Genomic DNA, 57,671 nt, shown 5'->3' on the forward strand with positions numbered 1-57,671 from the left:
TTCTGTAGAAACTTTATTTTGATACTTTCTAGTTTCAATTGTTTCTTTTCCGTCTTCATCAACGTTTGATATTTCTTCTGTAAACTCAACCTCTTCATTACCGTATAAAACTAAAAGTTTTATAATCTCTTTCTCTAAAATAGACAATTGATCTATTTTTTTTGAACTAGTTTGACCACCCTTTACCAATCCCATTTGAGCTTGTTCTTGCTCAGCAAAATATTCTGGAGGTGGTTGGTTTGGGTCTATAATAGGATTTTGAGTTATTTTAGTTCTTTTAGTTGTTTCCTTTTTTAATAATTGAGCCAACTCACTAAATAAAACTCGCTCTGAAATATCCATAATTCGCGCACACTCTTGCACATAAACCTCTCGCTGAATTCCATCTGGTATTTTAGAGATACTGGTAACAATATCACGTATTACACCTGCTTTTTTTATAGGATCATTATCTGAATCTTTTAACAACAATGACACTTTAAAGTTGATAAAATCTTGTGCTGAGTTTTCTAAATACGCTGCTAATTCAGCATCAGAGTTTGCTTTTGCAAAACTATCTGGGTCTTCTCCATCAGGAAACTGAACTACTTTTACGTTCATTCCTTGCTCAAGAATTAAATCAATTCCACGAATAGATGCTCTAATTCCTGCTGCATCACCATCAAATAAAACTGTAATATTTTTTGTTAGGCGATTGATTAATCGAATCTGATCTGATGTTAGTGCTGTACCTGAAGAAGCCACCACATTCTCGATTCGGGATTGATGAAAAGAAATAACATCTGTATAACCCTCAACTAAAAAACAATTGTCCTGTTTCGCAATTTCTTTTTTAGCTTGATAAATTCCATAGAGAATTTTACTCTTGTGGTAAATATCACTTTCTGGAGAATTTAAATATTTGGCTGCTTTTTTATCTGCGGTTAAAATTCGTCCTCCAAAACCTAAAACACGACCAGACATCGAATGTATTGGAAACATTACACGTCCTTTAAAGCGGTCGAATTGTTTATTTTCTTTAACGATTGTTAATCCTGTAGAAGCTAAATATTTTAAATCATAGCCTTTTGCTAATGCTGCTTTTGTGAAATTATCCCACTCATCAATACAATATCCTAAATCAAACTTTTTAATGGTTTCTTCTCTAAAACCACGTTCTTTAAAATAACTTAAACCAATTGCTTTACCTTTATTGGTATTAAGCATTACATCATGAAAATATTCTTTGGCAAAATTAGACACCAAAAACATACTTTCTCTTTCATTCATCTGAGCTTTTTCTTCGTTAGTTTGCTCAGTTTCCTCAATTTCAATATTGTATTTCTTAGCCAACCATCTTAAAGCCTCAGGATAAGTATAGTGTTCATGTTCCATTAAGAATGAAACAGCATTTCCTCCTTTTCCTGTAGAGAAATCTTTCCATATTTGCTTTACTGGAGATACCATAAAAGATGGCGATTTTTCATCCGTAAACGGACTTAAACCTTTAAAGTTGCTCCCTGCTTTTTTAAGTTGTACAAATTCACCAACAACCTCCTCTACTCTTGCAGATTCGAAAACACGGTCTATGGTACTTCTTGATATCATTAGTTTAATTATAAATTTTAAACCCTTCAGGTTTTAAAAACCTGAAGGGTTTTTAAATATTAAAAAGCCTTATTTCTTTTAGTTATTTTTATGCATTACATTTTTAAGTTAGCAATATGCGTTAAGGATTGAAACGACATCCTTTTTTCTTTTTTTGAAAAAAGATATAGTGTAAAGCCTGACCTGAAAGGTAACGCCATAATAAAATTAAGACGCAGCTCTTAACTTTTTTAGTGTTGTATTCGTTAATTTTGCTTCTGCATATTCTTTAGTTACATTAAATTCTTTTTGATCAGAACTTGGTAAATCAAACATTGCATCTGTAAAAATAGCTTCACATAAAGAACGTAAACCTCTTGCACCTAGTTTATATTCTACCGCTTTTCCAACAATATAATTCAGTGCTTCTTCATCAATGGTAAAATCAACTTCATCCATACCAAACAATTTTTTATATTGTTTGATAATTGAATTTTTTGGCTCTGTTAAAATTGCACGTAACGTTTTTGCATCTAATGGATTCATATAACTCAATACTGGTAAACGACCAATAATTTCTGGAATTAATCCAAAAGACTTTAAATCTATAGGTGTAATGTATTGCAATAAGTTATCGTCATCAATTTTATCTTCATCTAATGAAGCTCCAAAACCAACTGCTTGTCTGTTTAAACGTTTGCTGATAATTCTATCAATTCCTGAAAATGCGCCTCCTGCAATGAATAAAATATCTTTGGTATTGACTTCGATAAACTTTTGCTCGGGATGTTTTCTTCCTCCTTTTGGTGCAACATTTACTACTGCTCCTTCTAAAAGTTTTAATAATGCTTGCTGTACTCCTTCTCCAGAAACATCTCTGGTGATGGATGGATTATCACCTTTTCTGGCAATTTTATCTATCTCATCAATAAAAACAATACCTCTTTCTGCTTTTTCTACATCGTAATCTGCGGCTTGTAATAAGCGGCTTAAAATACTTTCTACATCTTCACCAACATAACCTGCTTGAGTTAGTACAGTTGCATCTACAATAGAAAAAGGTACATTTAACATTTTTGCAATTGTTCTTGCTACTAATGTTTTACCTGTTCCTGTTTCTCCAACCAAAACAATGTTTGACTTTTCGATTTCTACATCATCTTCATCATTTTTGTCTTGCAACAATCTCTTATAGTGATTGTAAACGGCAACAGCCATGGCTCTTTTTGTTTCATGCTGACCAATAATGTATTGATCTAAAAAGTCTTTGATTTGAAGCGGTTTCTTAAGCGTTAAATCTTTAGATAAACTATTTGATTTTGCATCAGAAATTTCTTCTTCTACAATTCCGTAAGCTTGCTCAATACATTTATCGCAAATATGTGCATCCATACCTGCAATTAGTAAATCGGTTTCCGCTTTTTTTCGTCCGCAAAACGAACATTCTAAGTTTTCTTCTTTTGACATTTTGATTTGGTTTTTGGTTGGTAGTTAATGATTATTGGAAGAAACCAATAACTAAAAACCAACAACTAACAACTATTACTTTCTTGCTAAAACTTCATCAATCATTCCGTAAGCTTTTGCTTCTTCTGCTTTCATCCAGTAATCTCTATCAGAATCGTTATGTACTTTTTCTATAGTTTGCCCTGAATGGTTTGCAATAATTGCATACAACTCATCTTTTAACTTTAAGATTTCTCTTGCCGTAATTTCGATATCAGAAGCTTGTCCTTGAGCACCACCTAAAGGTTGGTGAATCATAATTCTAGAATGTGGTAACGCAGAACGCTTTCCAGCTTCCCCTGCACACATTAAAACAGCTCCCATTGATGCTGCCATACCTGTACAAATTGTAGCTACATCTGGTTTTATAAACTGCATGGTATCATAAATTCCTAATCCAGCATACACTCCCCCTCCTGGAGAATTGATGTAGATTGAAATGTCTTTGTTTGCATCTACACTTTCTAAAAACAACAACTGCGCTTGAATAATATTAGCTACTTGGTCGTTGATACCTGTTCCTAAAAAGATGATTCTATCCATCATTAAACGAGAGAAAACATCCATTTGAGTGATGTTCATCTGACGTTCTTCCATGATATATGGAGTTAAACTACTTGTTATTTTTGTATAAGAAGTACTACTTATTCCGTGATGTTTTGTTGCGTATTTTTCGAACTCTTTTCCGTAATCCATTTCTGTGATTCTATTTTAGGTTTAATACTGTAAAGATAAGAACTATTACGTTAATATTTTGTTACAGTTATTTGATAAAAAAACCTGAATTAAATAATTCAGGTTTTATATTTAATAAGATATCTCTACTGCGCTCGAAATGATATTTTAACGACTGAGTGAGATAATTAAACAGTCTGAGACTGTTATTTTTATTTGTATACTTCTTTAATAAAATCTTCGTAAGAAACTTCTTTTGTTTTAAATTTCATGTTCTCTTTAAAAAACGTCAATAATTTTTGACTAATTAATTGAGATTGTAATTTTTGAGCTTCTTCTTGATTTTGTAAAATTCTACCAGCAATCTCATCCAATTCTTTTTCTTCTGGATTCATATTACCAAACTGTGCCATTTGTGTTCTGATAAATCCTTTTGCATAGTCTACCAATTCTTGATATTCTAATTTGATGTCATTATCTTTCATAATCTTACTTTCGATCAATTGATAACGCAAACCTTTTTCAGATTTTTCATACTCAGCAGCAGCTTCTTCTGCAGATAATTCTTTTTCTCCTGCAGTAGCCAACCATTTTTGTAAAAATTCTGCTGGTAAATCAAACTTCGTATTCTCAATTAAATACTCTTGAACTGCATTTAATAATTGTTGATCTCCTTGCTGTTGAAATTGCTTTTCGGCATCTTCTTTAATTTTATCTCTTAATTCTGTTACAGTAGATACACTTCCATCAGCAAATAATTTATCAAATAATTCTTTGTCTAAATCTGCTGGTTCTGTTTTTGTAATTTCTTCTACAGTTAAGGTAACAGTAATATCTAAATCGTGAATTACATCATGAGAAACACCTAAGATGTGTTGTAATTTATGATCGTCTTCGAATAATTTCTTAGTATCTAATTCAATTACATCACCAACTTTAGCACCAATAACTTTCTTCTCGTTTTTCTTTCCTTTTAAGTCGTTAACTAAGAAAGTAGATTTTTTGTTGATTTCGTGCGCTTCGTTTACAAACGTTCCTGTAACATTTGCATGTTCTGTAGCTTCATCTAAAGAAGACATTTTACCATAACGTGTTTGTAAATTCTTTACTTCTTCATCAATCAACTCATCAGTTGCAACAATATTATATTGTTTTACTTTATTCTTTCCATTCAAATCAACTTCAAATTCTGGAGCTAAACCTAATTCGAACTCAAAAGAAAAAGTATCTGCATCCCAGTTAAAATTATCTTGAATTCTTGGTAACGGATTTCCTAAAATGTCTAACTTCTCTTCAGTTATAAATTTATTTAAAGAATCTTGTAAAAGCTTGTTTACCTCATCTATCATTACAGATTTACCATATTGTTTTTTAACCATTCCCATCGGTACATGCCCTTTTCTAAAACCAGGAATATCTGCTTTTTTACGATAATCTGTTAATACTTTTGTTACTTTTTCTTGATAGTCATCAGCAACGATATCAACTTTTACAACTGCGTTTAACGCATCTATGTTTTCTTTTGTAATATTCATTTCTTTGTTCTCTTGTTCTTAAAAAAATCGAGTGCAAAATTAATCAATTTTATTGATTTAGCAACTCTTTAAACACTTCTATTTCAGTTATTTTAATGATTTCTTATCTTCTTTTAGCAAAGAAAATAAAGCAGACCTAAAAATTGACAGTAATATGCTGAAAAACAAGGCCGGCCAAAATCCTGAAACTGCAAATCCATCAACTAATTTATCAGCTAACAATATTATACAAGCATTGATTACAAATAAGAACAACCCAAAAGTGACAATAGTTGCTGGTAATGTAAAAAAGATTAAAAGTGGACGTATAAACATATTTAACAATGCAATTACTACTGCTACTATAATTGCAGAAACATAACCTGCTACTGATATACCAGGTAAAATATTAGCTAAAACAATTACCGCTAAAGCCGTTAATAAGATTTTTAAAAAAGTTTTCATTTGTTTAGTTTTAATTTAATATCCTAGTTACCAAAACTATACCAAATAAAATAACCTGCTTTTTTGGCAGAAAAACATCAAGTTTGTTATTTTCTTAATACTATTTATAAATTTTTAACTCCATTATTAAATACTATGATTTAATCCTTAATTTTGCAACCATAAATTATGAGTATCATATCAAAGGACATACAACAAGCCATTCATATTTTAACCAACGAAGAATTGGTGGCAATACCCACAGAAACTGTTTATGGTTTGGCTGGGAATATTTTTAGTGAAAAAGCAATCAATTGTATTTTTTCCACTAAAAAGCGTCCTTTTTTTAATCCGCTGATTGTTCACTTACCATCAGTTGATGCATTGAATAATGTGGTCACTCACATTCCTCCAAAAGCCAAATTATTAGCTGAGGCTTTTTGGCCTGGATCTATGACTTTGGTATTGCCAAAAAATAATAAAATCCCAGATTTAATTACCGCAGGAAAAGAGACTGTTGCTGTTAGAATTCCGAATCATCCTGTAACTTTAGAATTGTTGAAAAATTTACCTTTTCCTTTAGCAGCACCAAGTGCAAATCCTTTTGGAAGTATTAGTCCTACAAAACCAGAACATGTAGAAGATTATTTTAAAAACGACATTAAAATGGTTTTAGATGGTGGTTCTTGTTCAAACGGAATTGAATCTACCATTATTGGTTTTGAAAATGATGAACCCATTATTTATAGATTGGGCGCATTGGCTATAGAAGATATTGAGGATGTTGTGGGTGAAATTTCTATCAAAAACAAAAAAGAAGAAAGCCCTGATGCTCCTGGAATGTTGTCTAAACATTATGCTCCTAAAACACAAACTTTTTTGGTGGATAACATTACTGAAGAAGTAAAAAAACATCAAGGAAAAAAAATAGGTGTTTTGGTATTTCACACCTCTATTAATGACGATTCTATAACAGAAATAATTTTATCTAAAAAAAGTTCTTTTCAAGAAGCAGCATCCAATTTATACAATGCTATGCACGAGTTAGATCATTTACATTTAGATGTGATTATTGCAGAACGTTTTCCTTTACAGGGTTTAGGAAAATCAATTAATGATCGTTTGCAACGTGCTACGTTTAGCGATTCATAAAGCCCAACTATATTGAATCATTTTCAACACTATAAAAATGACATTTCTAGAATTGAACTCCCAAAAAAGTTCACATTCCCTTTTTATTATGAGCCTCACATATTGGCTGAAATTGCAACTCAAGAACTGCAAGCATATTTAGAAACTCAAACAGATTTTAAACATAATTTTGGATTTTCTAATAGTACTGATGAGATGGCAATTGGAAAAATGTTTGGAGTTTTAGTAGTGCAAAATCAACAAAATGAACTTGGTTATTTAGCAGCTTTTTCTGGTAAATTGGCAGATAACAGTTGTCCTGAAAAATTTGTACCTCCTGTATTTAACATCAGAGAAAAAGGAAGTTATTTTTTTAAAGCTGAAGAAGCAATTAATAAAATAAACAAACAACTTTCTGTTTTACTAAATGATGAAACATATATTTTATTAAAAGAAGAGTTTAATCAACTAAAAAGTGATGTAGAAAAAGATTTAGCTCAAGAAAGAAAAAAGTTAAAACGATATAAAAAAGAACGAAAACACAAAAAAGAACATCTTAAATCAGAACTTTCTGATGAAGATTATTCTCATCTATGTCAAAAATTAGAACAAGAAAGTTTTAACAATCAGTTTTATATTAAAGAGCTTCAAGAATATTATCAAGATAAAATTGCTAAAAAAGAAAAAGAATTCTTTCTTTTTGAAGATCAAATTATTGCCTTAAAAAAGTTACGGAAAGAAAAATCGAATGCATTACAAAAATTTGTATTCACCAATTTCTCTTTTTTAAATCAGCAAAAAGAAACTAAAAGTTTATTAGCCATTTTTGATGAAAAAGAAGAAGTTCCTCCTGCTGGTTCTGGCGAATGTGCTGCTCCAAAATTATTACAATATGCATTTGCTAATGATTTAAAACCAATTTGTATGGCAGAATTTTGGTGGGGAATATCACCAAATTCTGAAGTTCGAAAACATAAAAACTTTTATCCAGCTTGTCAAAGTAGATGTAAACCTATTTTGGGTCATATGTTGCAAAATGTAGAAATGGATGAAAATCTCTTAGAAAAATCATCGTTAGAAAAAGAAATCAAAGTTGTTTATGAAGATGATGTTTTATTGGTGATTCATAAACCTCATGAATTTTTAACAGTAGCAGGAAAAAACATTCAAGACTCCGTTTACACTCGTATTTCAAAACTATACCCAGAAGCAACTGGTCCTTTAATTGTGCATCGTTTAGACATGTCTACATCTGGAATTCTATTGCTTACAAAAACCAAAGAAGCCAATAAAGTTTTACAAAGTCAGTTTATCAAAAGAACCGTAAAAAAACGATATGTTGCAGTTTTAGATGGTATAATTAAAGAAAATTCAGGTAAAATTGAACTTCCGCTAAGAGTAGATTTAGATGACAGACCCAGACAATTGGTTTGTTACGAACACGGAAAACGTGCAGAAACTTTATGGGAAGTTATAGAAAGAACAGCAAATACCACTAGAGTTCATTTTTATCCGATTACTGGTAGAACACATCAGTTACGAGTTCATGCAGCGCATAAAAATGGCTTAAATCTTCCTATTATTGGTGATGATTTGTATGGGAAAAAAGCAGATAGATTGCATTTGCATGCAGAATTTATTGAGTTTTTACATCCATCAACTTTAGAAAAAATGAGCTTTACAATTCCTGCTGATTTTTAGAAAAAGGAAAAACCGATTCCTAAAGAAACACTATCTAATCTATTGTTTTCGAAACCTATAATTCCTTTTCTGTGAAAATCTAATCTTACAATGGTATTCCATCTTTCATATCCTGCAATTTGAGTTCCCAATCCAAATCGATAATAATTTCCATCAGGATAATTTGCTGATGGGCGCCACATTTTACCATAGCTTACCTCTGTAAAAAAAGCATCATCATCATCTTCTGTAATATTAAATCGTAAACTAAAATAGGTTGGAAAGGCACTAACAGCGTAATTCCAGTGATAATCAAAACCACCATTAACACTAATGGCAACTCTTCTTCTAAACTCATACCCAAACCCTAATCTAAAAAAAATTGCAGTGGGAATTAAAAAAGGTTCTCCATCATCAGGATCTAAAGTATAATGTTCGTTGACCGCAAAAGTTAAATTTGAAGAGCCTGTAAAAAATGGTCTACCTAATGATTCTTGCGAATATAGTTTGACCGACAAAAGGAGCATTGTACTGAATAGTAATACTTTTTTCATAAAATAATTTTGGTTATTTCTTGTTTAGCAAAAACTATTCCAAGTATTTGTTATAATAAATATTTCTTTTAAAACGAAAAAAGTCTCCAATGATTGGAGACTTTTTTATTTATATTTAGAATTAGTTTACAACAAATAATCTGTACTAATAAAATTAGACGCTTTTTTATCTAACAATTCTTCTAAAATAGCATTGTTATACTCTGTGTCTTTAGAAGCTACAAAAGTTCGAATAGAAAAAGAACGTAAGGCATCGTGTACACTTAAGGTACCCACTGCAGAATCTTTTCTTCCCGTAAACGGATAAACATCTGGCCCACGTTGTGCAGCACTGTTTAAGTTTACTCTACACACTAAGTTTACTAAAGTATCTATTAACGGTGCTAAGGTTCTTACTTCGCTACCAAAAACACTTACTTGTTGTCCGTAATTAGATTCTGCCATGTCATCTAAAGGCTCTTGAATATTTTTAAACGAAACTACAGGAATTACTGGTCCAAATTGTTCTTCTTCATACACTCTCATATCCTTTGAAACTGGATATAATACAGCAGGAAAAATATAATTATCTGTTGTTTCTCCCCCTTTTTTATTGATGATTGCTGCACCTTTTTCTTTGGCATCATCAATCAATTCTTGAATATAAGCTGGTTTTCCTGGTTCTGGTAATGGGGTTAATTTTACACCATCATCCCAAGGATTCCCAAATTTTAATGCATCTATTCTTTCTGCAAATCGTTTGTTGAATTTATCTACAATATGTTCGTGTACGTACAATACTTTTAATGCTGTACAACGTTGTCCGTTAAAAGAAGTTGACCCAGTAATACACTCGTTAATTGCCAAATCTAAGTCTGCATCTGGCAATACAATTCCAGGGTTTTTAGCTTCTAAACCTAAAACTAAACGCAACCTGTTTTTATAAGGATGATTTGCTTGAATTGCATTGGCAGATTTACTGTTTCCAATTAACGCCAACACGTCTACTTTACCCGTTTTCATAATTGGCGTTGCCAATACTCTACCTCTACCGTAAATAACATTTACCACACCTTCTGGAAAAGAATTTTGAAATGCCTCCATTAATGGTGACAGTAATAAAACCCCATGTTTTGCAGGTTTAAAAATAGCTGTATTCCCCATAATTAAAGCAGGAATCAATAAGGCAAAAGTTTCATTTAAAGGATAATTGTATGGTCCTAAACACAACACAACTCCTAAAGGTCCACGTCTAACATGTGCGTAAACTCCGCTATTTTTTTGAAACTTTGCAGAATTTCTATCCATTTGCTTGTAATCCTCAATGGTATCGTAAATGTATTCTACAGTTCTATCGAACTCTTTTTCTGAATCTGGCAACGATTTTCCAATTTCCCACATCAATAATTTAACTACCTCATCTCGTTTGGTCTTCATTTGCTCTGCAAATTCTTCCATACAACCAATTCTATCTGCAACTCGCATTGTTGGCCATAAACCTTGTCCTTTGTCATAGGCTCTGTAAGCAGAATTTAATGCTTCTATAGCCTCATATGCTGTTAAATTAGGAACTGTTCCTAATAAAGTGGGTTGATATTCTTTAGTTGATGAAATTGAAGAATATACTTCTGCCATTTCGCCTTTCCACTCTTTTAGTTCACCTCCAATCAAATAAGTTGTTTGGTGTTTTAACTCGGTGATTTTATATTGATCTGGAATTTGTTTAAATTGTTTCTTCATAAATTGGTATTTCTCAATCAGAGTTAAAAAACTAATCTAATTGAATTTATTTAATTCAAATTAACAAAAAATAGCAAGATATTACCCTACTAAAATTTGAAAAATACGAAAACCATTGAGTTTGGTTTTGTTGAACCTATAGAATCTATAGTTATTTTAAACTAAAAACTGAAACAAATCGGGTTTATCATTTAGGTAGTCACCATAGAAATTATTTGCTTTCATTCTTTTGATTAGAGGTGCTAAATCTTTAGCTGATTTTAGCTCTAAACCTACAACTGCTGCACCATTTGTTCTGTTACTTTTTTTAGTGTATTCAAAGTGAGTGATATCATCATTTGGCCCTAAAATTTCAGCAACAAACTCTTTTAAAGCACCTGCTCTTTGTGGAAATTTTACAATAAAATAGTGTTTTAAATTGGCATATAACAACGCTTTTTCTTTAATTTCTGCAGTTCTAGTGATGTCATTATTACTTCCACTTACCACACAAACTACGTTTTTGCCTTTAATTTCATCAGCAAAAAAATCTAACGCTGCAATACTTAACGCACCAGCAGGTTCTACTACAATTGCATCTTTATTGTACAAGTCTAAAATGGTTTGACATACTTTTCCTTCAGGAACTGTAATTACTTTGTGTAAATTTTCCTGGCAAATTGCAAAATTTAAATCACCCACTTTTTTAACTGCTGCACCATCTACAAAGGGATCTATTTTTTGCAAAGTAATATTTTTATTTTGCTGAATAGAAGTCAACATTGATGGAGCTCCTTCTGGCTCAACTCCAATTATTTTAGTTTCTGGAGACACATTTTTAAATACTGATGACAACCCAGAAGATAATCCTCCACCTCCAACAGGAACAAAGATATAGTCGATTTTTTGATCAGTTTGATTTAGAATCTCTAACCCAACTGTTGCTTGACCTTCAATAACTTTTTTATCATCAAAAGGATGAATAAAAAATTTATTTTTTGCATCACATTCTTGTTTTGCAGCATTATAAGCATCATCGAAAGTATCTCCTTCAATGACAATATTAATAAACTCTTCACCAAACATTTTTACCTGATTTATCTTTTGATTAGGAGTTGGTGAGGGCATAAAAATAGTTCCTTCTATTTGTAATAGCTTGCAAGATAAGGCTACACCCTGAGCATGATTTCCAGCACTTGCACAAACAATACCTCTTTCTTTTTCATCATCATTTAAAGAAGACATTTTGTTATACGCACCTCTTATTTTATAAGAACGTACTACTTGTAAATCTTCTCTTTTAAAAAAAATAGTAGCACCAAACTCTTTAGATAGGTTTGTGTTTTCACTTAATGGTGTTTTTAAAGCTACTCCTTCTAAATTTTGAGCTGCCTGTTCTACACTTTCTAAAGTAGGAAAATAGGTTTCTTTTGTTTGCATGGTTCAAAAGTAAAAAAGAAAACCTGTCAAACTTTTAAATCTGACAGGTTTATATTAAAATTGGGGGATTATAATTTCTTTATGCAGATTTTATCACTTTCATTGCTGTCATAGAAGCTCTTAATTGCTCTCCAACAATTTCTACTGGATGGTTTCTAATAATCTTATTAATTCTAATCAATTCTTGGTTATCAACTCCGTTTTCAGAACTAAATGATTTTCCAATAACATTTGTTGAAACTGTCTTCATAAAATCAGCTAATAAAGGTTTACAAGCATGATCGAATAAATAACAACCATATTCTGCAGTATCAGAAATTACACGATTCATCTCGAATAATTTTTTACGTGCAATAGTATTAGCAATTAATGGAGTTTCGTGTAAAGACTCATAGTATGCAGAGGCATCAATAATTCCTGATTCTGTCATTGCTTCAAAAGCCAATTCTACACCCGCTCTTACAAAAGCAACTAATAATGTTCCGTGATCAAAATATTCTTGCTCAGGGATTTCTTGGTCTGTGATTTCTTGCTTTTCAAAGGCAGTTTCACCAGTTGCAGCTCTCCAAGTTAATAAGTTTACATCATCATTAGCCCAGTCTTCCATCATAGTTTTAGAGAAATGACCAGTCATGATATCATCCATATGTTTTTGGAACAATGGACGCATAATGTCTTTTAATTCTTCTGATAAACGGAATGCCTCTACTTTTGCAGGATTAGACAATCTGTCCATCATATTGGTAATTCCTCCATGTTTTAAAGCCTCAGTTGTAGTTTCCCACCCATATTGAATTAATTTGGCAGCATAACTTGCATCAATTCCTTCTTCTACCATTTTGTCAAAAGATAAGATAGCACCTGTTTGTAACAAACCACATAAAATGGTTTGTTCTCCCATTAAATCAGATTTAACCTCAGCAACAAAAGAAGATGCTAAAACCCCAGCTGTGTGACCTCCAGTGGCAACTGCATAAGCTTTTGCTTGTGCCCAACCTTTTCCTTCAGGATCATTTTCTGGATGTACTGCAATTAATGTTGGTACTCCAAAACCTCTTTTAAATTCTTCACGAACTTCAGATCCAGGGGATTTTGGTGCTACCATAATTACGGTTAAATCTTTACGGATTTGCATCCCTTCTTCTACGATATTAAAACCGTGAGAATAACTTAATGTAGCTCCTTTTTTCATTAAAGGCATCACTGCATTTACAACATTGGTATGTTGTTTATCTGGCGTTAAGTTAATTACTAAATCTGCTGTTGGCAACATTTCTTCATAACTACCTACAGCAAAATTATTTGTTGTAGCATTAATGTAAGATTGTCTTTTTTGATCAATAGCTGCTTGTCTTAACGTATAAGATATATCTAAACCTGAATCTCTCATGTTTAGACCTTGATTTAAACCTTGTGCTCCACAGCCCACAATAACAATTTTCTTTCCTTTTAATGCGCTTACACCGTCTTCAAATTCTGAAGCCTCCATAAAACGACATTTTCCTAATTGTTCTAGTTTTTCTCTTAATGTTAATGTGTTAAAATAATTTGACATTGTTGTTTATTTAATTGTTTTTGATTGCTTGTAAAAGCGATGATATTTTCATTTCTTCTTTGGTAACTGCTATTAACCCTGATCTTGTATATTGCATAATGCCAAAAGGAGCTAATTGATGATATAACTCAACTATTTCTTCTTTTTTTCCTGATTTTTCTAGCACAAAAAATTCTCTATTTACAGTTACAATTCTCGAATTACTTTCTTTTATAATGTTCTGAATTTGACGTTCTTCGAACAATAATTCTGATTTAATTTTAAACAAACCTGCAATTTGATAAATAATTTCATCAAGATTGTGATAGTATGCTTTAATTACCTCTACTTGCTTTTCTATCTGACCAATAATTTTTTTGATGTTTACCTCATCCATATTTACAACAATAGTAAATTTAGAAACTCCTTCTATTTCTGATGGAGAGGTATTTAAACTCTCTATGTTAATGTGTCTTCTTTGGAATATTGCTGAAATTCTGTTCAGCAGTCCTATATTATTTTCAGTATAAATTGATACCGCGTATAATTGTTTTTCTTCTGTACTCATTTTATGTTCTTTAACTGAGACTTCTCGATACTATTTTTTTCATTCTTCAAAAAATCACTCGAAGTGACATTTCTTAAAACTTCCTATTCTAGACGAATGTCTGAGACACTGGCTCCTGATGGAATCATAGGAAACACATTATCTTCTTTTTCTACACAAACCTCTAAGAAATACGCTTCTTTACTCTCCATCATTTCTTTTACAGCTGGTGCTAATTCTTCTCGTTTTGTCACTTTTTTTGCCTTGATATAGTATCCTTCTGCAATTGCCACAAAATTTGGGTTTACCATTTCTGTAGAGGCATATCTTTTGTCAAAAAATAACTGTTGCCATTGACGAACCATCCCTAGGAAATCGTTGTTTAAGACCACTACTTTTACAGCTGCTTTTTGTTGAAAAATAGTACCCAATTCTTGAATAGTCATTTGGTAACCTCCATCACCAGAAATAGAAACTACTTCACGTTCTGGAGCTGCCATTTTTGCACCAATTGCTGCTGGCAAACCAAAACCCATTGTTCCTAAACCACCAGAAGTAATATTACTTTTAGATACGTTAAAATCAGCATATCTACATGCAATCATTTGATGCTGACCAACATCACTTACAATAGCAGCTTTACCTTCACTTTGAATGTTGATTTCTTTCAACACCTCAGCCATAGTTAAACCTTCTTTTGTTGGATATAAATCGTTTTTTATGACTTTATCGTATTCGATTTTATATAAATCCTTAAATTTTTGATGCCATTCGTCGTGAGAATTTTCATTTAATAATGGTAATAACATTTCTAAACTCGCTTTAGCATCACCTAAAACTGCAACATCTGTTTTTACGTTTTTATCAACTTCTGCAGCATCAATTTCAAAGTGAATTACTTTTGCTTGTTTTGCATAGGTATCTAAACTGCCTGTTACACGATCATCAAAACGCATCCCAATTGCAATTAAAACATCGCATTCATTGGTTAACATATTTGGCGCATAATTTCCGTGCATACCAACCATACCCACATTTAAAGGATGAGAAGTTGGAATTGCTGAGGCCCCTAAAATGGTCCAAGCTGCAGGAATCCCTGCTTTTTCAACAACTGCTTTCAACTGCTCTTCTGCCTTACCTAAAATTACTCCTTGTCCCCAAACAATTAATGGTTTTTTTGCTGAATTAATAATATTAGCAGCTTCTTCAACCTTTGTAATATTTGTTTCTGGAATAGGATTATAACTTCTTATTTGTGTACATTTTTTGTATGAAAAATCAAATTCATCAAATTGAGCATCTTTAGTAATATCAACTAAAACAGGACCTGGTCTTCCACTTTTTGCGATGTAAAATGCTTTAGCTATTGCTTCTGGAATATCTTCTGCTTTGGTTACTTGACAGTTCCATTTAGTAACTGGAGTTGAAATACCCACAATATCGGTTTCTTGAAATGCATCTGAACCTAATAAATGAGATGGCACTTGCCCTGTAATACACACCATGGGTGTAGAATCTATTTGTGCATCTGCAATACCAGTAATTAAATTGGTTGCTCCTGGTCCAGAAGTAGCCATTGCTACACCTACTTTTCCTGAAATTCTTGCATAACCTTGAGCAGCATGTGTTGCTCCTTGTTCATGACGTGTTAAAACGTGATGAATCTTACCTTGATATTTGTACAACTCATCATATACAGGCATAATTGCTCCTCCTGGATATCCATAAAGAATATCTACTCCTTCTTCAATTAAACACCTAACAATTGCCTCACTACCAGAAATACGGTCTGTAGTTTTGGTAGCTTTTTTTTGTGTTTTTATGGTTTGTGTATCCATATTATTTTTCTTTTTGGATTAGAGAACAAAGAGAAAAGAATTAAGACTTTGTAATATGTCATCTTTCTTCTTTTTCTACACTCTCTTTTCTCTATTTTTTTACAAATCTGTAACACATCCTTTAGATGCAGATGCTACTGATTTTGCATACTTGTATAAAATTCCTTTTTTATGTTTTGGCTCAGGAGCTGTCCAATTTGCTCTTCTTTCTGCCAATTCTTCATCAGAAATTAACACATTGATAGAATTATCTTCTGCACTAATTCTGATTTTATCTCCTGTTTCAATCAATCCAATAGCACCTCCATTTATTGCTTCTGGTGTAATATGCCCTACCACAAAACCATGGGTACCTCCAGAAAAACGACCATCTGTAATTAATGCCACAGATTTTCCTAAACCTGCTCCCATAATTAAGGATGTTGGTTTTAACATTTCTGGCATTCCTGGACCTCCTTTTGGACCTACATATCTAATGACGACCACATCTCCTTTTTCAACTTCTCCATTTGAAATTCCAGTATTTGCAGCTTGTTCACCATCATAAACGACGGCTTTTCCTTCAAACAATAAACCTTCGTTTCCAGAAATTTTTGCTACAGCACCTTCTTCAGCAAGGTTACCGTATAAAATCTGTAAGTTTCCAGATTTTTTTAATGCATTTTCTTTTTGATAAACAATGTCTTGTTCTTCAAATTCAATAGCTTCAACATCTGCTAAATTTTCAGCTAGAGTTTTACCTGTAACTGTCATACAATCTCCATGTAAATATCCGTTTTCCAACAAATATTTCATAATTGCTGGTATTCCTCCAATTCCATGAACATCTTCCATTAAGTATTTTCCTGATGGTTTTAAATCACCAATTAATGGAGTTTTATCACTTACTCTTTGAAAATCTTCTAATTTAAAATCGATATCTGCTGCATGTGCAATTGCTAAAAAGTGCAATACTGCATTTGTAGAACCACCTAGAGCGTTTACTAAAGTAACCGCGTTTTCTAAAGATTTTTTTGTAATAATATCTTTAGGTTTTAGATCTAATTCTAATAAATTTTTAATGGCTCTAGCATATCTTTCTGCTTCAGATAATTTATTTGGGTTTTCAGCAGGAATAGATGAATTATAAGGTAATGCAAACCCCATACATTCAATAGCTGAAGCCATAGTATTTGCAGTGTACATGCCACCACAAGCACCTGCTCCAGGAATAGACTTCTTTATAATTTCTTTATATTCTACTTCGTCAATTTCACCTGCAACTTTTTGACCTAAAGCTTCAAAAGCCGAAACAATATTTAATTTTTTTCCTTTGTGTTCTCCTGACGCAGTAGAACCTCCATACATCATTATTGATGGGCGATTTAAACGCAACATCGCCATAATTGATCCTGGCATGTTTTTATCACAACCCACAATAGCTATTAAACCATCATAACTCTGTGCATTCATAACTGTTTCAATAGAATCTGCTATAATATCTCTAGAAACTAAAGAGTAATTCATACCTGAAGTCCCCATAGAAATACCATCAGAAACGCCAATTGTATTGAATCCTAAACCGACCATATCAGCAATATTACACTCTACTTTGACTTCGTCTTTTAAACGATTTAAGTGCATATTACACGGATTGCCATCATAACCTGTACTGGCAATACCGATTTGTGCTTTCTGCATATCTTCATCAGTTAATCCTGCTGCATACAACATTGCTTGTGATGCTGGTTGAGATTCATCTTGTGTTAATCTGCTGCTATGTTTGTTTAGTTTCATTTACTATTTTATTCTATTTGTTGACTAAATTATTCTATTTCGCTATTTTTATTGCATAAAATTAAATATAATTCTTTACTTTCAAGTGTTAAAAAAACAACGTAAATTACTGTTTACTAAATAATTAACCCTATTCTAATATGATGTTCAATTGTTAAAATAAATGCAATAAAAAACCTTCCATTTTACAGGAAGGTTTCTATTTAAATATTATATATAAATATCACTTCCTTATCATGTCGTAATTATTACGATGACAACGATAATAGAAATAATATTTAAAATTTGTTTTTTCATTCTCTAACCAAATATTTGAAAATCAAATCTTGTTTTCCAAATAAAATTTTAATTATTTTAGATAATAGTGCTTTGCCCCATATGAATGTTTTTAAAATTCATATTACTATCTTCTTGATTCTGAATATAATCAGCAATAAAATCTCCAATTTTAGAGGTTAATGCCGCTGTTTGATTTTTAGCTTTTAAATCTTGTGTTGTAATTCCTAAATCTAAAGATTTATCTACAGCTCTTTGAATTGCATCTGCTTCTTCCTCTAAACCTAAATATTCTAACATCATTGCCGCTGACAATATTGACGCTAAAGGGTTTGCAATTTCTTTTCCTTTTGCTTGAGAGTAGGTTCCGTGAATTGGTTCAAATAAAGCATATTTTTCACCAATAGAGCTTGATGCCAACATACCAATAGAACCTCCAATAACAGTAGCAACATCAGATATAATATCACCAAAAAGGTTTTCTGTTAAAATAACATCAAACTGTGTAGGGTTCATCACAATTTGCATTGCAGCATTATCTATGAACATAAAATCTAAAGCTACATCTTTATATTCTTTTGCTATTTCAGTAACTGTTTTTCTCCAAAGTCTTGATGTTTCTAAAACGTTTGCCTTATCTATTAATGTTACTTTTTTGTTTCTATTCTGAGCTTCTTTGAAAGCTAAATGTGTAATTCTGGTAATCTCATCTACAGAGTATTGACATGCATCATAAGCTACTTTTTTATCTTTACTTAATTCTTTTCTACCAAAGTAGATTCCACCTGTTAATTCTCTAAAAATAGCGATATCTGTACCTGCTATAATATCTTTTTTAAGTGGAGAGTTTTTTAGTAATTTTTGATATGCTTTTATTGGTCTAATGTTACAAAACAATTCTAGTTCTTGTCTTAATTCCATTAAACCTTGCTCAGGTCTTATTTTAGCTGACGGGTCGTTATCAAACCTAGGATCACCAACAGCACCAAATAAAATTGCATCTGCTTCTTTACAGGTTCTTATGGTTTCTTCTGGTAGAGGAACTCCTGTTTTATCTATCGCACAAGCTCCCATTTGAGCTTCTTTGTATAAAAAAATATGGTCATACACTTCAGCAACAGCATCTAATGCTTTCTTTGCTTGATTGGTAACTTCAGGACCAATTCCGTCTCCGGGAATTACTGCAAATGTATATTTCATTTTCTACTCTTATTTGTCGTATCAAAGGTAGTTATTTATTTTAAATTAGTCGACTCAAAAATCACAACTACCTATGAAGACAAAGTTACTTTGATTGATGTATATTATTTATTTATGCTATTGCAACTTTAGAAGTTTTATTCACTTCTTTCATGATATTATGAATATCTTGATCTTTAACTTCTTTTTGTTGATCTGCAGTTCTTAAAAACTCTTGATAAGCAACGTCTAATTGTAATTTGGTTAATTCATAACCTATTTTCTTAGATCTGTAAGCTAATGCTGCTCTACCACTTCTTGCCGTTAATACAATGGCGCTTTCTGTAACTCCAACATCTTCAGGATCCATAATTTCATAAGTCTCTCTGTTTTTGATAACACCATCTTGATGAATTCCAGAACTGTGTGCAAATGCATTTGCTCCAACAATTGCTTTATTAGGTTGTACAGGCATCCCCATACTTTCACGAACCATTATACTTGTATCATACAATAGTTTTGTATTGATACTTGTTTCTAAATTTAAATATGGATGCTGTTTCAACACCATTACAACTTCTTCTAAAGCTGTATTTCCTGCACGCTCACCAATACCATTAATTGTACATTCTATTTGACGAGCACCATTAATAACGCCAGAAATTGAATTTGCAGTTGCCATACCTAAATCATTATGACAGTGGCAAGAAAGAATTACATTATCAATTCCTTTTACATTTTCACGTAAGTACTTCATTTTAGCTCCATATTCTTCAGGTAAACAATATCCTGTTGTATCTGGAATATTTAAAACAGTAGCTCCTGCTTTAATAACTTCTTCACAAACTCTTGCAAGGTATTCATTATCTGTTCTACCAGCATCTTCTGCATAAAACTCAACATCTTCTACAAAAGATTTTGCGTAAGAAACTGCTTTAACAGCTCTTTCAATTACAGCCTCTCTAGATGACTTAAATTTGAACTGAATATGAGAATCACTTGTTCCAATACCTGTATGAATTCTTGGGTGCTTCGCAAATTTTAAAGCTTCTGATGCAACTTTAATATCATTTTCTACAGCTCTGGTTAAACCACAAACTGTTGCATTTTTTACAATTTTTGCAATTTCTGAGACTGAATTAAAATCACCAGGGCTTGACACTGGAAAACCTGCTTCAATAACATTTACTCCGAGTAAGTCTAATCTTTCAGCAATTACTAATTTTTGCTTAGTATCTAACTTACAACCTGGAACTTGTTCTCCATCTCTCAATGTAGTATCAAAAATTTGAACCTTATTATCTTGCATAATTTATGTAAAGATTATCTTATTATATATCAAATGTATGTATAGAGATTAAAATAAATAGTTATTTTTACCATTCTATACGATTTCTAATTTCGTTTAAAAAAACATAAATACTTTATTATCAGTTTTTTATGAGTAAAAGTGTTACATCAGCCAATCAACAAAATGATGCTCTTTTTGTTTTAATTAAGTCTTTAACTAAATCTGAGAAGAGACAATTTAATCTCTATGTGGGTAGATTAGATGGCAATGTTGATGCTAAATTCTTCTCATTATTTAAATTTTTAGAAAAGTTAAAAACTTATGACGAAAAAGTAATTATTGGAAGCGGAATTGTATCTAAGCAACAATTATCTAACTTAAAAGCACATTTATACAAGCAAATTTTGATTAGTTTACGACTGAATCCCGCACATAAAAATGTAAGAATTCAAATTAGAGAGCAATTGGATTTTGCAACAGTTTTATATCAAAAAGGGTTGTACAAACAAAGTTTAAAACTTCTTGACAAAGCTAAAAACATGGCTTTAGATAATGAAGAAAAAAACATTGCTTACGAAATTGTTGAACTCGAAAAAGTAATTGAAACACAATACATTACAAGAAGTTTAAGTAATAGAGCAGATCAACTCTCAATACAAGCTAAAGATTTAAGTCAGCAAAATGTTATTGCCAGTAAATTATCTAATTTATCACTGCAATTGTATAGCCACTTACTACAAAATGGATATGTTAAAAATGAAGAAGAGTTAAAATTTATTGACAAGTATTTTAACGATAGAATGCCTAAGTATGATTATCAAAAATTAGGTTTTCGTGAAAGATTATGGTTAAATAAAGCGCATTTATGGCATAGTTTTTTAGTTCAAGATTTTCTATTAAGTTATAAATATGCTAGAAAATGTGTAGACTTATTTGATAGTCAAAAATTAATTAATCTTCACCCTGTTTTTTATTTAAAGTCAAAAAATTATTTATTAGAAGCTTCTTTTCTAGTTAAAAAAGTAACTACTTTTAAAAAGGAATTGATGCATTTTGAATCTGAAATTGACAAGAAGTTAATACCAATGAATACCAATACAGAACTCCTAATTTTCCTGTATTTCTATTCTAACAAATTGCATTTACACTTTTTGGAAGGTTCTTTTGAAAAAGGAGAATATTTGGTAGATGTAATCAATAATAAAATTTACAAATACAAAAACAGACTTGACAATCATTATGTAGTTTTACTCTATTATAAAATTGCTTGTTTGTATTTTGGAATGGGTAAAAACAGAGAATGTATTTCTTATTTACAGAAAATTATTAAGTCTAAAAACTTAGGTTCTGCAGAAGATTTACAATGTTTTGCTCGTATTTTAAATCTGATAGCACATTATGAATGTGGATTAGATTATGATTTGGAAAGACAATTTTTAGATACCTATAAATTCTTACTGAAAATGGAGAACTTACAAGAAGTTCAAAAAGTTTTCTTGACCTCTATAAGAGATTTAAGTGATGTTTTTCCGCATGAAATTAAAAACGAATTCAAGAAAATTCATACAAAGTTAAAAGTGTTCGAAAACCATCCTTATGAAAAAAGAGCGTTCTTGTATTTAGATATTTTGTCTTGGTTAGAAAGTAAAATCCAAAATAAACCCATTGCTTTAATTATTAAAGAAAAGACAAATCAATTAGCTAAGTAGTAAAAAAAACACATTTGAAACACTAATTTTTTAACAGATTAATATAAATTAGTTAAATTCAAGAAATAATCACTATTCAAAGGTAGAAAATTAAATAATACTGCTATTTTTGTCTCGTGAATCAATCGTATTTTCATATCAATTCAACTTCAACTACTTCTTTAGTGGTTACTTCTATGCGCACTATTACACGCACATCTACAACAATTACCCTTTAGGGGTTATACTATATTCATATCATAAAAGGTTATCTATTGTTTCGTAAAAATGAAACAAAATCAATAAAATATAAATTACACAAACTATTCATTACAAATGAAAGTATTAAAATTTGGAGGCTCATCCGTAGCAAATTCAGAAAACATAAAACAAGTTTTAGACATTATTGCTAAAGAAGCAAAAGATCAAAAAGTAGCAGTTGTTGTTTCTGCTTTTGGGAAAACAACTAATAAGTTATTAGCGGGTGCAAATGCTGCTTTAGATGATATTTTAAGCGCCAAAGAAACCATTGAAAGTATTAAAGAATTACATTTTGAGGTTCTGGATAATTTAATTTTAAAAAATACGAAAGAAGTTAATAAAGAAATAACTTACTTATTTGATAGATTATTATCTATATACGAAGGTATTTTTCTATTGCAAGAGTTATCTAACAAAACCTTAGCGAAAGTTTCTAGTTTGGGAGAGCGTTTGTCTTCTTTTCTAATAGCGTATGCTGCCAAAGAAAAGATAGACGCAACTCACCAAGAAAGTAGAGATTTAATTGTTACGAATAGTAACTACTTAAATGCTCAGGTAAATTTTAAAAAAACGAATAAGAACATACAAGATTTCTTTAAAAACAATTCTCATCAAGTTACCGTTTTAGGAGGTTTTATTTCTTCAAATTTAGACGGAGAAACCACTACTTTAGGTAGAGGTGGTTCTGATTTTTCAGCTGCTATTTTTGCTGCTGCTTTAGATGCTGATGAATTACAAATCTGGACTGATGTTAGTGGTATGTATACTGCAAACCCAAGAGTAGTAAAACAAGCTTTTGCCATTCCTGAGATTTCTTATGAAGAAGCAATGGAATTGTCGCATTTTGGAGCAAAGGTATTGTATCCGCCAACAATACAACCTTCGTTACGAAAAGAGATTCCAATTAGAATAAAAAATACATTTGATCCAGAAAACCACGGAACTTTAATTTCTAAAAATCCTAAAAACGGAAATGAAGTAAAAGGGATTTCTCATATCGAAGATATTAGTCTTATCACTTTAGAGGGTGGAGGAATGATAGGAATTCCTGGATTTTCGAAACGTTTGTTCGAAACACTTTCTCAAGCTAAAATTAATGTTGTTTTCATCACTCAAGCATCGTCAGAACATTCTATTTGTGTTGGTATTTATGATTCTGATGCCAATAAAGCTAAAGAACTTCTAGACGAAACGTTTAATATTGAGATTGATAGAAAAAAAATAAAACCTGTTCTAGTAGAAAATGATTTGGCAATTATTGCTGTTGTTGGAGAAAGCATGAAAAACTACCAAGGTTTAAGCGGACAAATGTTTAGTGCTCTTGGAAGAAATAACGTTAATGTTAGAGCAATTGCTCAAGGTTCATCAGAAAAAAACATATCTGCTGTTATTAATAAATACGATGCTAAAAAAGCTTTAAATACGTTGCATGAACAGTTTTTTGAAGAAAAAAACAAACAACTAAATCTTTTTGTGACAGGTGTTGGTAATGTTGGTGAACGTTTCTTAGCTCAATTGCATCAACAAAAGAAATTCTTAAAACAGAATTTAAAGTTAAATATTAGAGTCATCGGAATTTCAAATTCAAGAAAAATGGTTTTTGATAATTCTGGTATCGACCTAAAAAATTGGGCAACTCTTTTAGAGAATGGAGAACCTACAAGTTTGGACGGATTTTACAACAAAGTAAAAGAATGCAACCAAAGAAACAGTGTTTTTATAGACAACACTGCAAATCAAAAAGTTTCTGAAGTCTACGAAAAATACCTAAGAGATAGTATTTCTGTGGTTACTTGTAATAAAATTGCCTGTGCCTCAGATTTTGAAAATTACAAAACTTTAAAAGAGGTTTCTAAGAAATACAATGCTTCTTTTTTGTTTGAAACAAATGTTGGTGCAGGTTTACCAATTATTGATACGTTGAAAAACTTGGTCAATTCTGGTGATCAAATTCACAAAATTCAAGCCGTTTTATCTGGTAGTTTAAACTTTGTTTTCAATAATTTTAATGCAAAAACTACGTTTCATGACGTTGTTTTACAAGCACAAAAAGAAGGCTATACAGAACCAGATCCTAAAATTGATTTAAGCGGAGTTGATGTAGCAAGAAAAATTTTAATTCTAGCTAGAGAAAGTGGTTATCAATTAGAATTGGAAGACATTGACAACAATGCCTTTTTGCCAAAAGAGAGTTTAGAAACTTCAAATAATGATGATTTTTACGCATCACTAACAAAAAACGAATCTCATTTTCAAGAAATTTACAAAGCTGCTGCAGATAAAGATTGTCGTTTAAAATACGTTGCTGAATTTGTGGATAGAAAAGCAAATGTTGGTTTACAGCACATTCCATCAAATCATCCTTTTTACAATTTAGAAGGTAGTGATAATATTGTCTTATTTTTCACTGAAAGATATCCAGAAAACCCACTAATTATAAAAGGTGCTGGTGCTGGTGCAGATGTTACTGCTTCTGGTATTTTTGCGGATGTAATTCGAATTGCTAACAAATAGTTATTGGTTCTTAGTTTTTGGTTTTTGGCTGTGGCCTTAACTAAAAACCACGAACTACAAACCACAAACCAAAATAAATGGATTATTTAAAAATATTTGCTCCAGCTACAGTTGCCAATGTTTCATGCGGATTCGATTCTTTAGGATTTGCAGTTGATGAAATTGGTGATGAAATGACTTTTGTAAAAACACTTCGTAAAGGAGTAGAAATTACCGATATTACTGGTGCCAATTTAACATACAATGTTGATGAAAATGCTGCAAGTGCAGTGGTTAAAAAAATGCTATTAGATGCAGATGCAGATTTCGGTATTCAATTAACCATACATAAAGGTTTTTCTCCAGGAAGTGGTTTAGGTAGTTCAGCAGCAAGTGCTGCTGGTGCTGCTTTTGGTGCTAACAAGTTACTAGACAACAAATACTCTAATTTAGAATTGACAAAATTTTCCATGTTTGGAGAAGAAGTTGCTTGTGGTTCTGCAATTGCAGATAATGTTGCAGCTGCTATTTATGGCGGATTTGTATTAATTAGAAGTTATGAGCCTTTAGAAATCATAAAATTACCTGTTCCTGATGAATTAAGATTGGTGGCAATTCATCCACAAATAGAAGTAAGAACTGAGGATGCAAGAAATGTATTACCAAAAGAAATTGCTCTTAAAGATGCAGTTACGCAATGGGCAAATGTTGGTGGATTGATTAGTGGTTTACATGCTAAAGATTATAATTTAATTAGTAATTCTTTGGTGGATATAATTGTAGAACCTCATCGTAAGAAACTCATTCCTTATTTCGATGAAGTAAAAACTGCAGCTATTGATGCTGGCGCTTTAGGTGCTGGAATTAGTGGTTCTGGACCAACTATTTTTGCGTTGTGTAAAGGTGATGAAAGCATGAAAAATGTATATCAGGCTATTGAAAAAAGTTACCAAGATAAAGGAATTGATTTCGAATTATTTACATCAAAAGTAAATCAAGAAGGAATAAAAATTTTAAAATAGTTAATGGCTTTTAGAAATTGGTTTTTCAACTGAACTTTTAAACCAATCAAAAACTAAAAACTACGAACCAAAAACCAATAAAATGAACTATTACAGTTTACACCATAAATCACCAAAAACAACATTTAAGAATGCAGTTGTTAACGGAATTGCACCAGACAGAGGCTTGTATTTTCCTGAGTCAATTACGCCTTTATCAAAGAATTTTATAGACAATATTGCTAACTATTCAAACCATGAAATTGCTTTCGAAGCCATTAAACAATTTGTAGGTAATGAAATTCCTGATGAGAAATTAAAAGAAATTATTGCAGAAACTGTTTCTTTTGATTTCCCTGTTGTTCCTGTTGATAACAATATCGGAACTTTAGAATTATTCCATGGTCCAACTATGGCTTTTAAAGATGTTGGCGCAAAGTTTATGGCAAAATGTTTGGAGTATTTTAACCAAGATAATGATGATGAAGTAACGGTTTTAGTTGCTACTTCTGGAGATACAGGAGGTGCTGTTGCCAACGGATTTTTAGGTGCAAAAGGTGTAAATGTTGTTATCTTATATCCATCAGGAAAAGTAAGTGATATTCAAGAAAAACAGTTAACCACTTTAGGACAAAATATTACCGCTCTTGAAGTTGATGGAGTTTTTGATGATTGTCAAGAAATGGTGAAAACTGCTTTTTTAGATGATGAAATTCAAAAAACATTAACTTCTGCAAACTCCATAAATGTAGCACGTTGGTTGCCACAAATGTTCTATTTTTTCTTTGCATACAAGCAATTACACAAACAACATAAAGACCTTGTTTTTTCAGTTCCAAGCGGAAATTTCGGTAATATTTGTGCAGGAATTATGGCTCAAAAATTGGGTTTACCTATCAAACATTTTGTAGCTTCTACCAATGTAAATGATACAGTTCCTAATTATTTGGTTGATGGTATTTACAAACCAAAACCATCAAAAGCAACCATTTCTAATGCTATGGATGTTGGAAATCCAAGTAATTTTATTAGAATTCAACAACTATTCAACAACGATTTAAACGCGCTTAAAAGTGCTTTTTCTTCCTATAGCTTTTCGGATGATGAAACTCGTGAAACGATGAAAGAAATCTATAAAAATTCTGGTTATATTGCTGATCCTCATGGAGCTGTAGGTTATTTAGGATTACAAAAACATGGTTTGCAAGAACATGAATATGGAATCTTTTTAGAAACTGCACATCCTGTAAAGTTTTTAGATGTTGTGGAAGAAACGCTACCTGTTCAAGTTGCAATTCCAGAACAAATTAAAAAAGTAATTGACAAAGAAAAAGTAGCTATAAAAGCTGCTTCTTATGAAGATTTAAAAAATTATCTTTTACAATAATAAAAGTATAAAATTGAGAATAGTATTTTTTGAGGACGTAAAAACTAAAGTTTTTACGTCCTCATTTTTTTATTTTAAAATTAGTTTTCGTGTGGTTTGTTTATACCCATTGCTTATTTTTAATAGATATATACCTGAAGAAGCCTTATCAAAAAATAGTTTTTCAGAAAAATAACCTCCAACATTTGTAAATACTTTTTTATCAATTAGTCTTCCTGAAAGGTCTAATAATTGTATTGAGACTTTATTAGAATCTACAGTTTGTAAGTTTACTGTAAACTCTCCTTTTGTTGGGTTTGGATATAAATTAAATCCATCAAAAGTAACATCATTCACAGAAGCTGTATTATCAATAACTATTGTATAATCTTCTGTTTCTCCCCATTCTGTTAAATGATCAGAATCGCAAGCCCCACCTCCAGGTAAAATACTATCATCAAAGTATTCTATGAATATTCTCATTCTGGTTTCACCAAAAACTGCATTTGTAGGTACAGTTATGTTTTTGGTAGCTGTAGCTATTGGTGTTGTAAATTTACCTAAATCATACATTTCTGTATTAACATCAAATATAAAATCTCTGTTCCAATCTATATAAACAAAGCATTGATCTCTAAATCCATCAGTATCAAAGGTAACACTTACTTGGTGTGTATCTCCTCTTTTAACATTGGTTTTGATTGATGTAAAATCTTGATATCCGTCTACAGTATCGTTTCCAGAAGCATTATTAATGGTATTAAAGACAACCCTAGTTATATGTTCAGATCCACTTGCTTCATCAGTAAAAGTAGACGAGCAATAAGTAGGTGTTAATGTTTTAAAAGTAAAAGTATTCGAATAATTTCCTTCACTACAATTATTTTTCGGCTTTACTCTCCAAAAGTAAGTTGTATTTACAGACAAGTTAGTTAGTTCATAAGAATTTGTTGTAACATTTCCACTAGAAAATATATTTGCAAAACCAGAGTCTGTTGCTACCTGAACATCGTAACTACTGGCATTATCAGCAAAAACCCATTTTAAATTTGTATTTAAATCAACATTTATAGCGTTATTGATAGGTGATGTTAAATTCACTTCCCCTAAACTATCTGTTGTAATTTTTAAAGTAACAGCAAGGTTTTGAGTAACACTGTTAGAATTACCAACAACATTAATTATATAATCTTGAGCTGAAACACCATTTAAGTTAGAAACATTCATTGTAACATTACCATCACTACTTATAGAAGTGGGCGAAAAGGTTACTGTGGTATTAGATGGTTGACCAGTTGCTGATAAAGAAACATTTTCTGAAAAACCGTTTACAAAATTAAAATTTAAAGTATAACTAGCTGTTTGATTTCCTGAATTACAAGCTGACTGTAAGCCGCTTGTGTTAGTGATTTCAAAAGAGGGTACAGAAGATTCTATGGTAAATTCTGATGCATTAATATTATAAAATATATTATCTGCTGCCTGAACCATAATTCTTGCTTCAGTTGTTGGATTATTAGGTACTGTTATTTGCTCACTTCCGTCATTTGGTGTATTTGCTTTTAAAACAATAGGAAAGGTCAATCCACCATCTGTTGACAGTAAAATATTTACATTTTTACAATTAACAGGTGCTACATCAGATGTTCCTTTACTCCAAGTAACGGTTTCAGAAAAGCCAGATTTCCAAACTACTCCAGAAGCTGCCTGCGATACTACTTGAAAAGGAGTAATATCAACAACCGTAACTTTCATATCATCTCTTGAGATACCTCCACCACCATTATGATTATCTCTTACTGTTAATGCAAAATTCATTTCTCTTGCAACTGTTGATATAACTTCCCACGTAGAAGAAATACTACCTCCAATAACTGTCGCTAAATCAGGCATATATCTGTTTGGAGATGTTTTTGATGGTAATGATCTAAACAATGGACCTCCAGTACTTACTGAAGAAGGAGGCATGGTTGCTATTTCTACATCTGTTTGTTCCCAATTATAGGTTAAGCTAGAAATTCCATCAGAATCTGTAGCAGATCCTTTTAATATGAATGGTGTAGATTTGGGTATGCTATAATCTAAACCAGCGTTCGCTATTGGAGCAGTATTACCTGTAGCTGAAGAAGTATAACATGTTGCACTAGATTGAATATAGTTTAATATTTCTGTAATACTTACCGCATGAAAATGATCATCACCTTGAGTTTGCACGTTAGGAGCACAAATACCTGCATACGCCATAATTGTAGATCCACTACCAGGTTCTACTGCTGTACTAGACTCTCTATTACCGCTACAAGAGTTATTAAAAGTATGATTTGCTCCAAATTGATGCCCTATTTCGTGTATTACAAAATCAATATCATAAGCATCCCCAACTGGCGCTAACCTTCCTGTAACTCCCTGTGCTTTTGTTGATGTTTTACAAGCAGATCTAAATGCTGCTATACCAGCATTATCACCAGTACTAAAAACATGGCCAATATCGTAGTTTGCATTACCTATTTTACTGTCTATAACAGATTGAATTTCTCCAATTAAAACACCTTCATTTGAATTTGTTAAGTTATCTGTATTGGCATCTAAAAAAATAATTTGCTCATTATTATCTATTATTTTTAATTTAACTGATAAATCTTTTTCCATAACTACATTTACTCTTGTTATCGATGTATTCATTGCTGATAATACTGCAGCCTTTTTAACTGCTGTTGTTGCATTAGCGGGTATATTTTGTCTAGTTAAATGAAACTGAGCATACTCTCCTGTACACGCCAAAGCTAAACGAAAAGTTCTTAGAAAACCATTAGCACTCTCTGTAGAAAACACTGAGTTATTAGAAACACCTTCTTTAGATTCTTGAACCATACAGACAAACTCCTTATCTTCAAGGTTTAAATCTTCTCTTGAATAAGAAATATATTCTTTTTTATCTTTAGAATATGGGTCTACATACAGTGTCTTTTTTCCTGCAGTAAAAACTACAGCATGAAAACCATCTGTACCCATACTGATTTTAGCAATAGAATTAGGATTATCTATACCATAAGCAGTATAAGATTTAATCATTGGAAATTTATTAGCTAGTTCTAATGATAAACTCGATGTTTCTTCTACAATATATTCAGAAAAACCACCTTCAGAATTTGGTAAAGACAGTGTTGGTTTATTTTTTGTATTTATTTTATTAGAAAAACGTGTTGCATTAAAAGACAATAATTTAAATTCTTTTGGAAAGTTTGGCTTTTTTAAGATCTCCTTTTTTTGAAGGTGATAGGTTTCTTTGTTGATTTTAGCCCACACTTCTTGAGCATGCAAAGAACTTATGTTAAGCAAAGAAATTGCAAAAACAAAAAAAAGAAGTATTCTAATTTTCATAAATACGTAATTTAAAATAGATAAATACAGAATGTTTCAAATATAATGAAATAATTATCTTTGTAGTCGAGAATATGAATAGAAACATACTGTTAAAAGACTTATCTGTAAAAGATTATAAAGAAACTTGGGATTATCAAACTACGCTATTACAAGAAATTGTTGATGTTAAGATTGATAACCGAAGAAACGACCACAATAATATTACCAAAAATCATTTCTTATTTGTTGAACATTCTCATGTATATACGTTAGGTAAAAGTGGAGATATGAGTAATCTGTTATTGAACGAAAAGCAATTAACAGAAAAAGGAGCCACTTTTTATAAAATAAATAGAGGTGGAGATATTACATATCATGGTCCTGGTCAAATAGTGGGTTATCCTATTTTAGATTTAGAAAACTTTTTTACAGACATTCATAAATACCTTCGTTTATTAGAGGAAACCATTATTTTAACTATCGCAGAATACGGAATTAAAGGTACAAGAAGCAAAGGAGAAACTGGTGTTTGGTTAGATGTTGGAACACCTTTTGCTCGTAAAATTTGTGCTATGGGAATTCGTTCTTCACGTTGGGTAACCATGCACGGTTTTGCACTGAATGCTAACGTAGATTTAGGTTATTTTGATAATATTATACCCTGTGGTATTCGTGGAAAAGCAGTAACTTCTATGGAGGCTGAACTAAATAAAAAAGTAGATCTACAAGAAGTAAAAAGTAAAATTTTAAAGCATTTTAAAACTTTGTTTGAGGTTGATGAGTTTTTGATGGGTTAATGGTTTATGGTTTATGGTTTATGGTTTATGGTTTATGGAAAAATGTAGATTTCTCACAACTAACAACTAACAACTAACAACTAACAACTAACAACTAACAACTAACAACTAACAAACCTACTTCTCCTCATTAAAATAGACTTTATAGTATTTCATCTTCTTTTCTTCGTCATAACCTCTTTCTAAATATTCTGATGCTGCTTCTGGTGCATCTACATCTAATTTAATATTGATGTTTGTATCTAGTTTAATTTCTGTTTTTAACTTACTTTTTTCCTTTTTTAAGACAACGCCAGAAACATCAAAATTATTTCTAATCAAGACATCATTTAAGGTTTCGAAATGCTTTTTATAATCATCAAACAACTCTTTGTGTTTGTCTTCCTCAAAAATTTCGTCTTTAAAATTATGATAATCTACAGCTTCATGTTCTTTAAAATAATCTACGGTATTTGCTAAGAAATTTCCTTGTTCGTGCATGCCCAATTCGGGTTTAATTACCTCTTCTGAAAACTCTTTACACAATTCTAAATAATTTTGAGTATGTGAATTATAATCGTCTGCTAATTTTACACCCAAAAAATTCTTAATCCAATATTGTGCATCGTAATTGTTATTATCAACAGAAAAAACAACGGTACCTTCTGTGTCAGATGTATTTAAAATTAAACAACCTTTATCTATTTTTTTTGTTGAAATTCCTTTTTGAACCACAACATCCCAACTTTCATTATCATCTAAATAGGTTTGAAAAAAATCGACTTTATTTTCAATTTTAAAAATTCCGATTCCTTCTGTTAAGACATCTTTGTATTCTAAGCCTTCGATAAAAACAACAATTACATCCCCTGTTTTAATTTGTGCAGAATTAGATTGTTCATACAAATGATTCACAAAATTCTTAGAGTATTCTATAAAAGTAGTTTCATCAGAAAAAACTTCTGTAGCATAGTTATTGAGCTCGTTTAAACGAACATCAGCATGATGGGTAAAACGATAACTTTGTGTTAAACTTCCAAATGGTTTTAACAAGAAACTTTTCATTAAATCGTAACTTTCCTGATCAAAACGAATGAGATCTTCAGAAAACACATTATGACCACTATTAAATTTATTAGCGACTTTATGTAAGATACATTTGGTAATTTCTGCTCTGGTTTTTTTAATCATCATTTGAAAATTTGAAACGTAAAAATAATTTAAGTTTTTAAATAATTTGATGTTATTTCTGAAAGTTTATAAACAAGTTTAGTCCTGATTGAACCTTTCGTCAAGCTCAAGATAGGCTATCTGTCTGAGCTCTTTTGAGGAAGGAAAAAAGTGAGTAGTGAAAGTAGCAATTAGCTTCTAAAAATCTAGTTTCAGTTGTTCTGGTAATAATTTAAAAGATTTTCTGTGGTATTTTGTTGGCCCAAACTCACGAATTGCATTTCTGTGTTCTTTGGTAGGATAGCCTTTATTTTTCTGCCAATTATACATAGGGTATTCTTCATGAATTTTTGCCATATATTCATCTCTATATGTTTTTGCTAAAACTGATGCAGCAGCTATACTTAAGTATTTTGCATCGCCTTTTACAATAGTTTCATGCGGAATTTCTTTGTAGTTTTTAAACTTGTTTCCATCTACAATTATAAATTCTGGTTGTGTTTTTAGCATTGCTATAGAACGATGCATCCCAGTAATAGAAGCTTGCAAAACATTAATCTTGTCTACTTCTTCTTGCCAAACAAAAGAAACTGCAAATGCAATGGCATTTTCTTCTATAAAAGGCCTTAATTGATCCCTTCTTTTTTCAGACAATTGCTTAGAATCATTTAAAAATGGGTGCGAAAATTCTTTAGGTAAAATAACTGCTGCTGCTACAACTGGCCCAGATAAACATCCTCTACCAGCTTCGTCTGTACCTACCTCTAAAGAAAAACCACTGTAATTAGATTTCAACATCTTACAAATTAACAGATTTCCCCATAATTATTAACAACAATTTTCGTTTTATTATTTTACATTTGCCCTGCACAATCGTACTATGAGTAAACAAGTATTTTTATTTGTCATTTTAACTTTCATTTCAATTCATATTGGTTTTTCTCAGGCTATTACAGGAAGAACAGGTAGTGGACTTATTGGAACTCAACAAGATTCTATAAGTGGTTCTGGAGAAATTAAAGTAACCTTATCTGGAAAAACAAAATATACAGATTATAAAGTTTTTTCTCATCACAGAGATACAACTTACATAGATACTACGTTAACCATTCAAAAAGAATATAGATTCAACTACCTTAGAACTGATAATTTTGAGTTATTAGAGTTTCATAATCAAGGACAAACATTCACTAGTTTGGGGTATAATTTTGATAATTTAAATCTCTTTCCTGACATCGGTTTTTCTGCAAAACAGTTTAGTTATTTAGAAATTGAAGACATTAAATACTACGAAGTTCCTACAACTACTTCAGAAATAATGTACAGAACTGGTTTACAACAAGGGCAAGTTTTGGATGCTTTGTTTACCTTAAATTTTTCACCAAGATTAAATGTATCTCTTTCTTATAAAGGACTTCGTTCTTTGGGTGCTTACAGAAGATCTTTGGTGAGTAATGGAAATTTTAGAGGTGCTTTTCATTATAGAACTAAAGAAAATCAATATCAAATTAAAGGCCATATTACTACCCAAGATTTTTTTAATCAAGAAAGTGGTGGTTTACCACAAAGTGAAATTGACAAATTTCAAGATGATGATCCAAATTTTGAAACCAGAGCAAGATTAGATGTAAATTTAAATGATGCCGAAAATCAATTTGATGGAAACAGAGTCTATATAAATCATAGCTACAAGTTGTTATCGAGTAAAGATAGTATTACCAAAAAAGATTTTAGCAATTTGAAAATTGGACATGTTCTTACTAGTGAAACCAAAATTTACAGTTTTACTCAACCTAGCAACTCTGATGTTTTTGGAAATGTAAGTGATGCAGGAGCAACCAATAACGAAGCAAAATCTCAATTAAACAACAACGAATTTAATTTAGAATTTAATTCTAAATATGTTCTTGGTAAATTTAAAGCCAAAGTAAATCTTACCAATTATTCTTATGGTTATGATAGTATTTTAAACAGTAACAGTGCTGGGACTATTTCTAAAATTAAATTAGAAGGTAATGCCATTTCTGTAGGTGCAGATTGGAATGCAAGAATTAAAAACTTTAAATTAAATGCTACAGGAACACTTACTCCTGGAAATAGTAGATTATCAGGAAACTTTTTTAAAGGAGAAGCTGTGTATGAGAAAGACAGTGTTTTTTCTGTAAAAGGAAGTTTACTACTCAGTTCTAAATCACCAAACTTTAACACATTATTACACCAAAGTAAGTTTGATGATTACAATTGGCAAAACGATGCTTTTAGCAATGTAAACACTAGAAATTTAGGTTTTGATTTGCAGTCTAAATGGCTAAATGGCTCTGTACATCTTACCAATATAGACAACTACACCTATTTTGATGAAAATAATACTCCACAACAATTTCCAGATCAAATTGTATATTTAAAAGCGAAAGTAAATAAAGAGATAAAATATTGGAAATTAGCATTAGACAACACTATAATGTATCAAAATGTAAGTAGTGGAAGTTCTGTATTTCGAGTTCCTGAACTTGTAACCAGAAACACATTATACTATACTGATTATTGGTTTAAAGGAAAACCAATGTTAGTAAATATTGGTGCTACGTTTAAGTACTTTACTAAATATCAAATGAATGCTTATAATCCATTATTATCTGAATTTACCATACAAAACACACAAGAAATAGGTTTTCCAACTGTTGATGTTTTCTTTAATGCGCAAGTAAGAAGAACTCGTTTATATTTTAAAATTGATAACGTCACCTCTGGTTTTGGACCTAAGAATTATTTCTCAGCACCAAATTATCCTTACAGGGATTTTACAATACGTTTTGGTTTGGTTTGGAATTGGTTTATATAAAAGCCTATCCTAAATCCTTCCCAAAGGGAAAGACTTTTAGTAAATTTGAGAATAAAAATAAAATCATTAAAGTAAAAGTATATAATACAATGTCACTTCGAGTGATTTTTGAAGAATGAAAAAATTATATCGAGAAGTTTTAAAATGAAAAATCAACTTAAAAACAACTGGAAACTCTTTTTAATGGCAAGTTTAACTTTAGGTTTAGCGCCTTTTAATCCGCCACATATTTGGGGTAAAATTCAATGGATTTTAGGCGGAAATGCTTTTTCTGGTAAAGATGCAATGCAAGCACAAGATTGGTTTGATGTTGTATTGCATGGAACTCCATGGGTTTTCTTGATAATTTCTTTAGTTCTAAACCTTATCAAAAAGAAATAATTACATATTCTCTAGAATTTCAAACTCCATTTCTGGTAAAAATCTACCTAGAATTGAACTCTCTCTTTCTGCAATAATTTTAAAACCATGTTTTTCATAAAATGATTTTGCATTTGGGTCTGATAAGACATTTATAATTGCAGAACTACCTTCAAGACAATAATCTTTTGCATGGTTTAGTAATTTTGTACCTAAACCTTGATTGATAAATTTAGGTGATACAAATAAAAACTCTAAAAAACTGGTTCTAATATTGGCTCTGTTTAAAATGTAAAAGCCAGCAATTTCATTATCAAGAACGTATTTGTAAATGTTCCATTCTTGGAACATTTTTGGTGTTACAGTTAAATCTTCTCTCCAACTTTCTATCAACTCATTAGAATATCCCCAAAAAGCTTTAGATTGTATAGCAATTTCAGTTAATTGTTTTGCATCAGAAACAGTAGCTTTAACAATCATTTTATTTCTTAACCAATTGACGAATCTTAATGTTTAACGCCGCAAAAAGTAAGGTGGTAAACGGACTTAAATAATTGAAGATTGCATAAACAAAATAATCTGCTACAGAAACTCCCAAAACTCCAGATTGATAAGCGCCACAGGTATTCCAAGGAATTAAAACCGAAGTTACTGTTCCAGAATCTTCTAAAGTTCTACTTAAATTTTCAGGCGCTAAACCTTTATCTTCATATGCTTTTTTAAACATTTTACCTGGAATTACCAAAGCCAAATATTGATCTGAGGCTATTACATTTAATCCCAAACAACTAATTACAGTACTGGCAAACAATCCAAAAACTGAACTCGCTACTGCCAATAAACTTTTGGTGATTTTTGCCAAGGCTCCTATAGCATCCATAATTCCACCAAAAACCATAGCACAGACAATTAAGAAAATGGTCCATAACATTCCGTTCATACCTCCAGAAGCAAAAAGTTCTGTCAATTTTTCATTATCTGTTTGAATTTGAATATCCGTTAAAACTGAATTGATAATAGTGCCTATTTTAGAATCTGACAAGCTTGTTAATACATCACTTTGAAAAATAAGAGCAAAAACAGCTGCCAATACTACTCCTGCACCTAAAGCAATTAAAGGTTTTGTTTTCTTTAAAATCATTGCGATAACAAGAACAGGCACAACAAATAACCAAGGTGTAATGTTAAAGGTATTGTCTATAGAAAGTAATAAATTACTAACATCTGTACTTCCAGTAGTTTCTGTAGTTGCACTTAAAATAGCAAACACAATTAATGTAACTAAAATAGTAGGCACAGTTGTAAACGCCATGTATTTGATATGGGTAAACAAGTCTGTTCCTGCCATTGCTGGTGCCAAATTTGTAGTATCAGAAAGTGGTGACATTTTATCACCAAAATACGCTCCAGAAATTACTGCTCCAGCAATCATTCCTGTTGGTATTCCTAATGCACTCCCAATACCAACTAAGGCAATTCCAACTGTTGCAGAAGTTGTCCAAGAGCTTCCTGTAGCTATTGAAATTATAGCTGCAATAATTACTGAGGCTGGTAAAAATATTTCAGGACTTAGCACTTGCAATCCATAATAAACCATTGCAGGTATAATTCCGCTAACCAACCAGGTTCCTGCTAAAGCTCCTACTAAAAAAAGAATCATAATAGGTACAAAAACACTTTTCCAGTTTTCCCAAACTTCTGTGAGCATTGTCTTTAAGCTAACTTTATTAAAAAAACCTACAGCTGCTGCAACTACCCCACCCAGTAATAAAATATATTGATTGGTATAGGCTCCAAACCATTCTTGACCATCAACAAAAAAGATATTATATGCCAATAAACACATCAAAATAACAACAGGAATCATAGATTCTAACAAATTCAACTCTTTATTGTCTATTATTTTTTGATCTTCAATATCTATTTCTGAAAGATTTTTTTGGTCTTGCATTCCTTAATTTTTTTGTCTTGTAATGTTACGATTTTACAAGATGTTATGCAAATTGATTCTGATAACTTACTTTTGCGAGAATGGATTCTTTAACTCAAATTATTTTGGGTGCTGCTTGTGGTGAGATTGCACTTGGTAAAAAAATTGGAAACAAGGCATTATTATTTGGCGCAATTGGAGGTACAATTCCAGATTTAGATGTTTTTGTTGGGCGCTGGTTCTACAATAATGAAATAGAAGCCATGGCTTTTCACAGAGGGTTTATGCATTCTATTCTCTTTGCAGTTTTAGGTTGTTTTCTCTTTGGATGGGTAACTTATAAGCTTTATAATACAGGAAAAAGAAAAGACACAACAACTCAAAAAAATTGGATATGGCTCTTCTTTTTATCCATTTTTACACATCCGCTTTTAGATTGTTTTACACCTTATGGTACACAATTATTTGCTCCTTTTTCAGATTACAGAGTTGCCTTTAATAACATCTCTGTTGTAGACCCTTTATATACAGTTCCGTTTTTAATCTGTTTGATTATTATGATGTTTTTTAAAAGAACTAAAACTCGTAGAACTTGGTGGTTAAAAACCGGAATTTACATTAGCAGTGCCTATATGGTTTTTACCATTTTTAATAAGTTATATATAGATTCCGTTTTTAATACATCTTTTAAAAAAGCAAACATTTCTTATCAGCGTTTTTCTGCTCAACCTACAATTTTAAATAACATTTTATGGTATGCTGTTGCAGAAACCAAAACCCAATATCACTTGGCTTTTTATTCTCTGTTAGACAAAAATAATGTTGCAGAAAATATGATTACTGTTGAAAAAAATCACGATTTGATAGATATGTCTGATGATAATTTACAAACCTTAGCTTGGTTTAGTAATCATTATTACAATCTTTCTAAAAAAGAAAAAGTGGGTACGTATAGGTATGTAGATTTACGTTACCCAATGTTAAATCCTGAAGATCCAAGCACATCAGTTTTTAATTTCACCATCTTTTTTGAAAATGGAAAATGGGATATTCTGCCTTTTGATGGAACTCCTCCAAACAAAGAAGATTTTAGCAAGTTTATTGAACAAATTAAAGGTATTTAGTTTTTTTAACCACATAGAAACATAGAGAACATAATTGTAATTATATAAAAGAAAAGACTCTTCAGGTTTTAAAAACCTGAAAGGTCTGAAATTACTATTTTTTTAATAACTTCCTTTTTGAGTTTTCTATACGCGTTAAGGATTGAAGCGGCATCCTTTTTTCATTTTCAGAAAAAAGATATAGCGGAAAGCCTGACCACGCTTTTTTGCGTGGTAACGCTCGAATAATTTTATAAAACCCCTACTTGTTCCATACACGTTTTCATCATTTGATAGGTACGTTCAATATCATTATCTAACCCAATAGAAAATCGAATCAATCCATCACTTAAACCCATTTCTTTTTGTTCTTCTTCAGGGATTTCAGATGAAGTAGAACTTCCAGGAGCAGAAAATAAGGTTTTATAAAACCCTAAACTTACTGCCAAGTAACCTAAGTTATTGTGTTGCATTAACTCCATCAATTCATTGGCTTTTTCTAAAGACCCAACATCAATAGTTAGCATTCCACCAAAACCATATTCTGTATTCATCATACTTTTAAAGAGTTCATGAGAAGGATGAGATGCTAAACTAGGATACACTGTTTTTAATCCATCATTTTGGAACTTTTCAGCCAAATAATTCGCATTATAACTGTGTTGTTTCATTCTGATGTGTAAAGTTCTGAGATTCTTTAAAACAGATGCTGCTCGTAAACTATCCATTGTTGAACCTAACAACATGCTTGCACCATCATTTACATTTCGTAAATCATTGATGAATTCTTGCGTACCACAAACCACACCTCCAACCGTATCTGAAGAACCGTTGATAAATTTTGTTAGACTATGGCAAACAATATCAGCACCCAATTTTGCAGGAGAGATTGACAATGGCGAAAAGGTATTATCTACCACTAATTTTAAATTGTATTTTTTGGCTAAAACTGATAATCCTTTGATATCAGCAACCTCTAATAACGGATTACTGACAGACTCACAATACAAAACTTTGGTGTTTGCTGTAATTGCATTTTCTACAACAGCTAATTTTGTGATATCAACAAATTTTGTTTTTATTCCAAGTTTTGGCGTAAAGTTTTTTAAGAATGCATACGTTCCTCCATAAATAGTTCTGCTCGAAACAATTTCATCTCCAGCATTACATAATTGCAATAAAACTGGAGTTATAGCTCCCATACCTGATGCTGCAACATTTGCAGTTTCTGTACCTTCCATTGCTGCTAAGGCTTCGCCTAAATATAGGTTTGATGGTGATGAATGACGTGAATATAAATAGCAACCGTCAGCATTTCCTTCAAATGTATCAAACATTGTTTTTGCGGATAAAAACGTGTAGGTTGATGAGTCTGAAATAGAAGGATTTACACCTCCAAATTCTCCAAAATATTGTAAATCTTGAATTTTTTCTGCTGGATTGAATTTCATAATACTTGTGTTTTATCACACAAAAGTAAACTTCATTAGAAAATTAATCAACCAAAACTATATAATTTAGATTTTTTTTCTAATTTTGAATTACTATTTAATTTAAAAAACTAATTTAAGTGTCATAATCATCCATTTTTAGAAAATTTACAATGTTAGATACTACAGATAAAAAGCTTATCAATTTATTACAAAATGATTGCAAACAGACTACAAAACAGTTGTCTTTACAATTGAATTTATCGGTAACTGCAGTTTATGAACGTATCAAAAAATTAGAAAAAGAGCGGATTATAAAAAAGTACGTGGCACTCATCAATAAAAATAAAATTGAGAAATCTTTTTTGGTGTTTTGTCATATTAAACTGATTCAACATTCTAAAGAGTTTGTCACTACTTTTGAACGTGAAATTCTAAAATTAGAAGAAGTATCAGAATGCTTTCATGTAAGTGGCGATTACGATTATATTTTAAAAATATATGTAAAAGATATGGATGAATACAGAGATTTTATGGTTACCAAATTAACTGCGATAAAATATATTGGCAGCACTCATAGCACTTTTGCCATTGAAGAAGTTAAGAATACATCTTCAATAATCATATAAAAAAAGCCCAAAACGTTAAGTTTTGGGCTTAGGTAATTGAATTTGAATTGATTCTAAATTTGAATTTAGATTTTTAAGACTTAGTTGCGTGAGATCCATCACAGAATCCATCTTTGTCTGATGTATTTCCACATCCGCATTTTGGTCTTTCTATTTTTTGAGGTTTCATATTTTAAGCTTTAGTTTTTACAACAAAAGACAACTCCATGTTATCGTCGATAAATTTATCTTTTAAGTTGTCAAAGAATGATTTAGAACCATATTTTACATTAAAATCTGCTCTGTTTACCATAAATTTTTCACTTGAAAAAGTGGTTACTCCACCTTCTGTAGAAACAGTTGCAGGAATTGTAATACTCTTAGTTACATCTTTTAAGGTTAAGTTACCTGTAACATGAATTTTATCTCCTTTATCTTCAACTTTGGTAATTACGAATTTTGAAGTTGGGTATTTTGCAACATCAAAGAAATCTGGACTTGTTAGATGTCCTACTAGTTTTCCATTTCCTTCTTTTTCAGCAGGTATGTCTAAAACTTTAATAGAACTCATATCTATTACAAATTCTCCTCCTTTAACATTACCTTCTTCAACTAATAAATCACCATCTTTAATCATCACTGTTCCATTGTGAGTTCCTGTTGGCTTTGATCCTTTCCAATTTAAAATTGAAGTAGCTGTATCTACATTGTTTAAATCAGCAACAGTAACTTCTACTTTTGCTTCTTTTTTAGTTTCTACTACTTTATCTTTTTTCTCACTTTTACAAGCTGTTAAAACCGAGGCAACAACTACTAATGATAATATTATTTTTTTCATTTTACTTAATTTAATTAGTTTTTAAATTTATTTTCCATGGCAAATATATGGTTAATTTATTTCCCTTGGGAAGTATTTTATTGTTTTTTAGTAGAACTTTAACAAAATTGGGGTTATTCTTTATTTTTGGAGTCGATGATGATGGTAACTGGACCATCATTGAGCAGTTCTACTTTCATATCTGCACCAAATTCTCCTGTTTGTACCTTTTTAGAAGTTTCCTTTTCTAAGGTTGATATGAATTTTTTATACAAAGGAATAGCTATATCTGGTTTTGCTGCTTTTATGTAACTGGGTCTATTTCCTTTTTTGGTGGATGCATGTAATGTAAATTGACTAACAACAATTACTTCCCCATCAATGTTTAGTAGTGATTTGTTCATCACTCCATTTTCATCGTTAAAAATCCTAAGATTACTAATTTTTCTAACTAACCAATCAATATCTTCTTGATGGTCTTCATTCTCTATTCCTAAAAGAATGAGTAATCCTTTTTGGATTGATGCTATTTTTTCACTATCAATAGTAACGCTTGCTTTTGAAACTCTTTGAATTACAACTTTCATAATCTAATCCTCCTCTTCTTCGTTCCAAATATCTGTTCTATAGTGTTCTGTTTCTTCCTCACCTTCTAAAATTTGCAGATAACTTCTGTATCTAGACCATGAAATTTCTTCATCCTCTAAAGCTGCTTTTACTGCACATTGTGGTTCTTTAAGATGTAAGCAATCGTTAAATTTACAATATTGCTTTAACTCAAAGAACTCAGGAAAGTAATCTCCTAATTCATATTTGTCCATATCAACCACTCCAAAACCTTTGATTCCTGGAGTGTCAATAATTCTGGCATCGAAACTTAAATCGAACATTTCTGCAAAAGTTGTAGTATGTTGCCCTTGTTGATGTTGTTCAGAAATTTCTTTTGTTTTTAAGTCTAATGAGGGTTCTATAGCATTGACCAAAGTGGTTTTTCCTACCCCTGAATGCCCAACAAACATTGATGTTTTTCCAATCATCAATTCTTTTATGGCGTCCACATTTTTATTTTCAGTAGCAGAAACCTCTAAACATGTGTATCCAATAGCTTCGTAAATATCTTTTAGATATAAAATTTCTGCACGTTCCTCAATTTCGTAAGCATCAATTTTGTTAAAAACCAATACAGTATCTACTCTGTAGGCTCTTGTTGTTACTAAAAAACGATCGATAAAAGCGGTAAATGTTGGTGGATTATTTATAGTAATCAGTAAAAAAACCAAGTCTACATTAGCAGCAATGATATGGGTTTGTTTGGATAGATTTACAGATTTACGTACTATAAAATTGTCTCTATCTTTTATTCTTTTGATAACGCCAATCTCTTCATCACCTTTCTTTTCTAGTTCGAATTCAACATTATCACCTACTGCTATAGGGTTGGTACTTTTTATGCCTTTAATTCTGAATTTTCCTTTTATTCTACATTGATAAAAAACTCCTTCTTTAGATTTTACTTGATACCAACTTCCTGTAGATTTATATACAACTCCTGTCATTATTACAAAGATGCAGAATTTTAAATAAAAAAACACTACTGCTATATACATATATTACTTTCCAAATTTATATATTAGCCCAAAATAAACCATAAATACATCTTATGAAAAAGAAAATTTTTTTCTTTGTTTTGCTTGTAAGCTCAACTATTATTGCTCAAACTAGTCTTTATGAAAACCCTAAGTTTGATGAAATTGCAAAAAACCATAAATCTATAGGAATTTTACCATTTAAAGCTACTGTTAAATTAAGACCAAAGCAAATGGAGAAAATGACACCAGAACAATTTAAAAGATTAGAAATTAACGAAGGTAAAAGTATACAAGTTGCCATGTTTTCCTGGTTTTTAAAAAGAAAAAAAAGAGGCAAACTTACTTCTATAGAAGTACAAGATCCTACAAAAACTACAGCTTTACTAAGGAAAAAAAATATTACACAAGAAAAACTATCTGAATATACTCCAGAAGAATTAGCTAAAATTTTAGGTGTAGATGCAATAATTTCTGGAACTTATGAAACAAGCAAGCCAATGTCTGAAGGAGCATCTGTAGCCTTAGGTGTACTTATTGGTTTTTGGGGAACTACTAATAGCGCTGTTGTTAACATGAATGTTCATAATGCTACAGATGGAATTTTACTTTGGAATTACAACAAAAAAGTAAGAGGCTCTATTGGAAGTAGTCCAGATGATTTAATAAACAAATTAATGAGAAAGGCTTCAAGAAGACTCTCATATACCAAAAAAAAATAAATAAAAAAAGCGACTTTAAATAAGTCGCTTTTTTTAACGTTAATTATTGTTTGCAATAATCTTATCCGTTAATAATCTTTTCTTGATGATTTATAGATTCTTGATGAATGGCTTTAAACATTTTTAACACAAATTCTTCACTTAAACCTCTATTATTACCTTCTAAAACCATATTGCCAAGAATCTCGTTCCAACGTCTAGATTGTAAAACAGCAACATTTTGATCTTTCTTAAGTTCACCTATTTTATCGGCAACTTGCATACGTTTTCCTAACAATTCAATCAATTGATCATCTACCACATTAATTTGAGCTCTTAAGTTCTCTAGAGGTTCTCTGTAACTAGAAGCAGTTTCTGTTTCTTTCTTGATTTTTAACTCCTCCATAATTGATTTCAATTTTGTTGGTGTTACTTGCTGTGCAGCATCAGACCAAGCTTTATCTGGATTGGTGTGTGTTTCAATCATTAAACCATCAAAGTTTAAATCTAAAGCAACTTGAGATACATCTTGAATCATTTCTCTATTACCTGTAATGTGAGATGGATCACAAATTAATGGTAAATCTGGAAATTTATCTTGGAATTCGATTGCCAATTGCCAGTTTGGGTTGTTTCTATATTTAGATTTATCATACGTAGAAAACCCTCTGTGAATGGCTCCTAAGTTTTTGATTCCTGCAGTGTATAATCTTTCGATACCACCTAACCATAAAGCTAAATCTGGATTTACTGGATTTTTTACCAAAACAATTTTATCTGTACCTTGTAAAGCATCTGCGATTTCTTGCATAATAAAAGGAGATACTGTAGAACGTGCACCAATCCAAAGTAAATCAACATCGTTTTCTAAAGCTAATTTACAATGAGCTGCGTTAGCAACCTCTGTACAGGTTTTCATACCTGTTTCTTCTTTTACTTTTTTTAACCAACCTAAACCTAAAGCTCCAACACCTTCAAAATTTCCTGGTCTTGTTCTTGGTTTCCATATTCCTGCTCTATAATAATTTACATCAGAATCTTTTAATTCGTGTGCAATTTCTAAAACCTGCTCTTCGGTTTCTGCACTACAAGGCCCTGCTATTACTAGTGGATGTGGCAAATTCATATCATCCAACCATGTTCTTAATTCTTTTGTATTCTTCATTTTTAATAATAATTGTGTTGAGATTCTTCGACAAGCTCAGAATGACATACGTACTCTTAACTTGATACTCAACGATTGTGGCTTCTTATTTTATGCCGTTTAAAATTTGTTTTATATAATTTGTGTTCTCCATTTCGTTAAAAATTTCGGAGAAATTATCTTGCTGCATCAACTCTTTAAATTGTTGTAAATTATTGATGTATTCTTCTAATGTTTCTATTACGTTTTCTTTATTTTGTTTAAAAATTGGCGTCCACATTGCTGGCGAACTTTTTGCCAAACGCACTGTGGATGCAAATCCTGAACCAGCCATATCAAAAATATCACGTTCATTTTTTTCTTTATTGATGACTGTTTTCCCCAACATAAATGCACTAATGTGAGAGAGGTGCGAAACATACGCAATATGCTTATCATGCGAAACTGGATCCATGTAACGAATACGCATTCCAATGGCTCTAAAAAGGTCTAAAGCTTTTTCTTGTAATTTAAAAGTTGTCTTTTCAACTTCGCAAATAATATTCGTTTTCCCTTTATATAAGCCAGAAATGGCTGCTGTAGGTCCTGAATTTTCTGTTCCAGCAATTGGATGACAAGCTAAAAAATTACGTCTTCTTTTATGATGTTCAACTACTTTACAAATGGCTTCTTTTGTTGAACCAGCATCAACAACTAATGTGTTATCTGATATTTTATCTAAAACCGTTGGCAATAATTTTACGGTTGCATCTACAGGAATTGAAATCACAACCAAATCTGCTTTTTCTAAATCTTCTAAGGTTGCTTTTTTATCAATTAAGTTTAATTCCAACGCTTTATTTAACGTTTCATCTTTTCTACTAATTCCGTGAATTACAACTTCTGGATTGTGTTTTTTAAAGTCGATAGCAAAACTACCACCTATTAAACCAATACCAATCATATAGATATTTTTCATAATCTTGATATTGCTTCTTTAATTATTTCTGATGTTACACACAATGAAAATCGTATATACCCTTCTCCTTGACTACCAAAAATAGTTCCTGGTGTGATGAAAATATCATTTTCATACAACACTTTATCAGTAACTGCTGTGGATTTTTTTCCTTCTGGAATTTTTGCCCAAACAAATAATCCTGTTGAATTTGTATCGTATTTCGCATCTAACTTATCTGCCAATTGCCAAATGAGTTTTCTACGTTCTTCATATACTTTATTTTGCTCTAAAAACCAATCATCTGATAATTGTAAGGCTTCTATTGCTCCTTTTTGAATTCCGTAAAACATCCCAGAATCCATATTAGATTTTACTTTTAAAACTTCATTGATAAAAGTTGCATTTCCTAATAACATTCCCACTCTCCAACCTGCCATATTAAAGGTTTTGCTCAAAGAATTTAACTCTAAAGCAATGTCTTTAGCTCCTTCAACTTGTAAAATACTAATAGGATTATCATTTAAAATAAAACTATATGGATTGTCATTGATGATTAAAATTTGATGTTTTTTTCCGAAAGCAATCAATTTCTCGAAAGTTGCTAAAGTTGCATCTGTACCAGTTGGCATATGCGGATAATTTACCCACATTATTTTAACTTCACTTAAATCTTGATTTTCTAATTCCTCAAAATTGGGTTGCCAATTTGTAGCATCACTTAAATTATAAAATAAAGGTTCTGCGCCTACTAATTTTGTTACTGAAGTATAGGTTGGATATCCAGGATTTGGAATTAATACTTTATCACCTTCATTTAAAAAAGCCATAGAAATATGCATAATTCCTTCTTTGCTTCCCATTAAAGGTAAAATCTCATTTTCTGGATTAGCATCTACTGAAAACTTACTTTTATAGAAAGTAGCTATTGCATTTCTTAATTCTGGTAATCCTTGGTACGACTGGTATTTATGTGCTGTTGCATCACCCAAACTATTAGAAATTGCTTCTAAAACTTTTGCTGGTGGCTGTAAATCTGGAGAACCAATACCCATATTGATGATTGGTTTTCCTGCTGCAGCTAAACCTCTAACCTCTCTTAATTTTTTAGAGAAGTAGTATTCTTGAACTGTGTCTAATCTTTTGGCAGCCTTAATCATTTTCTACCATTTTTGTATGTTCCTAAAATCTTGAATTCTTCTGCCATTATTTCTATAATTGACTCTGCTTTTTGGTAATCTTTATATTCCTCAAAAGTGATATCTACAAAAAATGAGTATTTCCAAGGTGTTTCTATCACTGGTAGTGATTGAATTTTGGTTAAATTCATTTTACAATCGCTCAAAACGTTTAAAATTGTAGCTAAACTACCTCTTTTATGATCTAATTGGAATTTTAATGATGCTTTATTAATTTGATCAATTCCGTTTTTTGGTTCAGTAATTTGCACAATTACAAACCTTGTTGAGTTATCTTTAATGGTTTGAATTTCATCTTCGATAATATCCAAATCAAAAATTTCTGCTGCAATTTTTGGGGCAATTGCTGCAATACCTACTAAATTTTCTTTTGAAATTCTTTTAGCTACTTCAGCAGTATCAACATCTTCCACCAATTTAATGTGAGGGTAATTTTTAAAAAAATCTTTACATTGTAATAATGCCATTGGATGTGACCAAACTTCTTTTATGTCTTGAATATTTTGCCCTTTTAAAGCCATTAAGTGATGGTGAATATTTAAATATTCTTCATCAATGATATGTAAATTATGCTTATCTATTAACGCATAATTGGGTATAATTGAACCTGCAATGGTATTTTCTAAAGCCATCACACCTAAATCTGCAGATTTATCTAGCAGACTATCTACCAAAACATCAAAAGACATACATTCTTTTAACTGAATATTGTCTCCGTAAAAGTCGCGTGCAACTTTATGATGATTTGAGCCTTCAGCTCCTTGTATGGCAATAATTTTATTCATTTAAAATCAAAAAAAAAGCCTCGAAGTAAATTCGAGACTTTATATATTTTATTTGTTTCTTAACAATATGATACAAAGTCTCTTCTTTTACTAAAAAAGTAAAAGTAAAAATAGAAACGAGTAAAATTGTTATTTAACATCTTAATGCTCTTTGTTTTGAACGACAAATCTAAAGATTAAATTCAGATACACAAATTAAAATCTATTTTTTATAGAAGATTTGACAAAATGGCAATTATTGTTAATTTTTTACGGATTAATCCATCAAATTATTAATAAAACAAACAATTGATTCTTAAAATATAAGAATGCTTATGCTCTTTTTAATTTATTAAGAATCTTCTATCTTCTAAAACGATAGGTAAATTTTACTAAAAAAGTATCATTTGCAGGCGCATTAAATACTTGATCTGAAACTGCATCTACTAAATCTTCTGAAATAGCAGCACTACCCACAGAGCCTCTAGACCATACCAAAAACAATTCAGAACCTGGTATATACTCCCATCTTGCCACTAAATTTGTTTGCAACTGTACAAAAGAAAAATCTGGGTTTTCAAAACTATAATCTATTGTTCCATCTCTATTTTCATCTATGAAATAATCATCATTCTGTAAACTAATTTGATTATTATCATACACAGAAATCCTATCGTTAATACTTTTTCCAGTAGGATTATTCACATAATTTAAATCCGTAAACTCTCCTTTAGATATAAAAGGTTGCCCATAAAATTGTAAAGAAATATTTGGTGTAAAGCTATAATTTAGTCGTAAAGTAGTGGTTAAGGTTTGGTTTTGAATTCTTCCCAAAATATATCTTGTATTACCATTAAAGCTTTTATCATCTACATATTGAGTTCTGTCGTATAAATTTGCATACTCAATATTTAAAGACATACTTAATGCATCTGTAGGTTGATAATTGGTGCGAATTACAAAACGATCTCTAGCCACAACATTCTCAGATGAATGCCTATTTGAATACCCTAAGGTAAAACTAAATAGTTTACTTCTATCAGATCCAAAAAAAGCATACCAAAAACCAGTATCTGGCCTTCTAAATCGTGGACCACCTCTTAAATAAAAGTTATCAAAATAGTTAGTACTTATTCCATAACCTCCTTCAGTCCACCAATTGTTAATCCAACTTATTTCTCCGTTCAATTCAAAACGAACTCTATTTAGATTACCTCCAAAATCATAAAATGTAGATTGTTCAAATCTTGCTCTTATGTTTCGATATGTTTCTGTGGGTACTTGCCATAAATGATTTAAATTACCAAACTGAATGATTTCATCTGTTCTTCTTAAAAAACCAACATCATTCAATTCTAATTCTGGTGAACGCCAAATCAAACCTCCATTATATCTCCAATTTCCACCTCCATTTTTACCCATTTCTATTCTACCTCCTGTACCTGACAATGAAGTTTTATTAGGATCTACAGAAACATGAGTTGCATCAGTTCGTTGAAAATTATGACGCAATGTTTCTTGAGTGGCTTTAATAGCCTCTGCACTTCCTTGAACGTGACTAAGAATTACATTACCTTCTAAAAAATATTCTCTGTTTTTCCAATTGTGTTGAAAATCAATTCCACCTGTATAAGCTGCTTTGTGAAGTTCATTAAAGTCGCCATTTAAATGTCTATTTGTGGCTGTGAAAATTCCACCAATAAATGAATTTCTTTCGTTAAAATCTTTTTGAACGCGCGTCACAAAATAATTGGTTAAAGGTTCTACAATTTGCTCTCTTGTACCACCATCAGTTTGTCTAATTTCTGCATACTCATTTCCTGTTACACTTTCTAAAACACCAATAGACCAACCATCTCTTGTTTTTCCAGAGAATTTTGCAGCTCCTAAAATCCTTGAATTTTGAGGTTCATTGGCAAATTCTCCTGTGGTTAACGTTGCATTTCTATGAGGGTTTCTTCCAATTCTTCTACTGTAGAACAGATTATCACTTCCATTAGCAAATTCATAATCAAAAATATTGCTGTTCTCTACAAAAAAAGGACGCTGTTCTCTAAAAAAAATTTGAAATCCATCTAAGGCAATGGCACCAGGATCTGCCTCAACTTGTCCAAAATCTGGGTTTACGGTCAAGTCTAATGTTAAATCATTTGTAATTCCGATTTTTGCATCCAAACCAAAATTTGCTTTAAAATCTTTACCTGTTCTAAACGGGTTTCCAACTTCTGCTGGGTATTTATCGTACTGTAAAACCGTAAAAGGCTGAATTTCTAATTGCTTTTGAGACACTAAATTTTTTAACCCATGTAATTCTCCTGCCTCACTAATAAAACCTGCTTGATCATTAGGTATTCTTTGCCAAAGTGAACGCTCTTGCAACCTAAATATGGTTCTATTTACATTAAAACCCCAGATTTGTTCCTTGGCTTTTCCAAAACGTAATTGACTAAAAGGAATTTTCATTTCAGCAGTCCAACCTTTGTCGTCAACTTTAGCATTTGTATACCAAATTGGGTTCCAGCTATCATCCCAATTATTTCCGTTTTGAGAAACAAATTCTTCTCCTTTTACTCCAGCAGCAGTTGTTGTAAACACAAAGGCTGTTCTTTTATCATGATAACTATCTATAATTACATTTACTCTATCACCTTGAAAACCATCTCTTCTACTTAAACGTTGTTGAATCAATTCTGGCTCATCATCAAAAGCTCTTATGGCAATGTAGAGGTATTTAGCATCATACATTACCTTAAATTTTGTTTGATATGTAGGTGGTTTTCCTTCATCGGGTTCTTTTTGTGTAAAGCTAGATGACCATGCTACAACATTCCAAGCATCCTCAGAGATATCACCATCTATGTTAGGTACTTTTTTTAGGGGTTTTGTGGTGTAAATTCGTTTTGGTATTTTATTTTCTATAATTTCTTGTGCACCTATTTTTGTTGAAAAAATAAAGCATATTATTAAAAAATTTAAAAGGAATCTATGTTGCATTTAATTGGTTAGTGTTAAAATTGTCAACAAAAAATTGAATTGTTTAATTGGTGTACAAAAGTAACTTTCTATTTTCTTAACTTTTTGTTAATAATTTTTATGATATTATTTGAATCTCATAATTCTCCTTAGAAAAACACATCACTATTTATCAATTATTCACAAAAAACTCATTTTTATTATTTTTATAGAACGATAAAGAGATATCTGCTAAAAATATTTAACGTTTTACATTTTACAATTGAACTATCTGTAAATTGATTTTAGACCCAAGAAATAAATCTAACTTACTATTTGTCAAACCAATAAAAAGCGATACATTTGCACTCCTTTTTTAAGGAAAAGTTATATTATTAATAAAGAACAAAGACTAAAAGTGTAATTATGAACACATTAAGTTACAAAACAGTATCAGCAAACAGCGCTACCGTAAACAAGGAGTGGGTTTTAGTTGATGCAGACGGGCAAACGTTGGGTCGTCTAGCTTCTAAAGTAGCAAAGCTAATTAGAGGTAAATATAAGCCAAATTATACTCCTCACGTAGATTGTGGAGATAACGTGGTTATCATCAACGCAGAAAAAATTAACCTAACTGGTAAAAAATGGACTGATAAATCATATATCAGACACACAGGTTATCCAGGAGGTCAAAGATCGTTAACTGCAACAGAAATGTTTGAGAAAGATCCTACAAGATTAATCGAAAAAGCAGTAAAAGGAATGTTACCAAAAAACAAATTAGGTAGCGCTTTATACAGAAACTTGTATGTATATGCAGGTTCAGAGCACAAACAAGCAGGTCAAGAACCTAAAGCTATTAACCTTAACGATTATAAATAATGGATACAGTTCACAAAATCGGTAGAAGAAAAACTGCTGTAGCACGTATTTATCTTACTGAAGGTAAAGGTGATATTACAGTAAACAAAAAAGACTATAAAAGTTACTTTACTACAGGAACTTTACAATATAAAGTACAACAACCATTAATGTTAACAGAGAACTTAACGTCTTATGACATTAAAGTTAATGTTTATGGTGGTGGTATAACAGGACAAGCAGAAGCTATTCGTTTAGCCATTACTAGAGCATTAGTTTCTATTAATGAAGAACATAGAGCAGTCTTAAAACCAGAAGGTTTATTAACACGTGACCCAAGAATGGTTGAACGTAAGAAATTCGGTCAGAAGAAAGCACGTAAGAAATTCCAGTTCTCTAAACGTTAATCCTTCGACAAGCTCAGGATTACTTTTAAGAGACTGTTATTATTTATTAATTAACAGTTTAGTATCTAAATGGTTAAGACTCGAAAGACTACTTAACCATTGATTTCAAAAAACAGAAAGTAAACACATTTAAAAAAATGGCAAACATTAACATTCAAGAATTATTAGACAGTGGAGTACACTTTGGTCACTTAACTAGAAAGTGGAATCCTAATATGGCTCCTTATATTTATACAGAGCGTAACGGTGTTCACATCATCGATTTGTATAAAACTGCAGCTAAAATAGAAGAAACTTCAGAAGCGTTGAAAAAAATTGCTAACTCTGGACGTAAAATTTTATTTGTTGCAACAAAAAAGCAAGCTAAAGATATCGTAGCTGAAAAAGCAAAAGCAGTAAATATGCCTTACATCACAGAAAGATGGCCAGGAGGTATGTTAACCAACTTTGTAACTATTAGAAAAGCTGTTAAGAAAATGGCTTCTATTGATAGAATGAAGACTGATGGATCTTTTGATGCTTTATCTAAAAGAGAAAAATTACAAATTAACCGTCAAAGAGAAAAATTAGAAAAGAATTTAGGTTCTATCTCTGATATGACTCGTTTACCAGGTGCATTATTTGTAATCGACATCAAAAAAGAACATATTGCTGTAGCTGAAGCTCAAAAATTAAACATTCCAATTTTTGCAATGGTAGATACAAACTCTGACCCAAGACAGGTTGATTTTGTAATTCCAGCAAATGATGATGCTTCTAAATCTATAGACAAAGTTTTAGGTTTTGTTACTGATGCAATTGCTGAAGGTTTATCAGAAAGAAAAGCTGATAAAGAAAAAGCAAAAGAAGCTAAAGAAGCTCCAAAAAAGGAAGCTCCTAAGGCTGAAGCAGCAGAAACTGCAACTGAAGAAAAAAAATAATTTTAATACATAATTAGAAACTAAGTTTCTTAAAAACGATTAAAAAAATGGCAAAAATTAGTGCTGCTGACGTAAAAAAATTAAGAGAAGCAACTGGAGCTGGTATGATGGACTGTAAAAAGGCATTAGTAGAAGCAGAAGGTGATTTTGACAAAGCAATCGATATTTTACGTAAAAAAGGTCAGAAAATTGCTGCAAAAAGAGCTGATAGAGAATCTACAGAAGGTGTTGCAGTAACAAGAATTAACGATACAAAAACAGAAGGTGTTGCTATTGTTTTAGCTTGTGAAACTGACTTTGTTGGTAAAAACGAAAAGTTTGTTGCTTTAGGAGGTCAATTTGCTGATATCGCATTAAACTACTCTACTAAAGAAGAGTTTTTAGCTGCTGATTTTGATGGTATGACTGTTGCTGATAAATTGGTTGAACAAACTGGTGTTATTGGTGAAAAATTAGACATAACTGCTTTCGAAAAAATAGAAGCTGCTTATGTTGGTGCTTATACTCACATTGGTAAAATTGCTGCTTTAGTAGGTTTATCTGCTGCTGTAGATAATGCTGAGGTTTTAGCAAAAGATGTTGCAATGCAAGTTGCATCTATGGGAGCTACAACTTTATCTTACAAAGATTTTGACCCTGCTTATGTTGCTGCAGAAACTGAAGCAAGAATTGCAGTGATCGAAAAAGATAATATTGAGTTAGGTAGATTAGGTAAAACATTAAAAAATGTACCTCAATACATCTCTATGTCTCAAATTACTGATGAAGTTTTAGCAAAAGCTGAAGAAGCTGCAAAAGCTGAATTAGCTGCTGAAGGAAAACCAGAAAAAATCTGGGATAGAATTTTACCAGGAAAAATGGAAAGATTCATTTCTGACAACACTACTTTAGATATGGAGCAATGTCTTTTAGACCAAGCTTTTATTAAAGATGAAAAGAAAAACGTTGCTGAATACGTAAAAACCTATGGTGATGTTGAAGTAACAACTTTTAAAAGAGTTACATTAGGATAATTATTCCTAAAACTAATATTTAAAAACCTCGCAAATTTGCGAGGTTTTTTTATTTATCAAAAAAAAGGAAACTCAAAAAAAAATGGTAATTTTGCACAACTTTCAAAATAGACTATGCAATATAAAAGAGTACTGCTAAAATTAAGTGGAGAAGCTTTAATGGGAGAAAGACAATATGGTATTGACCCTAAACGTCTTTCTGAGTACGCTAAAGAAATTAAACAAGTTGTAGATAAAGGTATAGAAGTTGCCATAGTAATTGGTGGTGGAAATATTTTTAGAGGCGTTGCTGGTGCTGCAAACGGTATGGATCGTGTGCAAGGAGACCATATGGGAATGCTAGCCACTTGTATTAATGGTTTAGCTTTGCAAAGTGCTTTAGAAGATGAAGATGTTCATACTCGTTTACAAACTGCTTTAGAAATTAAAGAAGTTGCTGAGCCTTATATTAAAAGAAAAGCCATTAGACATCTAGAAAAAGGACGTGTAGTTATTTTTGGTGCAGGAACAGGAAATCCATATTTTACGACTGATACTGCAGCTGTTTTAAGAGCTATTGAAATTCAAGCAGACGCTATCTTAAAAGGAACTCGTGTTGACGGAATTTACAATGTTGATCCTGAGAAAGATAAAAATGCAATAAAATTTGAAAACATCACTTTTAAAGAAGTTATTGAAAAAGGCCTAAAGGTTATGGATATGACTGCTTTTACATTAAGTGAAGAAAATAAACTACCAATTATTGTTTTTGACATGAACACTCAAGGCAACTTATTAAAGTTATTATCTGGAGAAAAAATTGGTACTGTTGTTGATAATCAATAATTAGAATCTTTTAAAAGAAACAAAGATGAACGAAGAAATTGAATTTATTTTAGACACTGCTAAAGAAGCGATGGATAAAGCCATCAGCCACTTAGAAAAAGAATTAAAAACAATTAGAGCTGGTAAAGCTACTCCTGCAATGTTAAGCACTGTTATGGTAGATTATTACGGTTCTCAAACTCCGCTAGCACAAGTAGCTAATGTAAATACTCCTGATGCCAGAACATTAAGTATTCAACCTTGGGAGAAAAATATGTTGCAAGAAATTGAGAAAGCAATTCAAATTGCAAATCTTGGTTTTAACCCAATGAATAATGGTGATGTAATTATGATTAACGTTCCACCATTAACTGAGGAACGAAGAAGAAACTTAGCAAAACAATCGAAAGCTGAGGCTGAAGATGCTAAGGTTGGTGTAAGAAATGCGCGTAAAGAAGCAAATAACGATTTGAAAAAAGCGGACATCTCTGAAGATTTATTAAAAAATACTGAAGCAGATGTACAAGACCTAACAGACAAATACATCAAACTCATTGATGATAAATTAGCCACCAAAGAAAAAGAAATTTTAACCATCTAAAATATGTGAAGAGTGTTTTAAACACTCTTTTCTTTTTAAAGCACTATTTATATTTCACATCACTTTTTGTAAAACTCTCTAAATGAACTTCTGGACAAAAGTTGCTGGTATTATCTTAAGAAACCGATATTTGGTTTTGTTAGGTATTGCAATTATTACTGGCTTATTAGCTTCACAAATGAAGTATATGAAATTTTCGTATACAGAAGCCAATTTATTACCAGAAGATCATGTAGCGAATCAACAATACAATAAATTTCTTGAAATCTTTGGAGAAGAAGGGAATTTGGTGATTCTTGGAGTTAAAGATTCAACAGTTTTTACTCCTAAAAAATTTAATGCTTGGAATAACTTAGTTAAAAAATTTGACGATTTAGACGAAATCGATTTTACAGTTTCTATTGCTGATGTTCAAAAATTAAAAGCAGATAGAAAAAAAAGGAAATTTATTTTAGAACCTTTATACGAAGAAGCCCCAAAAACTTCTAAAGAGGTTGAAAATATTAAAAAACAACTTTTTGAAAAACTTCCTTTTTACGATAACCTTCTATTCAATAAAGAAACCGGAACTTTACAAACTGCCATTTATATTAAAAAAGAAATCATTAATACACCACAACGTAGAGATTTCATTTTTAAGACCTTAATTCCTGAAATAGAAAAATTTGAAAAAGATAACAATATTGATGTTCGTATTTCTGGAATGCCTTATATCAGGACGTTAAATGCTCAAAATATACAAGATGAAATTTTACTATTTGTTGTTGGTGCTTTAGGAATTACAGCTTTAATTTTCTTTTTCTTTTTTAGGTCTTACAGGGCTACTTTTATCACACTTTTAGTAGTAATGATTGGGGTTACTTGGGCATTCGGATTTATTGGTTTGTTTCGATATGAAATTACAGTTTTATCGGCTTTGATTCCACCTTTAATCATTGTTATTGGAGTTCCTAATGCTGTTTTTCTTATCAATAAATATCAACAAGAAGTTAAAAAACACGGTAATCAAGCAAAGTCTTTACAACGTGTAATTTCTAAGATTGGTAACGCTACTTTAATGACTAACATTACTACTGCATCTGGTTTTGCAACCTTTGTTTTTGTAAAAAGTAACTTATTACGTGAGTTCGGTATTTTAGCATCAGTAAACATCATCAGTATCTTTATTTTGGCGTTGTTGATTATTCCAATCATCTATAGTTTTATGCCATTACCAAAGAAAAAACATTTGAATCACCTTGAAAAAAGATGGATTGAAAATGTAGTAGATTGGATGGAAAGAATGGTAAGAAACCAAAGAATTACCATTTATTTTGCTACTGTAATTGTAATCATTGCAGGGATTATTGGTGTGTATAAAATTAGAGTTTCTGGAAGTTTGATAGAAGATATGCCAAAGAGTTTACAATTTTACAAAGACATTAAGTTCTTTGAAAATGAGTTTGGTGGCATTATGCCTTTAGAGATCTTAATTGATACTAAAAAGGAAAAAGGTGTGATGAAATTATCTACCTTAAAAAAGATGGAAGAATTGAATGAAGCCATCGAAACTTTTCCTGAACTTTCTAAACCAATCTCTGTCACCAACTTAGTAAAATTCTCTAAACAAGCTTATTACAGAGGAAATCCTAAATATTACCAGTTACCAACAAGACAAGAACAAAGTTACATTTTTGCCTATACTAAAAATTCAAATAGTGATGCAGGAATGTTAAAAAGCTTTGTAGATTCTACAGGACGTTATGCTAGAATAACCACCTATATGAAAGATATTGGAACTGATAAAATGGATATTATTCAAGATCGATTAAAATCAGTGATTGCGAAAGAATTTCCATCAGACAGATATGATGTTTCTTTAACCGGAAAAGCCTTAGTTTTTATAAAAGGAACCAACTATTTGATTAAGAATTTAGTGATTTCAC

47 protein-coding genes (2 of these 47 cut by a window edge) are annotated in these 57,671 nt (G+C 31.3%); 19 read left to right on the forward strand and 28 right to left on the reverse strand.

Going from position 1 to position 57,671, the window contains the following annotated elements; translation table 11 throughout:
• The 5 genes from dnaG to FP421_RS00760 all read right to left on the reverse strand — a co-directional run.
• Positions 1–1,587, reverse strand: partial view of a DNA primase gene (dnaG, locus tag FP421_RS00740; RefSeq protein WP_159946607.1) — the 5' portion only. 423 nt of this gene lie to the left of the window's left edge; only the first 1,587 of its 2,010 coding nucleotides appear in the window; it begins with the start codon at positions 1,585–1,587; its stop codon lies off the left edge, out of view.
• Between the two features lie 207 nt (positions 1,588–1,794).
• A complete protein-coding gene (clpX, locus tag FP421_RS00745; protein WP_159946609.1) occupies positions 1,795–3,033 on the reverse strand; it encodes an ATP-dependent Clp protease ATP-binding subunit ClpX in 1,239 nt (412 codons plus the stop codon).
• 75 nt (positions 3,034–3,108) lie between these two features.
• A complete protein-coding gene (clpP, locus tag FP421_RS00750; protein ID WP_159946611.1) occupies positions 3,109–3,768 on the reverse strand; it encodes an ATP-dependent Clp endopeptidase proteolytic subunit ClpP in 660 nt (219 codons plus the stop codon).
• Between the two features lie 191 nt (positions 3,769–3,959).
• Positions 3,960–5,282, reverse strand: coding sequence for a trigger factor (gene tig, locus FP421_RS00755; protein ID WP_159946613.1), 1,323 nt, complete (start codon positions 5,280–5,282; stop codon positions 3,960–3,962).
• An 87-nt stretch (positions 5,283–5,369) separates the two neighbouring features.
• A complete protein-coding gene (locus tag FP421_RS00760) occupies positions 5,370–5,726 on the reverse strand; it encodes a phage holin family protein (protein WP_159946615.1) in 357 nt (118 codons plus the stop codon).
• 168 nt (positions 5,727–5,894) lie between these two features.
• Between FP421_RS00760 and FP421_RS00765 the strand changes: the two genes are divergently transcribed.
• Positions 5,895–6,857 carry an L-threonylcarbamoyladenylate synthase gene (locus FP421_RS00765; protein ID WP_159946617.1) on the forward strand — a complete coding sequence of 321 codons (963 nt, stop codon included), beginning with the start codon at positions 5,895–5,897 and terminating at the stop codon, positions 6,855–6,857.
• 12 nt (positions 6,858–6,869) lie between these two features.
• Positions 6,870–8,537 carry an RluA family pseudouridine synthase gene (locus FP421_RS00770; RefSeq protein WP_159946619.1) on the forward strand — a complete coding sequence of 556 codons (1,668 nt, stop codon included), beginning with the start codon at positions 6,870–6,872 and terminating at the stop codon, positions 8,535–8,537.
• Here FP421_RS00770 and FP421_RS00775 read toward each other — a convergent pair.
• From FP421_RS00775 to FP421_RS00815, 9 genes are all read right to left on the reverse strand, one after another.
• On the reverse strand, positions 8,534–9,070 hold the full coding sequence (locus FP421_RS00775; RefSeq protein WP_159946621.1) for a hypothetical protein: 537 nt from the start codon (positions 9,068–9,070) through the stop codon (positions 8,534–8,536). The two genes, FP421_RS00770 and FP421_RS00775, sit on opposite strands and share 4 nt — an antisense overlap.
• 126 nt (positions 9,071–9,196) lie before the next feature.
• A complete protein-coding gene (locus FP421_RS00780; protein WP_159946623.1) occupies positions 9,197–10,789 on the reverse strand; it encodes an NADP-dependent glyceraldehyde-3-phosphate dehydrogenase in 1,593 nt (530 codons plus the stop codon).
• 156 nt (positions 10,790–10,945) lie between these two features.
• Entirely contained in the window at positions 10,946–12,208 is a 1,263-nt protein-coding gene (gene ilvA / locus FP421_RS00785; RefSeq protein WP_159946625.1) for a threonine ammonia-lyase IlvA, read from the reverse strand.
• 79 nt (positions 12,209–12,287) lie between these two features.
• Positions 12,288–13,763 (reverse strand): ketol-acid reductoisomerase, encoded by a 1,476-nt coding sequence (gene ilvC, locus FP421_RS00790; protein WP_159946627.1) that lies wholly within the window; start codon positions 13,761–13,763, stop codon positions 12,288–12,290.
• A gap of 10 nt (positions 13,764–13,773) precedes the next feature.
• Positions 13,774–14,310, reverse strand: coding sequence for an acetolactate synthase small subunit (ilvN, locus tag FP421_RS00795; RefSeq protein WP_159946629.1), 537 nt, complete (start codon positions 14,308–14,310; stop codon positions 13,774–13,776).
• A gap of 83 nt (positions 14,311–14,393) precedes the next feature.
• Positions 14,394–16,127, reverse strand: coding sequence for a biosynthetic-type acetolactate synthase large subunit (gene ilvB / locus FP421_RS00800; protein ID WP_159946631.1), 1,734 nt, complete (start codon positions 16,125–16,127; stop codon positions 14,394–14,396).
• 99 nt (positions 16,128–16,226) lie between these two features.
• Positions 16,227–17,903 carry a dihydroxy-acid dehydratase gene (gene ilvD, locus FP421_RS00805; RefSeq protein WP_159946633.1) on the reverse strand — a complete coding sequence of 559 codons (1,677 nt, stop codon included), beginning with the start codon at positions 17,901–17,903 and terminating at the stop codon, positions 16,227–16,229.
• A gap of 354 nt (positions 17,904–18,257) precedes the next feature.
• A complete protein-coding gene (gene leuB / locus FP421_RS00810; RefSeq protein WP_159946635.1) occupies positions 18,258–19,379 on the reverse strand; it encodes a 3-isopropylmalate dehydrogenase in 1,122 nt (373 codons plus the stop codon).
• A gap of 112 nt (positions 19,380–19,491) precedes the next feature.
• The gene (locus FP421_RS00815) at positions 19,492–20,667 is read right to left on the reverse strand and encodes a 2-isopropylmalate synthase (RefSeq protein ID WP_159946637.1); all 1,176 of its coding nucleotides are present in this window, start codon (positions 20,665–20,667) and stop codon (positions 19,492–19,494) included.
• Positions 20,668–20,798: 131 nt separating this feature from the next.
• Between FP421_RS00815 and FP421_RS00820 the strand changes: the two genes are divergently transcribed.
• The 4 genes from FP421_RS00820 to thrC all read left to right on the forward strand — a co-directional run bounded on the left by FP421_RS00820 (position 20,799) and on the right by thrC (position 27,479).
• Complete coding sequence (locus tag FP421_RS00820; protein ID WP_159946639.1) at positions 20,799–22,358, forward strand: hypothetical protein; 1,560 nt, start codon at positions 20,799–20,801, stop codon at positions 22,356–22,358.
• A gap of 315 nt (positions 22,359–22,673) precedes the next feature.
• Complete coding sequence (gene thrA / locus FP421_RS00825) at positions 22,674–25,112, forward strand: bifunctional aspartate kinase/homoserine dehydrogenase I (protein ID WP_159946641.1); 2,439 nt, start codon at positions 22,674–22,676, stop codon at positions 25,110–25,112.
• Positions 25,113–25,189: 77 nt separating this feature from the next.
• Entirely contained in the window at positions 25,190–26,113 is a 924-nt protein-coding gene (locus FP421_RS00830; RefSeq protein WP_159946643.1) for a homoserine kinase, read from the forward strand.
• 82 nt (positions 26,114–26,195) lie between these two features.
• Positions 26,196–27,479, forward strand: a complete 1,284-nt coding sequence (gene thrC, locus FP421_RS00835) for a threonine synthase (RefSeq protein ID WP_159946645.1) — start codon at positions 26,196–26,198, stop codon at positions 27,477–27,479.
• A gap of 69 nt (positions 27,480–27,548) precedes the next feature.
• Here the strand turns inward: thrC and FP421_RS00840 are convergent, their stop codons facing one another.
• On the reverse strand, positions 27,549–30,839 hold the full coding sequence (locus FP421_RS00840) for a reprolysin-like metallopeptidase (RefSeq protein ID WP_159946647.1): 3,291 nt from the start codon (positions 30,837–30,839) through the stop codon (positions 27,549–27,551).
• A 74-nt stretch (positions 30,840–30,913) separates the two neighbouring features.
• On the opposite strand from FP421_RS00840, the gene lipB reads away from it, so the two are divergent.
• Positions 30,914–31,618, forward strand: a complete 705-nt coding sequence (gene lipB / locus FP421_RS00845) for a lipoyl(octanoyl) transferase LipB (protein WP_159946649.1) — start codon at positions 30,914–30,916, stop codon at positions 31,616–31,618.
• Positions 31,619–31,735: 117 nt separating this feature from the next.
• Here the strand turns inward: lipB and FP421_RS00850 are convergent, their stop codons facing one another.
• A complete protein-coding gene (locus tag FP421_RS00850) occupies positions 31,736–32,788 on the reverse strand; it encodes a nucleoid-associated protein (RefSeq protein ID WP_159946803.1) in 1,053 nt (350 codons plus the stop codon).
• A 177-nt stretch (positions 32,789–32,965) separates the two neighbouring features.
• Entirely contained in the window at positions 32,966–33,565 is a 600-nt protein-coding gene (locus tag FP421_RS00855; protein WP_159946651.1) for a ribonuclease HII, read from the reverse strand.
• Between the two features lie 82 nt (positions 33,566–33,647).
• On the opposite strand from FP421_RS00855, the gene FP421_RS00860 reads away from it, so the two are divergent.
• Together FP421_RS00860 and FP421_RS00865 are read left to right on the forward strand one after the other, a co-directional pair.
• Entirely contained in the window at positions 33,648–35,609 is a 1,962-nt protein-coding gene (locus FP421_RS00860) for a putative porin (protein ID WP_159946653.1), read from the forward strand.
• 144 nt (positions 35,610–35,753) lie between these two features.
• The gene (locus FP421_RS00865) at positions 35,754–35,990 is read left to right on the forward strand and encodes a hypothetical protein (protein ID WP_159946655.1); all 237 of its coding nucleotides are present in this window, start codon (positions 35,754–35,756) and stop codon (positions 35,988–35,990) included.
• Here FP421_RS00865 and FP421_RS00870 read toward each other — a convergent pair whose 3' ends face one another.
• Positions 35,991–36,449, reverse strand: a complete 459-nt coding sequence (locus tag FP421_RS00870) for a GNAT family N-acetyltransferase (RefSeq protein ID WP_159946657.1) — start codon at positions 36,447–36,449, stop codon at positions 35,991–35,993.
• 1 nt (position 36,450) lies between these two features.
• Positions 36,451–37,920, reverse strand: a complete 1,470-nt coding sequence (gene nhaC / locus FP421_RS00875) for a Na+/H+ antiporter NhaC (protein WP_159946659.1) — start codon at positions 37,918–37,920, stop codon at positions 36,451–36,453.
• Between the two features lie 80 nt (positions 37,921–38,000).
• Here nhaC and FP421_RS00880 point away from each other — a divergent pair, with 80 nt between their 5' ends.
• Positions 38,001–39,023: a metal-dependent hydrolase gene (locus FP421_RS00880; RefSeq protein ID WP_159946661.1), complete on the forward strand. Its 1,023-nt coding sequence runs from the start codon at positions 38,001–38,003 to the stop codon at positions 39,021–39,023.
• 230 nt (positions 39,024–39,253) lie between these two features.
• Here FP421_RS00880 and FP421_RS00885 read toward each other — a convergent pair whose 3' ends face one another.
• Positions 39,254–40,453, reverse strand: a complete 1,200-nt coding sequence (locus FP421_RS00885) for an aminotransferase class I/II-fold pyridoxal phosphate-dependent enzyme (protein ID WP_159946663.1) — start codon at positions 40,451–40,453, stop codon at positions 39,254–39,256.
• A gap of 152 nt (positions 40,454–40,605) precedes the next feature.
• On the opposite strand from FP421_RS00885, the gene FP421_RS00890 reads away from it, so the two are divergent.
• Entirely contained in the window at positions 40,606–41,061 is a 456-nt protein-coding gene (locus tag FP421_RS00890; RefSeq protein WP_159946665.1) for an Lrp/AsnC family transcriptional regulator, read from the forward strand.
• A 172-nt stretch (positions 41,062–41,233) separates the two neighbouring features.
• Here the strand turns inward: FP421_RS00890 and FP421_RS00895 are convergent, their stop codons facing one another.
• The 3 genes from FP421_RS00895 to rsgA form a co-directional block, all read right to left on the reverse strand.
• On the reverse strand, positions 41,234–41,878 hold the full coding sequence (locus FP421_RS00895; RefSeq protein ID WP_159946667.1) for a YceI family protein: 645 nt from the start codon (positions 41,876–41,878) through the stop codon (positions 41,234–41,236).
• Between the two features lie 113 nt (positions 41,879–41,991).
• The gene (gene dtd, locus FP421_RS00900) at positions 41,992–42,444 is read right to left on the reverse strand and encodes a D-aminoacyl-tRNA deacylase (protein WP_159946669.1); all 453 of its coding nucleotides are present in this window, start codon (positions 42,442–42,444) and stop codon (positions 41,992–41,994) included.
• Positions 42,445–42,447: 3 nt separating this feature from the next.
• Positions 42,448–43,413 carry a ribosome small subunit-dependent GTPase A gene (gene rsgA / locus FP421_RS00905; RefSeq protein ID WP_159946671.1) on the reverse strand — a complete coding sequence of 322 codons (966 nt, stop codon included), beginning with the start codon at positions 43,411–43,413 and terminating at the stop codon, positions 42,448–42,450.
• A 104-nt stretch (positions 43,414–43,517) separates the two neighbouring features.
• Here rsgA and FP421_RS00910 point away from each other — a divergent pair, with 104 nt between their 5' ends.
• On the forward strand, positions 43,518–44,165 hold the full coding sequence (locus tag FP421_RS00910; RefSeq protein ID WP_159946673.1) for a hypothetical protein: 648 nt from the start codon (positions 43,518–43,520) through the stop codon (positions 44,163–44,165).
• 61 nt (positions 44,166–44,226) lie between these two features.
• On the opposite strand, the gene FP421_RS00915 is transcribed toward FP421_RS00910, so the two are convergent.
• From FP421_RS00915 to FP421_RS00935, 5 genes are all read right to left on the reverse strand, one after another.
• A complete protein-coding gene (locus tag FP421_RS00915; RefSeq protein WP_159946675.1) occupies positions 44,227–45,309 on the reverse strand; it encodes a bifunctional 3-deoxy-7-phosphoheptulonate synthase/chorismate mutase type II in 1,083 nt (360 codons plus the stop codon).
• An 85-nt stretch (positions 45,310–45,394) separates the two neighbouring features.
• Positions 45,395–46,246, reverse strand: a complete 852-nt coding sequence (locus FP421_RS00920) for a prephenate dehydrogenase (protein ID WP_159946677.1) — start codon at positions 46,244–46,246, stop codon at positions 45,395–45,397.
• Positions 46,243–47,385 (reverse strand): pyridoxal phosphate-dependent aminotransferase, encoded by a 1,143-nt coding sequence (locus tag FP421_RS00925; protein WP_159946679.1) that lies wholly within the window; start codon positions 47,383–47,385, stop codon positions 46,243–46,245. The genes FP421_RS00920 and FP421_RS00925 overlap by 4 nt, the downstream gene beginning before the upstream one ends.
• A complete protein-coding gene (locus FP421_RS00930; RefSeq protein WP_159946681.1) occupies positions 47,382–48,209 on the reverse strand; it encodes a prephenate dehydratase in 828 nt (275 codons plus the stop codon). Before FP421_RS00930 ends, FP421_RS00925 begins: the two co-directional genes overlap by 4 nt.
• Before the next feature lie 342 nt (positions 48,210–48,551).
• Entirely contained in the window at positions 48,552–51,182 is a 2,631-nt protein-coding gene (locus FP421_RS00935; protein ID WP_159946683.1) for a DUF5916 domain-containing protein, read from the reverse strand.
• Positions 51,183–51,566: 384 nt separating this feature from the next.
• On the opposite strand from FP421_RS00935, the gene rplM reads away from it, so the two are divergent.
• The 7 genes from rplM to FP421_RS00970 all read left to right on the forward strand — a co-directional run.
• A complete protein-coding gene (rplM, locus tag FP421_RS00940) occupies positions 51,567–52,022 on the forward strand; it encodes a 50S ribosomal protein L13 (protein ID WP_159946685.1) in 456 nt (151 codons plus the stop codon).
• Positions 52,022–52,408, forward strand: coding sequence for a 30S ribosomal protein S9 (gene rpsI / locus FP421_RS00945; RefSeq protein WP_159946687.1), 387 nt, complete (start codon positions 52,022–52,024; stop codon positions 52,406–52,408). Before rplM ends, rpsI begins: the two co-directional genes overlap by 1 nt.
• A 137-nt stretch (positions 52,409–52,545) precedes the next feature.
• Positions 52,546–53,328, forward strand: a complete 783-nt coding sequence (rpsB, locus tag FP421_RS00950; protein ID WP_159946689.1) for a 30S ribosomal protein S2 — start codon at positions 52,546–52,548, stop codon at positions 53,326–53,328.
• A gap of 47 nt (positions 53,329–53,375) precedes the next feature.
• On the forward strand, positions 53,376–54,341 hold the full coding sequence (tsf, locus tag FP421_RS00955) for a translation elongation factor Ts (protein WP_159946691.1): 966 nt from the start codon (positions 53,376–53,378) through the stop codon (positions 54,339–54,341).
• Between the two features lie 114 nt (positions 54,342–54,455).
• Positions 54,456–55,166 (forward strand): UMP kinase, encoded by a 711-nt coding sequence (pyrH, locus tag FP421_RS00960; RefSeq protein ID WP_159946693.1) that lies wholly within the window; start codon positions 54,456–54,458, stop codon positions 55,164–55,166.
• 25 nt (positions 55,167–55,191) lie between these two features.
• The gene (frr, locus tag FP421_RS00965; RefSeq protein ID WP_159946695.1) at positions 55,192–55,746 is read left to right on the forward strand and encodes a ribosome recycling factor; all 555 of its coding nucleotides are present in this window, start codon (positions 55,192–55,194) and stop codon (positions 55,744–55,746) included.
• Positions 55,747–55,828: 82 nt separating this feature from the next.
• Positions 55,829–57,671, forward strand: partial view of an efflux RND transporter permease subunit gene (locus FP421_RS00970; protein ID WP_159946697.1) — the 5' portion only. Its footprint extends 533 nt past the window's final position; 1,843 of the gene's 2,376 nt are visible here — the first part of the coding sequence; its start codon is at positions 55,829–55,831; its stop codon lies beyond the right edge, outside the window.

It is taken from the genome of Polaribacter septentrionalilitoris (genome assembly GCF_009832745.1).
In the GTDB taxonomy this organism is placed as follows: Bacteria; Bacteroidota; Bacteroidia; order Flavobacteriales; family Flavobacteriaceae; genus Polaribacter; species Polaribacter septentrionalilitoris.

Excerpts from the sequence above, each read along its gene's own strand:
- clpX (WP_159946609.1), bottom strand. The coding sequence starts at position 3,033 with ATGTCAAAAGAAGAAAACTTAGAATGTTCGTTTTGCGGACGAAAAAAA.
- clpP (WP_159946611.1), bottom strand. The coding sequence starts at position 3,768 with ATGGATTACGGAAAAGAGTTCGAAAAATACGCAACAAAACATCACGGA.
- tig (WP_159946613.1), bottom strand. The coding sequence starts at position 5,282 with ATGAATATTACAAAAGAAAACATAGATGCGTTAAACGCAGTTGTAAAA.
- FP421_RS00760 (WP_159946615.1), bottom strand. The coding sequence starts at position 5,726 with ATGAAAACTTTTTTAAAAATCTTATTAACGGCTTTAGCGGTAATTGTT.
- FP421_RS00765 (WP_159946617.1), top strand. The coding sequence starts at position 5,895 with ATGAGTATCATATCAAAGGACATACAACAAGCCATTCATATTTTAACC.
- FP421_RS00775 (WP_159946621.1), bottom strand. The coding sequence starts at position 9,070 with ATGAAAAAAGTATTACTATTCAGTACAATGCTCCTTTTGTCGGTCAAA.
- FP421_RS00780 (WP_159946623.1), bottom strand. The coding sequence starts at position 10,789 with ATGAAGAAACAATTTAAACAAATTCCAGATCAATATAAAATCACCGAG.
- ilvA (WP_159946625.1), bottom strand. The coding sequence starts at position 12,208 with ATGCAAACAAAAGAAACCTATTTTCCTACTTTAGAAAGTGTAGAACAG.
- ilvC (WP_159946627.1), bottom strand. The coding sequence starts at position 13,763 with ATGTCAAATTATTTTAACACATTAACATTAAGAGAAAAACTAGAACAA.
- ilvN (WP_159946629.1), bottom strand. The coding sequence starts at position 14,310 with ATGAGTACAGAAGAAAAACAATTATACGCGGTATCAATTTATACTGAA.
- ilvB (WP_159946631.1), bottom strand. The coding sequence starts at position 16,127 with ATGGATACACAAACCATAAAAACACAAAAAAAAGCTACCAAAACTACA.
- ilvD (WP_159946633.1), bottom strand. The coding sequence starts at position 17,903 with ATGAAACTAAACAAACATAGCAGCAGATTAACACAAGATGAATCTCAA.
- leuB (WP_159946635.1), bottom strand. The coding sequence starts at position 19,379 with ATGAAATATACATTTGCAGTAATTCCCGGAGACGGAATTGGTCCTGAA.
- FP421_RS00815 (WP_159946637.1), bottom strand. The coding sequence starts at position 20,667 with ATGCAAGATAATAAGGTTCAAATTTTTGATACTACATTGAGAGATGGA.
- FP421_RS00820 (WP_159946639.1), top strand. The coding sequence starts at position 20,799 with ATGAGTAAAAGTGTTACATCAGCCAATCAACAAAATGATGCTCTTTTT.
- thrA (WP_159946641.1), top strand. The coding sequence starts at position 22,674 with ATGAAAGTATTAAAATTTGGAGGCTCATCCGTAGCAAATTCAGAAAAC.
- FP421_RS00830 (WP_159946643.1), top strand. The coding sequence starts at position 25,190 with ATGGATTATTTAAAAATATTTGCTCCAGCTACAGTTGCCAATGTTTCA.
- thrC (WP_159946645.1), top strand. The coding sequence starts at position 26,196 with ATGAACTATTACAGTTTACACCATAAATCACCAAAAACAACATTTAAG.
- FP421_RS00840 (WP_159946647.1), bottom strand. The coding sequence starts at position 30,839 with ATGAAAATTAGAATACTTCTTTTTTTTGTTTTTGCAATTTCTTTGCTT.
- lipB (WP_159946649.1), top strand. The coding sequence starts at position 30,914 with ATGAATAGAAACATACTGTTAAAAGACTTATCTGTAAAAGATTATAAA.
- FP421_RS00850 (WP_159946803.1), bottom strand. The coding sequence starts at position 32,788 with ATGATTAAAAAAACCAGAGCAGAAATTACCAAATGTATCTTACATAAA.
- FP421_RS00855 (WP_159946651.1), bottom strand. The coding sequence starts at position 33,565 with ATGTTGAAATCTAATTACAGTGGTTTTTCTTTAGAGGTAGGTACAGAC.
- FP421_RS00860 (WP_159946653.1), top strand. The coding sequence starts at position 33,648 with ATGAGTAAACAAGTATTTTTATTTGTCATTTTAACTTTCATTTCAATT.
- FP421_RS00865 (WP_159946655.1), top strand. The coding sequence starts at position 35,754 with ATGAAAAATCAACTTAAAAACAACTGGAAACTCTTTTTAATGGCAAGT.
- FP421_RS00870 (WP_159946657.1), bottom strand. The coding sequence starts at position 36,449 with ATGATTGTTAAAGCTACTGTTTCTGATGCAAAACAATTAACTGAAATT.
- nhaC (WP_159946659.1), bottom strand. The coding sequence starts at position 37,920 with ATGCAAGACCAAAAAAATCTTTCAGAAATAGATATTGAAGATCAAAAA.
- FP421_RS00880 (WP_159946661.1), top strand. The coding sequence starts at position 38,001 with ATGGATTCTTTAACTCAAATTATTTTGGGTGCTGCTTGTGGTGAGATT.
- FP421_RS00885 (WP_159946663.1), bottom strand. The coding sequence starts at position 40,453 with ATGAAATTCAATCCAGCAGAAAAAATTCAAGATTTACAATATTTTGGA.
- FP421_RS00890 (WP_159946665.1), top strand. The coding sequence starts at position 40,606 with ATGTTAGATACTACAGATAAAAAGCTTATCAATTTATTACAAAATGAT.
- FP421_RS00895 (WP_159946667.1), bottom strand. The coding sequence starts at position 41,878 with ATGAAAAAAATAATATTATCATTAGTAGTTGTTGCCTCGGTTTTAACA.
- dtd (WP_159946669.1), bottom strand. The coding sequence starts at position 42,444 with ATGAAAGTTGTAATTCAAAGAGTTTCAAAAGCAAGCGTTACTATTGAT.
- rsgA (WP_159946671.1), bottom strand. The coding sequence starts at position 43,413 with ATGACAGGAGTTGTATATAAATCTACAGGAAGTTGGTATCAAGTAAAA.
- FP421_RS00910 (WP_159946673.1), top strand. The coding sequence starts at position 43,518 with ATGAAAAAGAAAATTTTTTTCTTTGTTTTGCTTGTAAGCTCAACTATT.
- FP421_RS00915 (WP_159946675.1), bottom strand. The coding sequence starts at position 45,309 with ATGAAGAATACAAAAGAATTAAGAACATGGTTGGATGATATGAATTTG.
- FP421_RS00920 (WP_159946677.1), bottom strand. The coding sequence starts at position 46,246 with ATGAAAAATATCTATATGATTGGTATTGGTTTAATAGGTGGTAGTTTT.
- FP421_RS00925 (WP_159946679.1), bottom strand. The coding sequence starts at position 47,385 with ATGATTAAGGCTGCCAAAAGATTAGACACAGTTCAAGAATACTACTTC.
- FP421_RS00930 (WP_159946681.1), bottom strand. The coding sequence starts at position 48,209 with ATGAATAAAATTATTGCCATACAAGGAGCTGAAGGCTCAAATCATCAT.
- FP421_RS00935 (WP_159946683.1), bottom strand. The coding sequence starts at position 51,182 with ATGCAACATAGATTCCTTTTAAATTTTTTAATAATATGCTTTATTTTT.
- rplM (WP_159946685.1), top strand. The coding sequence starts at position 51,567 with ATGAACACATTAAGTTACAAAACAGTATCAGCAAACAGCGCTACCGTA.
- rpsI (WP_159946687.1), top strand. The coding sequence starts at position 52,022 with ATGGATACAGTTCACAAAATCGGTAGAAGAAAAACTGCTGTAGCACGT.
- rpsB (WP_159946689.1), top strand. The coding sequence starts at position 52,546 with ATGGCAAACATTAACATTCAAGAATTATTAGACAGTGGAGTACACTTT.
- tsf (WP_159946691.1), top strand. The coding sequence starts at position 53,376 with ATGGCAAAAATTAGTGCTGCTGACGTAAAAAAATTAAGAGAAGCAACT.
- pyrH (WP_159946693.1), top strand. The coding sequence starts at position 54,456 with ATGCAATATAAAAGAGTACTGCTAAAATTAAGTGGAGAAGCTTTAATG.
- frr (WP_159946695.1), top strand. The coding sequence starts at position 55,192 with ATGAACGAAGAAATTGAATTTATTTTAGACACTGCTAAAGAAGCGATG.